This window comes from Paracoccus sediminis, assembly GCF_900188295.1.
GTDB classification, from domain to species: domain Bacteria; phylum Pseudomonadota; class Alphaproteobacteria; order Rhodobacterales; family Rhodobacteraceae; genus Paracoccus; species Paracoccus sediminis.
On sequence record NZ_FZNM01000015.1, the window covers coordinates 1 to 57671 of the forward strand.

Sequence of the window (57671 nt, forward strand, 5' to 3'; positions counted from 1 at the left end):
CGCTGGAACTGTCGGACTATGCCACCCGTTTCCTGGCGGACCGCTTTGCCCGCCTGCCGGGCGTGGCCAACACCGCGACCTTCGGCGCCCGGTCCCCCGCCATGCGGATCTGGCTGGACCAGTCGCGCATGGCCGCCTATGGCATCACCACCGGCGACATCATCGGCGCGCTGCAAGCCAACAACATCGAACTGCCCGCCGGAGAGATCGAGACCGGCGCCCGGCAGTTGCAGGTGCTGGCCCAGACCCGGTTTTCCAGCCCCGACGCCTTTCGCCAGGTGGTGATCCAGAACAGCGCCCCCGGCGATGCCGGCCGCCCCCTGCGCCTGGGCGACGTGGCCACCATCGAGGAAGGCCCCGAACAGCGGGAATCGATCTTTCGCGCCAACGGGGTGATTTCCCTGGGAATGGGCATCCAGCCGCAGGCCCAGGCCAACACGGTCGCCATTTCCACGGCGGTCAAGGCCGAACTGGACCGGATCCGCCCGACCCTGCCGCCCGGAATGCGCCTGGACATCACCGCCGACGAGGCCGTGTTCATCGAAAGCTCGATCAAGCAGGTGCTCAAGGTGTTCGCCGAGGCCGTGGCCCTGGTGATCGCGGTGATCTATCTGTTCCTGGGGTCGATGCGGCTGTCGATGATCCCGGTCGTGACGATTCCGGTATCCGCGCTTGGCGCCGGGCTGGCGATGCTGGCCCTGGGGTTTTCCATCAACATCCTGACGCTGTTCGCGCTGATCCTGGCCATCGGCCTGGTGGTGGACGACGCCATCGTGGTCTTGGAAAACATCCAGCGGCACCGGGCCATGGGCAAGTCGCGCGCGGACGCCGCGCGCGACGGCGCGTCCCAGGTCAGCTTTGCCGTGATCGCCACCACGGCCGTGCTGGTGTCGGTCTTCGTGCCCGTCAGCTTCATGGAAGGCGAGATCGGCAAGCTGTTCGCCGAATTCGGCATCGTGCTGGCCGTGGCGGTCGCCGTGTCGGCCCTGATCGCGCTGACGCTGTCGCCGGTGCTGGCCGCCCGCATCATGCCGCGCGAGGATCGCCCGAACTGGCTGACGCGCACGGTGAACCGGCTGATCGGCGCCCTGGAACGGGCCTATGGCGCGATCCTGGACCGGCTGATCGCCCGCCCGGTGCCGATCCTGGCCGTCACCGCATTCCTGATGGCCGGAGCCTTCGCCCTTTATGGCCATCTGCCCCGCCAACTGACCCCGGACGAGGATCGCGGCCAGATCCGCATCATCCTGTCCGCCCCCCAGGGATCGAACCTGGCCTATACCGACGCGGCCACCCGCCAGGTCGAGGCGTTGCTGGAACCCTTGCGCGCAAACGGCACCGTCACCAACGTCACCACCATCGTCGGCACCTGGGGCGAATTGCGCCGGTCGATGCTGTTCGTGAACCTGGCGCCCTGGGGCGACCGCGATGCCAGCGTCGATCAGGTGATCGCCGACCTGCGCCCGCAACTGTCCCGCCTCAGCCAGGCCGAAATCTTTGTCCGCGCGGCGGGCGGCCTGGGCCTGAGCAGCGGGCAGGGCAACGTCAGCTGGATGCTGGGCGGGCCGGACGTGGCCCGCACCGCCGCCTGGGCCGACGATCTGGCGGCCCGGCTGGAAACCGATCCGCGCCTCGCGTCGGTCGAGGTGAACTATTCCGCGAACCAGCCGGGCGCGAACCTGTCGATCGACCGCGCCCGCGCCCAGGATCTGGGCCTGTCGTCCGAAACCATCGCCCAGACCCTGCAGGTGCTGTTCGCGTCGCGCAGCGTCGGCGAATACACCAGCGACGGGCGGCAGTATCCGGTGATCCTGCAAGCCTCGCCCGAGGATCGCGATTCCGTAGCCGACATGCTGGGGGTGTTTTTGCGCAACGACCGGGGCGACTTGATCCCGCTGTCGGCCTTCGCCAGCATCGCGACCGGCGCCACGGCCCCCGCCGTCAACCGCTATGACCGGCTGATCTCGGTGGGCATGGAGGCCGACATCGCCCCCGGCACGGATCTGGCGGGCGCCATGGCGGCGGTGGAAGCCGCAGCGGCCGACCTGCCCGCGGGCGCGGTGCTGGCCTGGGACGGGCAGGCCAAGGATTACCTGGAAAGTTCCGGCGGGATCGCCACGGTCTTTGCCATGTCGCTGCTGATCGTGTTCCTGGTCCTGGCCGCGCAGTTCGAAAGCTTCCGCACGCCGCTGACGATCATGCTGACCGTGCCCCTGGGGCTGGCGGGGGCGGTGCTGACGCTGTGGATCACCGGGGGGACGGTCAACATCTTTTCCCAGGTGGGAATGATCCTGCTGATCGGCATCATGGCCAAGAACGGCATCCTGATCGTGGAATTCGCCAACCAGCTGCGCGAGGAGGGCCGGTCGCTGGCAGAGGCCGCGCGCGAGGGCGCCGTGACCCGCCTGCGTCCGGTGATGATGACCACCATCGCCACTGTCCTGGGGGCGGTGCCTCTGGCCATCGCGTCGGGCGCGGGGGCCGAAAGCCGCCGGGCCATCGGCGCGGTGATCGTGGGCGGGCTGTCGCTGGCCTTTGTTCTGACGCTGCTGATTACCCCGGTGATCTATGTGCTGATCGAAGGCCTGCGGCGCAGGCCCGAGGCCGGGGCGCAGCCTGTGGCGGCGGAATAGATTTGCGTCCCGCGCGTGCCGGGGGCGCTTTGCCCCCCGCTCGGGCCTGCCGGCCCCTTCTCCGCTGAAAAAGGTCCACTGGACCTTTTTCCGGGCGCTTCGAAGCCCCCGAGGATATTTAGCCAAGGCAAAGAACTGGCGTCAGGGCAGATCCGTATTAAACTGCGGATATGCACGGATTCGATTATTCATGGCAAGATTCTGAAAACGACGATCAGCCCGCCCCGCCCCGTCCCGCCGACTGGCTGGCGGCCCAGGCCGGGCTGGCGGTGGAACTGGCCGATGCCGCCCTGGCGGCAGGCCGGCTGGAGGCGCGCCTGTCGCTGATGGACGCCACGGCCCACGCGGGCGCCACCCGCCGCCTGGCCCTGGTCGAGATCGAGAACATGCTGCGCGCCCAGGGCACGCCCCTGTCGCGCGAGGAGATCGGCCTGGATGCCATGGCCGCCCGCGCGGGCACCGATCTGGGCGCCATGGCCCAGGCCCGCTGGGCGCTGCGGCGGCTGGAAGGCCAGTCCGACCCGAATCGGCTGCGCGATTTCCTGGCGCTGCACCGCAATCCCGATCACGCCGACGCCCCCTGGTCCGACCGTCCCGCAGGCGCCGCCTTCGATGCGGCGGCGGCGGATTTCCTTGGGGCGGTGGAGGGTCTGTCCGGCCTGCACCCGCTGGCCCGCGCGCCCGCCGCGCGGATGCTGTGGCGGCTGGCCGCCCTGTCGCCGGAAGATGCCGGGATCGAGGCCGCCGTCTGGGCCGCCCGCGCCATGGCCCGCGCCGCGCCGGGTCTGGCCTTTCTGCCGCTGGGCCGCCACGGCCGGGCGATCTGGGCCGATGGCGGGACGCCCGAACGGCGCCTGTCGCGTCATCTGTCGGCGGTGGCGCAGGGCGCGGGCGACGCCTGCCGGCTGCTGGACCGCATCGCCGGCTGGGCGGACGCGGCCCAGGCCGCCACCGCGGCGATCAAGGGCCGGAACCCGGCCCGCGTCATCGCCGCCCTGGCCGCCCATCCGGTCCTGCACACCGCCCAGGTCGAGGATCTGGCGGGCATCAGCCGCGACACCGCCGAACGCTTGCTGTCGCGGATGCGGCACATGGGGCTGGTGCGCGAGATCACCGGCGCGCGGCGGTTCCGGCTGTGGACGGCGGCCGTGTAGGGCAAGGGCTATTCCGCCTGTATCCGTTGTTGCAGAGCATGACGCGGACAACCGGGGCACCGCCCGAGGCCCGTGAACATCCCCGATAATGTGCGCTTATCGGCAGTCCATGCGCCCGCTTGCGGCCCGTGGATCCTGGCGTGCTAATCCCCCGGCGTGTCGGCCGGGGCGCGCATGAGCGATTCATGGTGGGCAATGGCGTCTTCGAGGGTGTCGTAGACGGACAGGCGGCCGTGTTCCAGGACCGCGCCCATCGTGCACATCTGGCGCACCATCGCCATCGAATGGCTGACGACCACCGCGCTCGACATGCTCATCCGGTCCCGGAAGACCCGCTGCGACTTGGCGCGGAAATCGGCGTCGCCCACGCTGGTCACCTCGTCCACCAGATAGGTGTCGAAATGGATGCCCATGCTGGTGCCCATTGCCAGCCGCGACCGCATCCCCGACGAATAGCTCATGAAAGGCTGGTGGTAATGGTGGCCCAGTTCGGCGAAATCGGCGACGTAATCGACCAGTTCGTCGGTGTCCACGCCATAGATGCGGGCCACGAAGCGGACGTTCTGCGCGCCGGTCAGTTCGCCATGGAAACTGCCCGCGAAGCCCACCGGCCAGGAAATCGAGCCGTCCGACAGGACCCGCCCCGACGTGGGCGAGACGGTCCCCGCGATCATCCGCAACAGCGTGGACTTGCCCGCCCCGTTGCGCCCCAAGAGCGCCACCGACGCCCCGGTCGGAAACACCGCGTTCAGCGCGTCGGCCACCACCGTGCGGCGGCCCTTCAGCCGATAGACCTTGGTCAGGTTGTCCAGCCGGATCATCGCCTAGCCGCGGTCGCGGATGCTGTAATAAACCAGGACCAGGATCGACCAGCCGGTCAGCAACAGGCCCACCACCATGAACATCAGCCAGGGCCGGTTGGGTTCGGTCGAACTTTGGGCGACCTTGGGCTGGATATGGGCGGCCAGGTAGCGCGACTGGCGCCGCGCCTCGGCCAGGGCGGTTTCATAGGCGATGCGGGCGGACCGATAGGCGCCTTCGGCGAATTCGCGGTCCACGGCCAGTTTCTCGTATTCGGCCATCAGCTGCGAATAGCTTTCGCCCGCCGGTCCCGTCCCTTCGGCCCCGAACTTGGCCCGCTCGCTGTCGATCAGGCGGCGCAGCGCGTCGATGCGCTGCTGGGACTGGATCACCCGGTGGTCGGTCGCGGGCGCGTTCTCGATCAGCAGGTCGTGGGCCACCATGGCCTCGGCCAGCTGGCCCTGCAATCCGGCCAGGACGCCCATCTGGCTGGTCAGGTCGGCCTGCGGATCGACGATCTGCGAGCGCATGCGGAAATCCGTCATCGCCTGCCGGGCGGCGGTCAGATCCTGGCGGGTCTTGTCCAGTTCCGCCTGGGCCAGCCGGGTGGCGTCGTCGCGGGCGATGGCCGACAGTTCGTTGATCTTGTCCGAGCTTTCCTGAAACACCGCCGCCGCGATGGCCTGGGCGTCCTGGGGGGTGAAGGCGCTGACGTTCAGGGTAATCAGCCCCGAGGTGCCGTCGTACAGCACCTTGACCTGGCGCTGCCAGTATTCGGTCATGTCCTCGATATGGTCTTCGGGATTCAGGCCGAAGACGAAATCCCGCGGCCAGACGCGGGAAAAGCGGCTGCGCAGATCCAGCTGCACGTCGATCCGTTCCACCATGTCCTGGCTGCGGATGTATTCATAGAGGATGTCGGTGTCCGACGCCCCGCCGCCCCCGCCCGCAAAGGGGGCCAGCCCGCTGAGCAGGTCGATCGACGGGGTCATCTGTTCCTGGCGGACCGAAAACCCGACGCTGGACACATACTGGTCGCTGGCGCGCGCCCACAGATACCAGCCCCACAGCAGGCTGGGCAGCACCACCAGGACCAGGAATGACACCAGCAGCAGCCAGTGCCGCCGCCGGGGCTGGGCCATGGCCGCGGGCGCGCGCACCGGCGGGGCCGCGGGCGGTTCCGGGCGGGCGGGCAGGCCGGGCGCGGTCCGGGGAACGGGCTGGGTGGGCAGGGCGCGGGTCGGAAGCTGCGGGGCGCTGCGGGGCGCGGCGCCCGTGGCGCCGGGACGCACCACCGTCGGCCCCTTGCCCGAGGCCAGCCGGACCAGCGGCTTGGGCGCCGCGTCGGGCTGGACCTGGCGTGCCAGCCCCGGTCCCTGAAAGGGCCGCCGCAGCATCGTGTCCGAGGTCGCGGCGGCGGGCTGCGCGGGATCGGGCTGGGACGGGCCTGCCTGCGGATCGGCCTTGCTTCCGGTCGCGGTGGGGGGGGTGTTCACAGCCGGACTGCTTTCGCTGGTTTACCTTTTGGCGGCAGTTGTTACATAGTGTCGGTCGCGCAGACCAGCACTTGCATTCACATGTCCGGCATTTCCCCCAAATTGCACCATCCCCAACGCCCGCGCCGTCCCGGACCGCGCTTCCAGATGCCGCGCATCGTCATGGCCCTGATGCTGCGCGAGATGGCCACGACCTATGGCCGGTCGGCGGGCGGATACCTGTGGGCGATCCTGGAACCGGTTCTGGGGATCGCGCTTTTGTCGGTGATCTTCAGCCTGGCCCTGGCGCGGCCGGGGCTGGGCACGAACTTTCCGCTGTTCTATGCCAGCGGGCTGCTGCCGTTCCTGATGTTCAACGACATCGCCAACAAGGTCGCGGGCGCGATCCGGTTCTCGCGGCCGTTCCTGGCCTATCCCAGCGTCACCTTCATCGACACGCTGATCGCCCGGATCGTGCTGAACGCGCTGACCCATACCGCCATCGTGGCGATCGTGCTGGTATCGATCGTGATGATCTATCGGCTGCCCGTGGTCTTTGACCTGCCCGCCCTGTTCGAGGCGCTGCTGATGGTCACGATGCTGGCGGTGGGGGTCGGCACGCTGAACTGTTACCTGACGACCGCCTTTCCGGTCTGGGAACGGATCTGGTCGATCCTGACCCGGCCCCTGTTCCTGATGTCGGGGATCTTCTTTCTGTACGGGATGATGCCGACGCAGGCCCAGAACATCCTGTGGTACAACCCGCTGGTCCATTGCATCGGCATGATGCGCCAGGGGATCTATCCGACCTATGCGGGCGATTACATCAGTCCGGGCTATGTGGTCGGCGTGTCGGTCGTGCTGTTCGTGGTGGGGCTGATGCTGCTGGAGCGAAACTACAGGACGCTGCTGGAACGCTGAAGGCCCGGCGTCACAACCGCCCGGCCAGGGCGGCCAGGGCGGGCGCCAGCCGGCCCCCCGGCCCCTGGCGGTACAGCCCTTCGCGCAGGCAGGCGGCGGCAAAGGCCGCCCGGCCCCCGGCGCGGGCCTGGGCGATCCGGTCCAACAGGGCGCGATGATCGGGGGACAGCAGATCGGCCGCCTGCGTCAGGGCGGCCAGGGTCGCGGTCATCCAGCCCGCCTGGCGGCGCGCCCGCAGCCGCGTCAGCCGCCCCGTCACGTCCGGTCCCGCGCCGATCTGGTTGCCGCCGTGCTGGCGGTAAAGGACATGGCTTTCGTCGTCGAAGACGATCCGCCCCCCGGCGCCCGTGACGATCTGATAGGCCCACCAGTCGTGCATCACCACCCGCGGGCCGCGTCCGGCGGCCTGCCGCAGCAGCGCCGTGGCCGCGCGGTTCAGAACGATGCTGTGGCCATAAAGGATGTTCTGGACCAGGGCGTTGCGAAACCCCGGCGGGCGGGTCGGGGCGGGCGACAGGCCCGCGGGCCGCAGCCCCGCGTCGCAGATCGTCACCCGGCTGGCATACAGCGCGGGGCGGTCGGCAGGCGGGTCCGACAGCAGCGCCGCCGCGCGGGCGATCTTGCCGGGCAGCCACAGGTCGTCCTGATCGGAAAAGGCCGTGTGATCGGCCTCGGGCGCCTGCCGGATCAGCGACAGGAAATTGTCGGCCGCCCCGGTTCGCGGTCCTTGCACCAGCCGGACCCGGCCGGGGTTGTCCCGGCGGAACCGCTCCAGGATGGCGGGGGTGGCGTCGTCCGATCCGTCGTCGCTGGCCAGGACCCGCCAGTCGGCCAGCGTCTGTTCCCCATAGCTTTCCAGTTGCCGGGGCAGGAACCGCGCGCCGTTGCGGGTCGCCAGCAGGATCGTCACCGTCATCGGGCGGTCCGGTTCCGGGACCGGCCCGTCCCCAGCGTCCAGGCGTCGCCCAGCCCGATCCGGCGTTCCAGGCACAGCCGCAGCAGGTGCGGCCAGCCCGCCGCCGCCGGACCCGTTGCATCGATGTTCAGGACGGTCTTGTGGACCACCCGCAGATCGGGGAACGCCGCCCGCGCATGGCCCCCCAGCACATAGGCCGTCAGGATCCGTTCCGCCAGAAACCCCGGATAGCGCGCCTGATAGCCGGATCCCGGCCCGGCGGCGGCGATCCGGGCGCGGGTCTCGGCCAGGATGGGAAACAGCAGCGCGCTGTAATGGTCGAAGACCGGACGCGGCATGATGAACATGTTGCCCAGCAGCAGCCGGTTGCCGCCCAGCACCCGATCCAGGGCGGGCGCGAAATCGGGGCGGCGTTCGGCCGCCACGGCGCGCAGCGCCCGCAGGTGGGACGGATCGTGGCAGCGGCCGTACTGGCGGGCCAGGCTGCGGCGCAGGCGGATCGGGCGCGGCACCACCAGATCGGACCGCCCCGCCCCCGCGACATGGCGGTCCACGTCCTGCGCCCAGGCGGCGGCGTCGAACCGCGCGACATGGCGTTCGGGATGGCTGCGCGCGGGCTGGCGCCCGCCCAGGTCGAACAGCCGCCGGTAATGCATCAGCCCCATCGGCGCGTCCGCCGGATCGTTGCGCCAGGCCCAGTAATGGGCCGTCAGCTCGCAGTATTCGGGGTTCAGGCGCGACAGGTTGTCGCCCGTGTCGTCGCCCGCCACGCCGGGCAGCAGCACCCCCGTCAGCGCGCGGCCGACCTGGATGGGCACCAGATGCCGTCCGCCCAGCACCGGGCGGGCGTCGTGATAGGCGACATAGATGCGGGCCTCGGCACGGGCATCGGCACGGGCCTCGGGGAAATCCTGCACGGAAGGGGGGGATGTCATCGCGTCCGGGATCCTGCCTGCGCTGCCGACCGCAGCGTTAGCAAACCCCGCCCCGCAAAGTCGAGAGGCCGCGGCCACCGGAACGCCGCCCGGATCGCGGGCGATTGCCCTGCCCCCCCGGAACGGCGTAAACCCCCTCCGAAAGCGCGCGGTCTGCTGCAAGGATGCGGGACCGGACAAGCAGGGAAACGATCGCATGAACATTCTTCTGGTGGGCGCGGGACTGTCGGGGGCGGTGATCGGCCGGACCCTGGCCGAGGCGGGGCACCATTGCCGCGTCATCGACAGCCGGTCCCATCCGGGCGGCAACTGCCACACCGAACGCGACGCGGACACGGGCGTGATGATGCATGTCTATGGCCCCCACATCTTCCACACCGACGACGCGGGCGTGTGGGATTACGTCACCCGCTTCGCCGACTTCGTGCCGTTCCAGAATCGGGTCAAGACGACATCGGGGGGGGCGGTCCATTCGCTGCCCATCAACCTGCTGACCATCAACCAGTTCTTCGGCCGGACCCTGCGCCCCGACGAGGCGCGCGCCTTTCTGGAAACCAAGGCCGACACGTCCATCGCCGATCCGCAGAACTTCGAGGAACAGGCCCTGCGCTTCGTCGGCCGCGACCTGTACGAGGCGTTCTTCAAGGGCTATACCGAAAAGCAGTGGGGTTGCAGCCCGACCGAACTGCCCGCCAGCATCCTCAAGCGGCTGCCGGTGCGGTTCAACTATGACGACAACTATTTCTTCCACCGCTTCCAGGGGATGCCGCGCGACGGCTATACCGCGATGGTCCGGGCGATCCTGGACCATCCGGGCATCACGACCGACCTGGACACCCCCTATGATCCCGCCATGGCGGGGGAATGCGACCACGTGTTCTGGTCCGGCCCGCTGGACGGGTTCTTCGGCTATGGCCTGGGGCGGCTGGGCTATCGCACGCTGGATTTCGAACGGTTCGATCATGACGGCGACTATCAGGGCTGCGCGGTCATGAATTATGGCGACCGCGAGGTGCCCTATACCCGCATCACCGAACACAAGCATTTCTCGCCCTGGGAAACCCACGAGAAAAGCGTCTGCTATCGCGAATACAGCCGGGCGGCGGGGCCGGACGACATCCCCTATTACCCGATCCGCCTGGTCCGGGAGAAAGCCCTGCTGGAGGATTACGTCCGCCTGGCCCGGAACACGCCGGGCGTGACCTTCGTGGGGCGGCTGGGCACCTATCGCTATCTGGACATGGACGTGACCATCCGCGAGGCCCTGGACACGGCCGCGGCCTTTCTGGACGGCGCCGCGCAGGGCCGCCGCCCCGGCGCCTTCGTCCACGCCCCCCTCTAGGCCCCGAACCCGGCCCGCATCCCGCCATGACGCAGACGATCTTTGCCAGCTCCGCCTACGAGGCCGTCCTGCATCCGCGCGATGCGGACACGGTCGTCGTGACCTTTGCCGAACGCAAGGAACCGCCCCCCGCGGGATTTTCCGGCCAGGTGATGCTGGCCAAGACCGACCATGCCTTCTGCTGCATCCGGTCGCTGGCGAACGACTGGTATGTGGGCGCGGACTTTCCCGCCTGTCTCGACGCGGTGGCGCGCGCGGTGCGTCCCTATCGGCAGGTGATCCTGTACGGGTTTTCGATGGGATCCTATGGCGCGCTGATCGCGGCGCAGGCTCTGGACGCGGACCGGCTGGTGCTGATGGCGCCGGTGGCCAATATCCATCCCGACAAGGACCGCCGCTGGATCGCCGATTACGAGGCCCTGATCGCCGGCCGGAGCGTGGCCGACCTGGCCCCTGCGATCCCGGCCGGGACCGAGGTGATCTGCGTCTATGACCCCAAGGGCCCGGACCGCCGGCATGTCGCCGACCTGAAACGGCTGTGTTCCGTCCGCGACGTCCTGACCCCGCGCGCGGGGCATATGGTGTTCACCTTCCTCAGCAACGGCGGCATCCTGGGCACCGTGGCGCGGATGCTGTTCCAGCCCGACGTGGACGTGGCCAGGGCGCAGGCGCTGATCCTGTCGTCGAAACGCAACAACAGCTATTACATCGCCGAACTGGCCCGGTCGCTGTCGCGCCACCCGATGCTGCGGCGGATGCTGCTGCGATACGGCGTGCGCCGGTTTCCGGCGGATCTGGCCCTGCGCCTGGACTATGCGGGCGCCATCGCCGAATCCGGGCAGCCCGCCGAGGCGGCGGCGATGATCCGCGCGGCGGTCGCGGAACACCCCAGGACCGCGGTCAGCGTGCCGGTGATCCGCGCCCTGGGTCTCTATGCCGAACATGGCGGCGGCTTCGACGCGGTGGCCGACCTGATCGCCCCCTATGCCTCTGACCAGCCCCGCGCGCGCGAGGTGCAGCTTTTGTATTCCCGCTTCCTGCGCCATACCGGACGCTTCGACCAGGCCTTCCGCGCCCACGAGGCTTTCATGAAGGGCGGCCCCTTCTCGGCCCAGGGTTTCGTCGAACGCGGCCTGATCTTCGAGAAACTGGCCCTGCCCTTTCTGGCCGAAACCAGCTATCGCGCGGCCCTGGCCGAGGCGCCCGATTTCCGCCGCGCCGCCCAGCATCTGGCGCGTCTGGAACAGGACCACCGGGCGCAAAAGGAAAAATAACGATAAATCATCATCTTGCCCCGGCGTGGACAAGATGGCGCCCGGCGTTTATGACGGTTCTCCTGACCAGCGACAGCGGGACAAGACGTGCTCAAGGGTATTCACAACCGGATCGAACCCGATCTTCTTCACGCCATGGCCATGATGGGCGAGGGCGAATCCATCGCCATCGTCGAACGGGCCTTTCCCGCCTATGCCATCGCCCCGCAGCTTCCCTTCAAGCGGGTCATCACGATTTCGGCCCGCCTGGCCGACGTGTCGCGCGCGATCCTCAGCCTGCTGCCGCTGGACGGGCGGGTCGAATGCGCCGCGACGATCATGCAGGCCGAGGGCGAGCCCGATTTCATCCCCGAAACGATCGAGGAAGCCATTCCCATCATCGAGGCGGCGGGCACCGCCATCCAGTCGGCCGACCGCGACACCTTCATGACCATGGTGATGCACAGCCACGTGATCGTGCAAACCCAGGACATTCGCCGGCACGGCAACGTGATCTTCGTCAAGGGCGCGCTCTAGGACCGCGCGCCGAAGCGCCGGGCCTCAGGTCCGGCCGCCGCCCGGACGGTCCCCGTCCCCGCGCAGGGCGCGCAGTTCGCGGTCCATGGCGTCCAGGCGCCGTTGCAGGACCACCAGGGCGAACTGGATGTCCGACAGCTGCGCCGCCGTCTGGACCTGCGCGGCCGGGGCGGGACCGGCAAGGGCCGCGTCGCGGCCGCGCGACAGGCGGCTGCGCAGGAATCGCGCCGTGGTCGCGGCGGTGTCGCGCAGCCCGGCATGGCGCAGGTGATAAAAGCCAAGCCCGATCAGGGATTTTTCCGGCAGCCGGTATCCCGCCGCCCGCGAAAAGGCGATGAAGTCGCGCCGCCGAAGGGCATCCAGCATGGCCACGACCCGGCTGGTCTTGCTGTAGCCCCCGGCCGCGGCGTCCACCGCGTCGGCGGGATAGCCCTGCACGATCGGCACCAGCCGGTCGAACAGCTTGCGCTGCATCTCGCCCTCGGCGCGCAGGCTGACCCAGGACAGTTGCGCCGCCACCCAGGCCAACAGGGCGGGCGCGTAATCGCGGTCGCGGTCATGCGATTTCAGCCAGGCCCGGATGGTGGATTCGTGATCGAAGATCTTCAGCAGCCGGTCGTCCACCGTGGCCATGGTCTGCCCGATCCGCGCCACCCGATGATAGCACAGCACGTCGGGCACAAGCGCCACCCGGTTGGCCGACAGGACCGAGAACCAGTGAAACGGATTGTCCTCGTAGAAATGGTCGCCCACCGGAAAGCGGATCGCATGGCGTTCCAGCATGTCGCGGCGATAGATCTTGCGCCAGGGCACGGCGATGAATTCCAGAAGCCGCTTGCGGTTGGCCTCGGCGCCCTCGCCCTCCAGATCCCAGGCATCGGACGCCGCGATGCCCGTCCAGCGGTGGTGGTCGGCGGGTTCGGCCATGGCGCCGGTCTGTTCGTCCAGCAGCCGGTAATTGCACATCGCCAGATCCGCGTCCGCCCCCACCGCCGCGTCGTGCAGCCTGCGGAACATGTCGATGTCGCAGATGTCGTCGCCATCGGCAAAACCGATGTAATCGCCGGTCGCCGCGTCCAGCCCCGCATTGGCCGCCGAGGCGACGCCGCCGATGGTGTTTTCCCCAAACAGGATCGGCCGGATCCGGTCGTCGCGTTCGGCATAGTCGCGGATGATCCGCACGGTGCCGTCGGTCGAACCGTCGTCGACCACGATGATTTCCAGATCGGCCAGCGACTGCCCGATCACGCTGTCCAGGCATTGCGCCAGATAGGCTTCGATGTTGTAGGCGGTGACGATGACCGAAAGCTTGGGCAAGGGTTTCTACCTGTTCAGCAGGATGTCGGACAGTTCGGACGCGACCGCCGGGGCGCGGCCGTTGCGCATCTTGGCGAAATCCACCAGGTCGATGCGGACGATCAGGTCGGCCATGCGCTGATTGAATCGGTTGCGCGCCTCGGGGACGATCTTGCCGCGCGCCCATTTGAACAGGGTCAGCACGAAGCCCCAGAAGAAATGGGCATACCGCTGGCGCAGGTCGGGCTGCGACAGCAGCAGGTCGTACAATTCGTCCAGGGCGTCGAACATCTGCAACCGCGTCTCGCCCTGCTGGTTGGTCAGGTTCGATCCGCCCGGATGCACCACATGGGTGCAGATCTCGGCCCGCGACAGCAGGATCCGGCGCGGATACATCAGCGCGTGCCAGTGGCCCAGGATGTCGTTGTTCACCCGCGTCCGGCCGAAGCGCAGCCCGGTTTCGCGGTAGCGCGCGGTCCGCAGGATCTTGTTCCAGGGATAGTTGGTGACGACCAGCAGCCGGGCGAAATCGTCGGGCATCCCGGCGGCTTCGGGCGCGCCCTGCAACAGCGCGGCAAAGGTTTCGGCGTCCTTGGGAATCATCCCGGTGGAATGGGCGATGTCCTGGCGTTCGCTGCGATAGGCCAGGACCGCCACGTCCAGGTCGGGTTCCGCGTCCAGGCGCGCGATCGTGGCGGCGATGGCATCGCCGTGCAGCCGGTCGTCGGCGTCGAAGAACAGCGCATAACGGCCCGCCGCATGGTCCCAGCCGCGGTTGCGCGCCTGCCCGGCCCCGGCGTTGTCCGGCTGGAACAGCGCCAGCGTGTCGGCCGAGCGTTCGGCAAGGGCGCGGATCCGGGCGTCGCTGCCGTCGGTCGATCCGTCATCGACATAGATCGTCTGGATGCGCAGCCCGCCGATGGACCGGATGGTGTCGTCCAGGTCGTCCAGATGGCCGGCCGCGTTGAAGACCGGGACGATGATGGTCAGGTCGATGCTGCGGTCAGGGAACGGGTCGGTGTCTGTCATTCTGCCATTGGCCAAAAAGCGGCCCCGAAGCGACCCATGCGCGGGCCGGATTGCGCGGCATCACTGGCCCAAAAGCCCGGCGGATACAACCGCTGTCTTGCAGCCGCCCGCCCAATCGGCCCGATCCGGCCCGAGGCGGTTCCCGCGCGATGCGGACCGTTTCAGCGTTTTTCGTAAAGATAGGTCGGGGTCACGTTGAAGCGGCGCACCGGGGCATAGCCGAAGGGCGCCAGAAACGCGCATTGGGCGTCGAAATCGGGCGTTCCGATCGCCTCGGCGACGATCAGCGGGTTGCAGCGCGCCAGGGTGTCGCGGGCGCCTGCCAGGCATTCCACCTCGAATCCCTCGACGTCGATCTTGAGCAGATCCAGGCGGGGCAGGTTCAGGGAATCGACCGTGATGACCGGCAGGGGGCCGTCCGGGGTCAGTTCGATCCGGTCCATGCCGCTGTTGGCCCCGCTGTCGTTGCGCACCGTCGCGGCCCGCCCCGCGCGGCGGCCCACGGCCGCGTTGATCGCCCGGACCCGGTGTTCCAGACCGTTGGCGGCCAGGTTGCCTTGCAGGATCGCGAAGGTGTCGGGGTTCTGTTCGACCGAATGCCCTTCAAGGCCCAGGATGGCGCCAAAGAAGACGCTGTGATTGCCGACATGGGCGCCCGCGTCCAGAAACACCCAGCCGGGCATGGCGCGGTGAAAGATCTCGGCCAGCAGTTCCATCTCGTAGAAAGTGCCGGTCTGACCGATGACCGAGGTGATCAGGTCGTCGGGCGCAAGGCCCGTCAGGGTCGCCTTGCGCCCGCCGTATCTGAGAAGGAAATCCATGCGCCCCCAGCCGTTCTTTCCGATGCCGCCGCCCGGTCAGGGCCGGACCAGGCGGGCAAGCCCGCCAAAGTGCTGCACGTCCTGCAAGGCCTGGGACGGAAGGTTCCGCGTCACGCTCAGATACAGGGTTTCCTCGTTCTTCACCTCGGTCAACCAGTCCCTTCCGCGGGCGACGCAGATCATCGGATAGCCCCGTTCATGCGCGTGGCGGGCAAAGCGGATGTCCACGAAGCCCGACGATCCGTCCATATAGTCGAAGGTCGGCATCTGCCGTCCCTTCACGTGGATGGTGCCGGTGCCAAGCTGATTCATCTGCACCGGCGCGCCAAGCGGCAGATAGAACGTATGGACCAGCCGCCCGCTGCGGCTGCGCCCGTCATAGTAATCCGAATAGGTCACGCCGTGCACGCCCAGAACCGGATCCGTCAACGGGCTTTCGGCGCGAAGCCGCATCATCCAGGCGACGTAATCGGCCGGATAGAGGATGTCGTCGTCGCACAGGAACACGTCGTCGTCGTCGCCCGCCGCAAAGCAGAACTTGCCCAGATCCCTCAGATTGCGGTCGGGGATGTGGAAAGTCGCATTGTCCAGTTCCCTGAACGCTTCGGGGACGTCCGTGTATTCGTTCAGCGCGACGTTCAGCACATCGACCTGCGCGGCGATCGAACGCAGCGCCTGAAGGCAGGTGTGCTGTCGGGCGGGATAGGTCGCGACGTTTGCGATACGCATGGGGTCTTATCCGTTCAGGGAAACAAGGTCCGAGGGCGTGCGCGCAATGGCGCCCTCGCGGGCCGTCCGGTCCAGCAGGGCATCGGGAACGATCAGCCGTCCCAGGATCCGCTGGCGTCCCGCCAGCCCCGCATAGGCGCGCCGGGCGGGCGCCCGATAGCCGATCTCGTCGGCCTCGATCCCGGCGGTCCGGGTCAGCGACCCGTCGCCCCACAATCCCAGGACCAGGGGCTGGGCCACCGACACGATGTCGCGCGCGGGCAGCCTGCCGCGCAGCAGTTCGTAGAATTCGGAATCCGCCCCGCACAGAACCGGGCGATAGGGTCCGAACCCGTCAAAGACCGGGCGGGTGAACATGATGCTGTTCAGGCACATCCGCAGGAACTGGTTGTCGCGGAACGCGACCAGATGCCCTTGCGGCTTTATCCGCAGCCAGCTTGCCAGCGACACGCGGGCGCCCTTTTCGGTCATGGCCGTGACCTGGGCCGCGATCCGGTGCGGCAGCGCCACGTCGTCGGCATCGTGAAAGGTAATCAGCTCGCCCCTGGCCTGGCCGATCAGCCGGTTGCGGATGTTGTAGGCGCCCTGGTTCCGTTCGCCCCCGAACAGCCTGACCCGCGGATCCCCGGCAAAGGCCCGCAGACGGTCGCGGGTTCCGTCGGTGCTGGCATCGTCGGCCACCAGGATTTCGACGTTGCGATAGGTCTGTCCCAGGATCGAGCGCATGGCGTAATCGACCGTCGACTCGGCATTCCAGGCCGCGACGATCACCGATACCAGCGGCCCCCCGGACAACAGCCCGGACAGCGGCCGGTCCTGGCGAAACGACGCCCGGTTCAGGATGTTGTCGGACGGGGCATCGTCCAGGCGCATGGAAAACGGGCTGCCATGGGCGGCAAGATAGCCGTTCAGCCGGGCCAGGTAATCGGCCTCGCTGGCATGGCGCAGGTAATTGGCCCACAGAATCTGGCCGGTGTCGGATGAAAAGGGCTGCGACAGCATGTCGTCGAAGGCGACCCGGTTGTATTCGGTGTCCCGGTTCAGGCCGAACACGTCCAGCTTGCCCGACGGCAGGGCATAGGACACCGGACCGCCGCCGGTGCGCGTCCCCCCCAGAATGCGCCCCGCCTGGGCCAGCCGGTCGTGCCGCACCCCCAGGGCCGCCATGTCGATCAGGAAACCGCGCGCCCCGTCCAGGTCGCCCGTCGCCAGCAGCGTGTCCAGGATCCGAGGCCCGGCCTTGCCCATCGCCTCGGCGTCGGCGCCGTGATGGGCGACAAGATAACGCGCCAGCCCGCCCGCGGTCTCGTAATCCTCAAGCCGCAGCGCGACGCCCAGCATCCGCACGACCCAGTCCAGCGGGCCATGGCGCAGATCGGAATCCATGCCGTCGTTCAGATCCTTCAGATCCTTGCTGACCGGGAAATGATAGGCCCGATAGGGCGGAACGTGCTGGCCGTTCAGATCCAGGCCGTCCTGGTCCCGGATCAGGGACAGCCCGCCAAAGCAGAACCGGCCCGGCTGGCCCAGTTCGATGCACAGCCGGTACTGGCGGTCGGCCAGGGCATTGGCGGCGATGTCGAATTCGACGTCCAGATGCCGGGGGGTGCCGCTGGCGGGCAGGTTCCTGGCGATTCTGGCAAAGGTGTGCCCGCCCGCCTGGTTGTATTCGATGATCTTGACCTGCGGCAGCCGGTCCTTGTCCGCGCCGTCGGACAGATAGGACAGGCGCAGCCGGTAGGGTCCGGCCACAAGGCTTTCGGCGGGCAGCACCTGTTCCAGGCGGAACCAGGAATAATCCCGATGCAGGTCGATGCCGACCATGGGCAGATCCCCCTGCCGCACCAGGCCGAGCGCATGGGGCATGTCGTCGTCCGCCGGTCCGGTTCCGGCGGATTGCGAGGGCCGCGCCGCGATCGACCAGCCGGCGCAGATGGTGCCTTTCCAGTATCGGGGATGGTCGTCCAGGCAGGACAAAAGGTCTTGGTTGGCAAGTTCGAGAGGCAAGGACTTGTCTCGCTGCATGGGATGGAGAGGATCGGCCGGCCCCCTTTTGGAACCCTCCATAAAGAAGGCCGGGACGACAATCCATATGCGTGAAATCGCGCCGTCCATGCAATCGCCGCGTGAGCCGGCCTTTTTCGGGCCGGACAACGGGGATGCAACGATTTGTTCCGCTTGCGCCTTTCCTGTCGCGGGCCATGATCGGGCCTGTGCGATTCAGCGGGAAAGGTGCCCATGTTCGAATTCAAGCCAGGCCGGAACTGCTGGCGCGTCGAGACGGCGGACCGGATGTCGGTGATCGTCGATGGCCGGGCCTATTTCCAGGCCCTGCGCGAGGTGCTGCTGAAGGCGCGGCGGATGGTCATGATGGTCGGCTGGGATTTCGATTTCCAGATCGAGATGCTGCCCGGCGAAAGCGACGCGGACGGGCTGGCCCCCGACGGCTTTCCCAACAAGGTCGGCCCTTTCCTGGACGCCATCGTGGACCGCTGTCCGGGCCTGGACATCTATCTGCTGAAATGGAGCGGGGGCGCGCTGATCGCGCCGGGCGGCATCCTGCCCGCGCTTGCCGTCAAGCTGATGTCGCCCGACCAGATCCACCTGGCCTTCGACGGGCGCCACCCGCTGGGCGCCTGCCATCACCAGAAGATCGTGGCCATCGACGACAGCCTGGCCTTCTGCGGCGGCATCGACATGACCGACGGCCGCTGGGACGACCGCGGCCATCTGGACGACAACCCGCTGCGCTGCCTCAAGAACGGCGATTGCGCCGAACCCTGGCACGACGCATCCACCGTGATGTCGGGACCGGCGGCGGCGGCGCTGTCGGAACTGGCCCGCGCCCGCTGGACCCGCGCCCATGACGCCGAGGTGGACGAAACCTTCAAGCCCGGCGCCGACATCTGGCCCCCCAGCATCGACCCGGTCTTTCGCGATGTCCCCGTGGCCATCGCCCGCACCGCACCGCCCGAGGCCGACCGGCCGGGCGTCCACGAGATCGAGGATCTGTATCTGGACGCCATCGCCGCCGCCCGCGACTGCATCTATATCGAATCGCAGTATTTCTGCGCCGACAGCATCACCCGCGCCATCGGGCGGCGCCTGGCCGAACCGGACGGACCCGACATCGTGGTCGTCAATCCCTTCGCCGCGCAGAACCACATCGAGGACCAGGCGATGCACGTCACCCGCAGCCGCATGGTCCGCCAGCTGCGCGCCAACGATCCCCATGGCCGGTTCCGCATCCTGTTTCCCGTGACCGAAGGCGGCCAGCCGATCTATGTCCATGCCAAGATCATGATCGTGGACGACATGATGCTGCGCATCGGATCCAGCAACATCGACCGCCGGTCCATGGGCTTCGATACCGAATGCGACGTGGCCATCGCGGCGCGGGACGAGGAGACGCGCGCCCTGATCCGCGATGTCCGCGACGGCCTGCTGGCCGAGCACCTGGGCCTCGACAGGGCCGAGGTATCACAGGAGATCGCCCGCCAAGGCCGCCTGGCCGCAGGTCTGGACCGCCTGTGCCGGGACGGGGGACGCGGCCTGCGCCCCCTGCCCCTGCGCCGGGAAACCTGGCTTGGCAGCGTTCTGGCCGACAGCCGCCTCTTTGATCCCCGCTATCGGCGCAGCGCGCAGGCGCGGTTCGGAATCACGTCGCGCCACATGCTGATCGGCGGGGCGGTCCTGGCGGGGGCGATCCTGCTGTGGCGTCAGTCCCGCCGCCGGGACTGACGCAAAGACCCCGCTTGCAAAGTTGTGACCCGGATCAACGATCAACCTTTGGTTGTTGATCGGCTGAAACCGTCCTATGGGATTTCCGTCCTGGCCGGTGGCTCCTCCTTCAGGCCTTCCGGCCCGAGGGGCGGACAACCGGCAAGACGGCGGCATGGCTCTGGCCAGGACATGCCGCCGACCGGACGCCAAGGCCGTTTCTGGTCTGCCCGGAAACGCGCCAAGAACGCACATGTCCCACAAGGCCTTGCTGGACCATTGTTTTCCGGTCGGCGAAATCCGTCGCCAAGGCTGTCCGGCTCATGAACCATGAAAAGAAGGTTCCGCGCGATACCGGCTTGTCCGCCGATTTTCGGCGCTGCGATGATCCTTGCCGGGCCTGTTCCGGCCAAGGCGGGATTCCCCTTGTCATCAGGGCTTTTCGGAACAAGGCAAGGGTTCCCGAAGCGGGTGATGACCCAGGGGCAAGGGCAGGAATTCGCCGACCCTTATTTTTTCTCTACCTCTGCGTGTGAAAGCTTTCTAAACACCGCAAGCCACCCATGAACTGTACTGATTAGTTCGATTTCCCCGACATCTGCTGCCAAAGGAATCCATGGAATGCTGTTGCGTGATCTGCTTGTTGCCCTGCCTGGACTGATCGGTCCCACGACCTCCACCTCTCGCGCCCAGGATCTGGAGGCCCAGGAAGCATCGCGGATCGTCACTCCGGCGCCCTCGATCTCTCAGGCCACGGCCTCCCAGACCACGACCTCTCAGGCCACGGTCGGCATGGATTCGTCCTGGTTCGTGGAGCCGGCGGCGCAGGATGAGGACGACCGGACCGGCTTCTCGTCCTCGGACGAAACGATGCCGGACGATGAATCGATGGACGCCATGGTCTTTGCGGACAGCCGGACGACCGGTGGAACCGCGCAAGACCCCGAGCCCGCGCCCCCGCTGGACGACGCTGCGGCCTCGGTCGGTTCCGGCAAGGGGCGGCAGCCCGTGGCGGAGGCGGGCGATCTGCCGACCGCCGCCCCCATAGCCCTGGATTCGCAGCAGGCGGCCACCGTGATGGCCGGACGGGTGGCGACGCTGCTGCCCGACGACGACCGCGGGACCATCGCGTCGGTGCGGATTCTGGATGGCGCCGACTGGGGCCATGTGTCGGTCAATCCCGACAACAGCCTGGCCTTGGTGCTGTCGGGCACCGATACGCAGGGCACGCTCTCCTTTCGCTATGAGGTCACCTATGCCAATGGCCAGAGCGACGATCTGACCGCCAAGGTCAAGGTCGTGGCCGGTCAGCAGAAGGCGGGCTGGGGGACGGGCGATCATTACACGCTGGAAACCGACGTCGACGGGCGCAGCATCGTCGAATACGGCGAAAACCATCGCAAGGTCTATGTTTCGGGCGGCCAGGACGCCCTGTCGCTGAGCGACATCGCCCGGATCGAGGGGGTCAAGCCTTCGGCCATCGACGGCAAGTGGCTGGCGGCGAACGGCGAATACGGCAGCAGCGCGGACATGGCCCTGGACGAGACGGCCGGCATGGCGTTGTGGGCAGCCATCACCGGCAGCAAGGCCAAGGCGGCCCCCGCTTCGCATTGGCTGATGCTGGAAAAGGGATACACCTATGACGATGTGAAATTCCTTGTCCAGCGGGGCACCCAGGGTGAAAGCGCCCTGAATCCGATCCTGATCACGTCCTATGGCGAGGGCGAGAAACCGGTCATCACCCAGAGCCAGATCTACAACAGTCCCGACAACGCCAACATCGTCATTCGCGACCTGACCTTCACCGGCGGCCTGAAAATCATGCAGGGCAGCAACTATCTGGTCGAGGAGGTCAGCATCCGCCGCGAAACGCTGACGGCAAAGGGGGTGGACGGCTTTACCCTGCGCAATTCCGACATCATCGACGTCTTCCGCACCGAATCCGAGACCAAGGACTTCTGGCAGCCGCATGTCAACCGCACCAGCGGATTTTACGCCAACGACAACGAAGGCCTGCTGGTCGAGAACAATTTCGTCGATCACACCGGCTGGGCGGACAATTACAAGGCGAACCTGTCGCTGTCGGGCGGACAGCCGCCCAGCATGTACAGCCAGGGCCTGTATCTCAGCTATGACAACACCGATTTGACGCTGCGCGACAACATCGTGATGCGCAGCGCCTCGTTCGGCGCACAGGTCCGTTCGGGCGGCGTGGTCGAGAACAACCTGTTCCTTGACAACAATGCCGGCGTCAACTTCCTGGGCGGCGACGACATGAAGACATACGGCGCCGGCAACTATACCCTTCTGTCGGGCAATGTCATCACCTCGGGCGCCCATCGCGAGGTGACCGAAGGGCCGCGCGGGGCGCTGAGCATGGGCGCCGACAACAGCGGCCGGCTGACCACGATGATCGACAACATCATCGCCCATCTGGCCGATCCGAACAACCCCCGCGAATTGACCCAGAAATATGTGGGCCAGCCGGCGCTGAAGGAAAAGTTCGCGCCCTTCTTTAACGATACGGCCATCTACAACTGGATCGGCGCGCGGCATCTTGAACGGAACATCCCGGCCAATGATGTCATCGGCCAGCTTGACAAGTCCATCCTGAACGAAACCACCATCCAGAAATTCGCTGCCGAGCTTCTGGGAAAGCCCACTGCCACCATTGCCGATCTGGCCGGCTATCTGCGCGCGCAGGCAACCGGAAAGCTGGACGGCCAGGTCGACGCGGATGTCATCAACAGTTTCTTCCGCGCGGGCTTCGGGATGGACACGACCCTGCGCGACGATGCCGAAACCCTGCGCTTCATTCCCAACAATCTGGCCGACGGGATCCGCTGGGACAACCGCCTGAACTGGTCGACCGGCGACCTGCCGGGCACGCAGAACGGTGACAGCGTCGATCTGGGCGGCAATCATGTCCAGTTCGGCGGCCAGACCCTTGCCGTCGATCACTTCGATTTCGGCGATGCCGGACGGTTGTCGGTCAATTCCGGAAAGCTGGCGATCACGGGGGAAATGGCCGCGGGGCCGCGCGGTTCGGTGCTGGACATCGATGGCTCGGGGCAAGTCTGGATCGACGGCTATCGCGACAGCGATCGGCTGGACATCGCCATGACAGGGGGGCGCCTTGTCAATGCGGGCGCTTTCGCAGGTGAAACCGACATCTTGGTGTCGCAGACGGCGCAACTTCTGCTGGCAGCGTCGGGCGGCCGTTTCGACCTGACCCAAGACAACAGCCTGACGGTGACGGGCACGCAGGCCAAGGTCGGTTTCGACGGCGCGGATGGCAAGACCGCGATCCTTCGGCTTCATGACGGGGCGACCCTGTCCTTTGTGGCGGACAAGACGGGTCTGGGCAAAATCTCAGAGTTCCATTCCGGGGCCTTCGGCGACACCAAGGTCACTTCGGGCATCCGGCTGGATGGGGATCTGGAGGTGGATCTGTCCTCGCTGAATCCGAAGGCCGGGGGAAGCTGGACCCTGCTGGACGCGGACCAGATAATCGGATCGTTTGACGACATCTCGGTGACCGGGCTGGGCCAGAACCGCGATGCGTTGATCCGCATCGACTATACTCGGGACGAGGTCGTCCTGTTGGTCAGCGATGCGGGAAAGGGCAGCGGGCAGGTCCGTACCAGCAGCACTGGCGACGCCGATTTCATGGATTACACCCAGGACGCCGCGCTCAAATCCCTGTGGACCGGTTTCCAGGCTCCCATGCCGCAAATCACCGACGATCCGATCTGATGGCCGTTTCGCACGCGAAACTTTCGCGTGCGAAACCGTTATCGCGATTGCAGCCAGTGGGACAGAGCGTTCAGAAAATCTTCAGTCACGCCCTTGCCTGACAGGACGGCCCGTCCTGGCCGGGCCGTCATTCGTACCCCTGTCCCGATGTCTTCCCAAGCATCGTCCTGTGCCATCGGGGCCTTCGATTCAGGTTCGGGGCGCAGCGCTGCCTCTAGGATGGACCGTTCATCATGGGCCCGAGCGGGTCGCGCCGTTGTCAGACGATCCTGCAGCCGGCCGGTCAGGGTCCGGTCGGCCTGCATGGCCTTGACCAAGGCCAGCCCCAGCTTTTCCGGGATCGCTTCAGGAAAAAGCAGGACATCGCCCAAGGCGTCGTGCAAGGCCACGAAGGACAGGATCTTTGATCGCTTTGGTGCGGGCGCATGTTGGAACAGCACCTTCACCGCAGCGGCCGGACTGTCGAAGACGCCCAGACGCGCGGCCTCATGGGCCAGTCGGCCGCGTTCATAGAACGACAGGTCGGCGCGAATCTCGTTTTCCTCGACCATGGCTAGATAGGCCTCGGGGGCGGCCTCGAACGGCCGCAGCAACGCCTTGACCGTGGCAAAGCGATCGTCCCCTGTTTCATCCCTCAGCGCCGTCAGGGCCGCCAGGCGTCGCGCGCCGGACACCAGGCCATAGCGTCCGTCCGGAAGGGCCACGACCTCGATCGGCATCTGCTGGTTCCGGTTGCGGATGCTGGCTTTCAGCGACGCCATGTCCTCGGGGTCCATGTGCATGCGATCGCGTTGCAGATGCGTGGCCTCGACGGTATCCAGCGGCAGATCCAGGACCATCCGGCCGCTGTCTCGGGCTTGGCGCAGTTCGGCCGCCAGATCGTCCAGGGCCGCCTGGGTGGCGGCCTCGGCGGCAATGCGCGCCACCGGGGGAAGGTGCGACGGGGCAGCAGTCGTCCCCTCGCCGCCGATCGTGCCGAAGGCGGTCAATCGCTTGCGCTTGGCCATTGTCCTCTCTCCTTGTTATTTCGCACGCGAAACATCTTGCCGCCCTCCCAGTTCCTCGCGCCGCCAGATGCCCAGCAGCAGCGATTTGAAGGCGGCATAGGTGCGGTCAAAGGTTTCCCGGCCGCGCGCATAGGTTTCCCGGTTGAAATCGCGGTAATCGGCTTCGTAGATGCCGTGGACCTGTTCGCCCGCCTGGCCGATCAGGGCGGTGAAATCCTGCCGGTGCGGCGACAGGGTTGAGCCCAGATAGGACTGGATCAGCCCGGCCAGTTCGGCCTGCTGGCCTGCGTCATAGCGGGTCATCACCGCGCGCACCGCGTCCCATTCGAAATGCAGCTCGTCGCGCCCCAAAGCGCGGGCGGCGATGTTCTCGCTGTCCTCGATGCTGGCGAATGTCGAATGCAACATGTCGAAGAACCGTCCCGTGGAATCAAACTCTAGGAACGAGGCGCCAAAGGGCACCAGCAGGATGTCGGCCGCCGCCAGCCCGTTGATGGTCAGATAGCCAAGCGCCGGCGGCGTATCCAGGAAGATCAGGTCATAGCGGTCCAGGATCCCGTCCGCTGCCAGCGTCTCGGTCAGCGCGTCCCACAGCTTCCACCCGCGCGAGGCCATGCGCCAGACCGGGATCTGGAATTCCGCCCAGTACAGGTTCAGCTGCGCCCCGATCAGGTCGATATTCGGCCAATGGGTCGGCCGGATGAGGTCGCCCGCCGTGATCTTCAGGGCATCGGCCAGGCTGTCGTCGAGCGCTACCGGCGGATCGCCCCGGTCGATGCGGCGCTGATTGTCCAGGCGCAGCGTTTCGGCATAGTGGCGTGCCAGCAGCGGAAAGACCGTCTGCCATTCGTCCTCGACTTGGGCGCCGAAGATCGACGACAGCGATCCCTGGCTGTCCAGGTCGATCATCAGCACCTTGTAGCCGTCCAAGGCCGCCGACATGGCCAGATGCGCGCAGGTCGAGGTCTTGCCGACCCCGCCCTTGAAGTTCGCCACCGCCACGATCTTGGCGGGCAAGCCCTTGGGACGATAGGGCAGGTATTCCTTGGACTTCGATCCTTCGGCCCCGAAATGGGCGCGCAGGCGCTGCACTTCGTCCAGGGTGAACCACTTGGCCCCGGCCTCGGATTCCGACCGGCCTTGCGGCAGGCTGGGGTTCTGGCGCAGCACGCGGCGGAAATGCTGGGGGGCCACCGGGATCAGATAGCGGGTGATTTCCCAGGTCGAGAACAATCGGAGCCTGCGGCCCCCGTTTTCTTCAAGCCCCCGACCGACCAAATCCTGGCGCCCCCGGCGATAGTTCGCGGCGATTCGCGCCAGGCCTTCGGTTCCCGTCGGATCTTCCAGCATGGACAGGGCACGGTCGGGAGACAGGTTGAAATAGGGCGGGCTGTTCAGGCTGCTCATCGAATTTTAACCTCATATGCCGACTTTTTGGCATCATACTCAAAAAAACGATACATGCGATATTTTTCGCAACACCACTGCGTTTTTCTTGGCAGTTTCCGTCTCGAGGCCGCTGCGGCTGTGGCTATTCCGCAAGCCCTTCTGGTTAGAATCCTGTTATTATATAGTTACGCCCGAGGAGGACGGATTTTTTTCCAGGCATTACCTTGATATCAAAGGATATGTCATGAGCCGTCATGGCTGCGGGTGAATTTGATCCCACGTTCTTCCGACTCTGAACCCACGCTGGGGCGATTCCGATCCCCCGAACAATCGCTTTCTTTGACGCTCGGCCTTCTGGACGCTTGTCCTGTGGATAAGTAGGGTGGGCGTCATTGAAACGACGAACGGCGTCAAGGTCCGCAGAATCCTGCGAGACCACCGAAATGGGACAAAACCCAGGACCGGACATTCGGCCAGGGGGTGGGACAGAAAGGGCTGCGGATGGTTTCGGCATCGGCGGAAACGGCAATCGGGGCGCCTGTGGTGCAGGACTTCTTTGTCTGTGATTTCTTCGCGGCGGTGCCCAAGCATGACTTGGCCTCGATGGAGCATCCGATCTTTTCGCTATCCACCCGCCCCGACCGGCGGGTGGTTCGTTACGATCACAATGGCGCCACGCTGACCGTGACGCCCAGCGTCAAGGGCCGGGCGACGATCTTTGATGCCGACATCCTGATCTTCTGCATCAGCCAGCTGATGGCCGCGCTGAACGTGGGCCGTGCGGTGTCGCGCAAGCTGACCCTGACGGCGCGCGACCTGTTGCAGGCCACCAACCGGGAAACCTCGGGCGACGGCTATCAGCGGCTGCGCGATGCCTTCGAACGTCTGGCAGGCACCCGCATCACCACCAACATCGTGACCGGGGATCACGAGGTCACTTCGGGTTTCGGACTGATCGAAAGCTGGGACATCGTGCGAAAGACCCGCGCGGGCCGGATGGTTGCGGTCACCATCACCCTGTCGGAATGGCTGTTCAACGCCGTCCTGTCACGGTCCGTCCTGACGCTGAACCGAGACTATTTTCGCATGCGAAAACCGCTCGAGCGGCGAATTTACGAATTGGCGCGCAAGCATTGCGGGCGGCAGGTCGAATGGACCATATCGGTCGCCACCCTGGCCAAGAAGACCGGATCGACCAGTCCCGTCCGCGTCTTTCGCGCCATGCTGCGCGAGATGATCCGCGAGAACCGATTGCCCGATTACGACCTGGCCGAACAACCGGGCGATATCCTGCGTGTCACCCCGCGTGCCGTGCCGACCCAGCCGGGCGACGGTCCGCATCTGCGCCCCGAAACGCTGGATCAGGCCCGAAGTATGGTACCGGGGGCCGATGTCCATGCGCTTGCCGCCCAGTGGCGCGGCTGGTGGGCCGCGACCGGCCGGCCCAGGCTGCGCAGCGCCGACCGGGCGTTTCTGGGATGGGTCCGGACAAGGGGGAATTAAGGCTGCCGGGTGTCAGGCCAGTCCCAGACCGGCCAGCGAATTGCGTTTCACCCAACCCGTTCGATCCTGCGGATCGTCCAGGAAATGCCTGACCAGGTCAGGCCATTCCAGGCCGACATGCAGCGCCTCGAGGGCATCTTCGGCGCCTGCCGAAAGCTGCCCGTAAAGGACGGGATCACGGCAAAGCCGTCGGATCGCCGCGGCAAGGGACGCCGGATCGCCGGCCTTGAAGACCAGCCCGCCCGTCCCGTCCCGGATCCGGCCGCGAAAGGCCGGATGATCGGACAGGATCAGCGGCGAACGGGAGGCCAGCCCTTCGTAGATCGTGTTCGGAAGCCCCTCGGGATAATCGGGACGCGACGGCACGATCACCAGATCGCAGGCGGTCATGCTGGCGCGCACGACAGCATTGGGCACAACCCCCAACAGGTCCACGCAGTCGCCCAGACCCAGGGCGGCGGCGCGCGCGGCCCAGGGGCGGGGATCGCCGCCGCCCGCCACCGACAGCCGCGCCCGCAGGCCCTGGCCGTGCAGGATCACCAAGGCCTCGAGACAGTCGCCAAGGCCCTTGGCCTCGCTGAGCGTCCCGGCATAGAAGCAATGCGGCCGTGCGGGATCGGCCATGCCAGACTTGATCCCGCCGTCCGGGCGGATCCGGCTCCAATCCCAGGGAATGATCCGGTCGGGCGGAAGGCCCAGGACCGTCACGGTCGAACGCGAGGCGTTCAGGCTGTGATTGGCGACGCCCGCGACATGCGGTCCCGTCAGCAGCCGTGCCAGCCGCCAGGCGCGCAGCCGACCCCGCAGCCCGTCGCCGGAAAAGATGTCGGCGAAACAGGGCAGCGTCGGGATGTGGCGGCGGCGCGCCTCGGCCAGAAACGGTCCAAAGGGGGATCGCAGGATCAGCCGGGCGGGGGTCAGCCCGTCGAACAGCGACGCGATCCGAGGCCGGTTTAGTTTCGCACGCGAAACTCCTATCGACCGCAAACCGGGGGCCATCAGCTCCTCGTGGGGCCGTGCGCAGATCGCCAGCGTCGTGACCTCGAAATCCCGCGCCAGCCCGGCCACGAACCGCAATGACGCGTATTGGTCGCGATAGGTTTCGGGCGCCCCGTCCGTCATGCGTGCCCAGGCGGCCCCGAAATCGCCGGTCTGCACGATCAGAAGACCGGGTCGGCGGGACGTTTCAGCCAAGGTCGTATCCATAGCCGTGCAGATCCAGCCCGGTCATTCCGGCCAGGGCACGGTTGCCCGCCGAGAATTCGGTGCGATAGCGCGCGGCGATCATGGCCTTCAGCCGCGCCTCGATCCGCGCGTCCAGCATCCGCGGCATCGCCCGGTCGAACAGGCGGACCACGCGGTCCTTGGTGCGCCAGGCGATCCCCGGATCGCGGTGCAAGGGGCTGCGCCGCACCAGCCGGTTCAGTCTTCGGTTAAAGGCGGCCGCGGCGAGTCCCCGGCCGACATTGTCGCCGCCAGGTCGCCCCGAGGCCGGCGGGCCCAGCGGCAGGTCCAGGAACCGCCCCAGCCGGTCGAAATAATCCCGAGGATCGGCACGCAGCATTTCCTGCGGAAGAACCAGAACCCGGTCCGGCCCGAACGCCTCGCGGCAAAAGCCGACCGCGCGTTCGAACCGCAGAAAATCGGGGCGCAGCAGGGGACTGAAGGCCGGATCCTCTTGTCCGGTGCCGATGAAGTCGCGGGGGGATGCGGTGCCGCCCTGCTTGGCGTATTCGCGCAGCATCGACAGGGCCATGGCGCGCTGTTCGCGGATGGTGATAAGAATCCGGGCCTGCGGAAAGGCGGCGTGCAGCCTGCGCAGATTGGCCGGCCCGTCATAGCGCCCGGCCAGGGGATCGCCCAGCAGTACCTCTTCGGACCAGACCGGCAAAAGCCCTTCGGCCCTCTGCGGCGCCTCGAGCGCGGCGAACCGGGCGGCCAGGGCGGCGGGGTCGAAGATATAGTCGTCGGCCAGCACCAGTCCGGACACGACATGGCCCCGGCTGCGCGGCCCGCCGCCCAAGGCCATGCCCAGGTCGGCGCGACCGAAGACCTGGCGCTGCAGAAAGGTGGTGGCGGTCTTGACATAGCCGATGTGGAAGACGGGACCGGTCATGCCGCGGGATCGTCCAGAACAAAGCCCAGCCCCGCCTTGCGGATGGCGGCGTGCAGCGCGTCAAGATTGTCGATCCGGCGCTTTTCCCCGGTGGGCGCCAGATCCGCCGCGACCGGACCGGAGGCCAGGCCCAGATCGTCGCAGATCCGGTCCACGGTGGCCTGGTGGTTGGCAGGGCCATTCAGATCAGGGTCGTAATCGACGCGCAGATGCGGCAGATCCGCCAGCAGCAGCCGTTCGTAATCCAGCATGGCCAGGTTCCAGCGAAGCTGATCGACGAATCGGTCCGGATCCAGGGACAGGTGGCGGATCAGCGCGGCACCGTTGCCGCCTTCGCGGATGTGGTACTGGTCGATGACCTGCGCGCAGGACAGGGACAGCGACTGGTCATAGGTCCGCCGCCGGATATGGATCAGCCGGAACCCGTCGGCCAGCAGCCCGTCCAGAAAGGCGCGATGGTCGGGAATGCGCTGCACTTCGAGCATCTGATAGGACAGCAGCTTGCAGCCCCAGGCGCGGCTGGACTTGATCCCGGCCAGCCGGTTCAGGAAACCGCGCGGGCTCAGAACGGCATGGTGCAGAACCTCGCCATCGCAATGGATGCCGGGAACCTGGTTCAGCAGCCGGTGCAGCAGCGTGGTGCCCGAACGCGGGCGGCCCAGCATCAGGAACCGCTGCGTGTCGTTGCGCCGGATCAGGCTTTTCAGGAAAACCCTCGCCTCGAAGGCATAGCCTTTCATCGTGGCGCGGTCGTGATGCCAGCGGCCCAGCACATAGGGATCGCCCACCGGGGCGATGCGATGCACCGGATGGTCTGCCAGAAGGGCCGCCCGGTCCGGCGCCTGGGCCATTTCGCTCACGTGTTCCGGCCTTTCTTGCGCAGGGCCATGGCCAGGTTGAACGAGGCCGGCCCGTAATCCCGGCCCAGTTCGGCCGCGCAACCCCGCGCCAGATGGTTGCGAAAGGGCGCCACGCCCGTCTTGCGGCCCAACCCCTCGCTCCAGCTCAGCAGGGGGTCGCAAACATACCCCCAAAGGCGCGTGGCGACAGGCTCTAGGGGCGCGAAGGCCGTGCGGATTTCGTCGGCGGTGTAATGCTTGTGTCCCTTGCGGATGTCGCAAAAGCCATTGTGGGTGCGCCGGTAAAGGCCCAGGCGGAACAGCATCCGGTGCAGCGCGGGCTTGACTTCGAACGGGTCCAGCCAGGCATGGCGACCGGCATGGGGGACGCTGACGATCAGCAGCCCGCCGGGCCGCAGCGCCCGGATGCAGGCCGCGGCAAAGGCGGCCTCGCGTTCCAGCGGCACATGTTCGAAGACATCGGCGCAGATCGCCGCGTCATAGCTCTCTGCCGGTATGTCCATGTCCAGAAAGTCGCCGCTGCGAATCTCGATCCTGTCCGGGGTGGGGGGGATGATGCGGGGATTCCAGTCGATGCAGGTGATCCGGTCGGCCATGTCCAGATACGGGTAATCCGGCGCGACCCGGCCGCTGCCGATATCCAGAAGGCTGCCTGTCGGCCCGCCCAGCAGGTCGCGGATGATTCTGACCCGCTGCGCGCCGGGGCTTTGCGACGGGTCGTCGGAAAGGGCTGGGGACAAGGACATCGGAAACGTTCCACGGCGGTTTGCGGCACTGTCGGTGCTGGCCGGGCCATGGTCAAGACGAACCGTTCGGACCGGTTAAGGACGATTCGCGATCCCGCGGCGGGTCCGCTTGAAATCCCTGGGCAATCGGCTAAGACAAGCCGGCCACAAGAGGGACAGCAGGGATAGCATGGCCGACCCAGCCCGTTTCAGCGCCAATGCCTTTCTGATCGGCGCCCAGAAATCGGGCACCACCTGGCTGGCTTCGCTGCTGGAGCAAAGCCCCGACATCTGCGTCTCGGATCCCAAGGAACCGCAGTTCTTCACCCGCCAGTTCGGCAAGGGCGAGGATTTCTATCGCGGCTGCTTTGCCCGTCCCGACGCGCCGGTGCGGCTGGATGCCTCGACCACCTACAGCTTTCTGCGGCCGGCCCATGCCCTGGACGATCCCGACGCGCCGGGGCTGCTGGATCCCGTGCCGCAGCGCATCGCCGAATGGGCGCCGGATGCGCGGTTCATCTATGTGCTGCGCGACCCGGTCGGCCGTGCGGCCTCGGCCTATCGCCATTCGATGCGGATGCAGCCCCCTCCCAAGGGTCCGGTGTCGATGCTGGACTGCCTGCGCGACCAGCCGATGCTGGGACTGATCAGCCGCTATGGCGATCAGATCGAACGCTATCTTGCCGTTTTTCCGCGCGACCGCTTTCTGTTCCTGGATTTCCGCGACCTGACCGCCGATCCCGGCCTGACGGTGCGGCGGGTCTGCGATTTCCTGGGGGCCGCGCAGCCCGATCTGCGCCTGTCCGCGGCCGAGGAGGACAAGCATCCGGCCTATCGGCTGACCCCGGTGGGTCAGGCCGTGCACCGGCTGCGCAAGGCATTGCCGGGACTGGCGGGAACGCTGCAACGCAACCTGCCCAGGCCGCTGGAACGCTATCTGTCGCATCGGGTCGCCCGCGCTCCGGCCAGCATCGCCTTGACCCATCAGGCCGAGGCCGCGGCCCTGTTCCGCGCGGATCTGGACCGTGTCGAGGCGCTGACGGGCCTGCGGCTCTAGCGAAACGGCCGCCGTCGTTGCGCGATCGGCAGTTGCGCAGGACGGTCGATTCACCTCTCGTTAGGGCCAATGACTGAACTTCCGTGTTCACCCGAGCATCAGGAGGTTGCCGCCATGTCGCTTATCAAGAATGTCACGAACACTTGGTCGGACCCGGTGGCTCTGGCCACCGACGAAATCTGGCAGGCGCGTTGGGGCAGCGTCTTTCTGACCACCACGGCCAATCCCGATCCCAAGGACGGGTTTTCGCTGGAACAGGGGCAGGGGGTTCTGATCGGCGCGGGCACCCAGGTCCGCTATCGCAAGGAAGGCCGCGTCGATGCGGTGATCGTCCACGAGGCGGTGTGATGGGCAAGGCCTTCTTTCTGCCCGCGCAGATCCTCGGGGTCGAACGGTTGGGGCGCCAGGCCTCGCCTTCGGCCTATCCGGCGATTTCGGAAACCGAAACCGGCGGCATCCTGGTCAAGGCCGGTCCCGTGCCCCTGGAGATCACCATCGACAGTCTTCCCTATCGGGGCAGCTATGGCATCGACCCCGCGGTTCTGGCCGATGGTCCCGTCAGCCTGGTGCCGCCGGCCATCGTCGGATTGGCCGAAATCGGGCAGGTGCTGACGGTCAAGCCGGGGCTGTGGGGCCATGACGGAACATTGGCCGCGCCGGTCCTGGCCTGGCAGTGGCTGCGCGACGGCACGGCGATCGCCGGGGCGACCGGCAAGGATTATGTGCCGACCTCCACGGATCAGGGCACGGCAATCAGCGTGGCCGAAACCGCGCAGGATGCGCATGGCACCGGCCGGGCGGTGTCGACGCCGCTGGCCATGCCGCAGCCTTCCGTTCCGCAGCCCTCGGTTCCGGCGCCGTCCGGGGCCTTGCTGACGGCGACGCAGCGCGCCAAGGCGGTGGGCACCACGGCCGCGCGGATCTTTGCCGGATTGGATCTGGGCGCGCCGGCCGCCACGCGCGACATCGTCGTGCTTGCGGCCGCGATCGGATCGGCAGGGGCCACGATCGCCTCTGTCAAGGTGGCCGGGATCACCGCCACCAGGCTGACCCAGACCCTGTCGGGCGGATCGGGCATCATCTGCATCGGCGCCTATCTGGCGCGCGTTCCCGCCGGAACGATCGGCGATGTCGAACTGCTGACCTCGGTCAACACCACCGCGCAGCATGTCGCGCTGTTCCGAGGCGAAACCCTGACGCTGGCCGACAGCGCCACCGGCGCCATCGCCAACGGGGGATCGGTCGGCATGACAATCCAGGCCGGGCGTGCCGGAGGCAAGGCCTTGGCGCTTGTCGCCAACAACAACGGCACCGCCTTCGACTGGACCGGAGGCAGCGAACTTTACGACGAGGATATCCAGACCGGCAAGTTCGTTTCGGCCGCGCTTGGCGATGTCGGTCAGGACGGTCGTGCCGGGCTTTCGGCCAGCCGCGTTTCGGGTACCGGCCAGATCGCCGGGCTGATCGTCGCGTTCTAGGGAAAAAGACAATGATCCATGTGAAATTCTCGTCCCCGGCACTGATGGGCCAGCCGGTCAGGATGATCGTGACCCAGGGCCGGGTGTCGCGCAGTCTCAGCATCGACGCCTTCGGGATGGACAAGCTGCCGTCCCCCGACCCCGACCCCGATATTGTTCCTGTTCCCGATCCTGATACCATCCCCGGCGGACAAACCGAAACGCCGCCGCCTCCGGTCGATACGGGCAAGGCCACCCTGACCCTTTCGGCGCGTCGCGGCGATCAGCAGATCGCGCCGGAGGGCGTCGCGTTCTTTGCCGAGGTCAGCGGGTTCGATGCCCAGAAGCCCACGGACGGGTCGGTCTATGATCCGACCATGCACGACATCGCCTATGTCTGGAATTTCGGCGACGCCGGGGCGACCCACACCGCCCCCCAGAACATGCTGTCCGAATGGCGCGATGCGAACACCGGATACGGCCCCTTCCCCGCGCATGTGTTCACCAAACCCGGAACCTATGCCGTCACCTGCATCGCGACGGAAAAATCCAGCGGCAAGGTCGCGTCGGCCACCCTGTCGTTCACCGTGCAGGATCCCGAAGCGGTCTTTACCGCCGCGACCACGGTTGTCTGCGCGTCCAGTGGAAACTATGCCGGCGCCCCCGCGCATGACGTGGCGAACCGCACGACGACCTGGCCCGCCGCCATCGCGCGGCTGAAGGCCCTGAAATCCCTGGGCCAGCCCTGCCGCCTGCTGTTCCGGGGCGGGGACCAGTTCGAAATGACCGCCAACAACTATGTCGGGAACGCCTATCACAACCTGTATGTGTCCAGTTTCGGGACGGGCCGGGCCACCGTCAAGATTTCCAGCGGTTCCTTCGCCTTTCAAATCTGGGGCAGCCTGCCGGTCTCGGGCGCCTCGGTTTCCCGACTGGCCTTTGTCGGGCCTTGGGACAGCACGACCGAAGCGCGCGACCCGGCCTATGCCGCGACCACCAATCCAGGGGCGGTGTCCATCGAAGGCGGGTTCGGCACGGTCCACGACTGCACGGCGACGGGGTGCTATACCGCCTTCTCGAACGGCAGCTGGTCGGGATTGACCGCGATTTTTTCGAACTGCCAAGCGACCAACTGGGAAGATTACGGCCTGTATGTGGTGGGTGAAAAACCCGTTTCGCCCAGCGATCCCCTGACCGGCTATGTCGGCGTCCTGGGGTGCCGGCTGCATCAGGCGGCCAATGCCCTTCAAGGCGCGAACGGCAAGTCGGTCACGGACCGGGGCAACCGTCACGGCACCTTGCGGATGCACGCGCAAGGCTATCACTATGTGGATGCCCTGGACGGGTTCTCGCGCAACGGATGGGGCGCGTCGGCAGGGGTTCCGGTCGATCAGAACATCATCCGCGACCACCGCAACGACCCCAAGAGCCGCGCCTTCTTCAGCCGCATCATGGGTGAAGGGGGATCGCAAGGCTATGGGAATGGCGCCGCGATCGGCGAGGGTCATGCCGCCAGCAACACCGTCATCGACAAGTTCCTTTTCATGGGCTCGGCCCGCACCCAGAATGCCATCGGGATTTCGGGAACCGCCGTGACCGTCCGCAACGGCATCGTGCACCGCCCGAACGTGGGAACCGGTGCGGGCACGGCGGACAGCAGCATCACCCTGGCCGACGGGCAGCCTGTGGACTTCGCTGCGGCGGCGCTGACCGAACCCGTGCGGGTCTATAACGTAACCATCGTCAATGAGATGGACGACACGCAACAGGCCCGCAACGGCCAGGGCGCAACGGCCTGGACGCCGGTCGACATCCGGCCCGGCGTCTATGCGGACGGCATGGCGCAGGTGGCGAATATCGTGGTCCACCGCCCGAACTTCACCGGGGGCTTCGTCGGCGACGGGCCGCTGAACAGCGCCCGGCTGGGCCTGGTACCGCGCTATCTGGGCTATCGCTGGAAAAACCACGCCGCCAGCAGCCTGGGCGACAAGCTGGTCATGGACACGTCCTTCGCGACCCCCGCCGATCCCTGGTCGCTGTGGCGCCCCGCACCGGGCGCGAAGGCCATCGGATCGGCGACCGGGCTGGTCGCCCATGACGACCTGCTGGGCAACGTGCGGCCCCCGGCGGCGTCGCGCGGGGCGGTCGAGCCTGCCTAGACCGGCTTTCGGCGCCTGCGCATCATGGCAAGGGCGCCGAGACCCAGGGGCAGAAGGGCCGCAGAGGCGGGCAGGGGGACGGGGGCCAGTTCGACGATGGTGAAGGTTGTGGTAATCGCTCCGGCACGGCCCCACCGATCGCCGGTCGAAAGATCAAATCCGTCCCCATCCCACCTGCCCCAACTGGTAAGCGTCACTTGGGATCCATCCGACCATATCCCGAAAGCATCTGCGACGATCGTCAGCGGATCAAGGCTGACAAGACGTTCCCGAGAATAAGTCGTGCAATCGAAAGATCCTATGGAACAATCGGATGCCTTGTATCCGTCTTCGTCTTCGCCGATTTCCGCCTGCAAGCGGAAAATGTCCCCTTTGACGGCATTGGGGAAAAGCGTCGACACGTATCCCGGAACATCCAGAATATCCAATTCTTCAGCGAAGAAGCTTTCATCGATTTCTTCATCATACAGAAAGACATCCTCGAATACGCTGCTTTCATACCGCAAGTCATATCCGACGCTGGCAGCCTGGACGGCCTGTCCCATCCCGAACACCACGGCTGCCGCCGCAGCCAAAGCCCTGATAACCATGAAACCCCCAAAGAAAAGCGCCGCCGAATCAACAGCGATAACGCGGCCGGGGCCATGATCGGATCCGGGAACGGGAAAAGTCTTGGGGAAAGCAGGGCGGGGCGATCTATCTTGGCGCGAAACGCCATGCAAAACAGATCCTTGAACAATTAACCCGATCTTTATCAATTCAGCCGTCCGGGCCGCTTTCCCTTGCGGGACCGGCCCGCGGACGGCTTTACTCGGCCGCGCCTTCCCGGCAAGGTGCGCCGGATCTGCGTTTTCCATGATGGCGGACCCATGCCCGACCCCCAGGTGCGTCCGCGCATCGCCTATCTGACCGGCCAGTATCCCGCCGTTTCGCACACCTTCATCCTGCGAGAGATCCTGGCCCTGCGCGCCATGGGGTTTTCTATCGACACCTGTTCGGTGCGCGCTTCCGGTCCTGAACATCAGCGCGGTCCTGACGAACGCGACGCCGCCGCGACCAGCTTCTATGTCCAGCCTTCGGCCCGGTCCCCGCGCCATCTGGCCCGGACGGCCGCACTGGTCCTTGGTCGGCCCCGGTCGCTGGCACGGATGATGCGCCGGGCCTGGTCCATTCGGCCGCCCGGTTTGCGCGGGCTGGCCTATCACCTGTTCTATGCCGCCGAGGCCGCCCTGCTGGCAGCCCATCTGGACGGGCGCGGCATCGCGCGGCTGCATAACCATTTCGCCGGGGCCAGTGCCTCGGTATCCCTGCTGGCCGCGGTTTTCCTGGACATTCCGTTCAGCTTTACCCTGCACGGTCCCGCCGATCTGGTCGAGGCAGGCTCTGCCCGGCTGGACCGCAAGATCGCGGCGGCCGATTTCGTGGCCTGCATCAGCCATTTCGCCCGCAGCCAGGCGATGATCCATGCCGATCCCGCGGACTGGCCGAAACTGCGCATCGTCCATTGCGCCGTCGATCCGGCCCGCTATGCCGATGCCGGCGATGGTGATCTGCGGGGGCCGCAAGGCCCGGTCCGGCTAGTCTTCGTGGGCCGTCTGGCGCCGGTCAAAGGCGTGCGGGTTCTGCTGGATGCCGTCGGGAAGGCCCTGGCCCGGGGGGCGGATCTGCATCTGACCGTGATCGGCGACGGTCCCGACCGCGCCACGCTTCAGGCGGCGGCGGCCCCGCTGGGCGGCGCGGTGCGTTTTACCGGATACCGGTCCCAGGACGAGGTGGCGGCGCATCTGGCCGAAAGCGACCTCTTCGTGCTGGCCAGTTTCGCCGAAGGCGTGCCGGTGGTGCTGATGGAGGCGATGGCCAGCGGCCTGCCGGTCGTCGCCACCCGGATCGCCGGAATTCCCGAACTGGTGGACGACGGCAAAAGCGGGGCGATCGTGGCGCCGGGCGACGCCGCGGCCCTGGCGGACGCGATCGCACGCCTGGCCGCGGATCCGGAATTGCGCCGGCGGATGGGCCGGGCGGGGCGCGCAGCCGTGTCGCGGGATTTCGCCCTGCAAACCGAAGCGGCGCGGCTGGCGCGGCTGTTCAGCGAAGGACCGGACGCTGCCCTGCGCCCGCAGCCTCTGGCTGCGGCAGGCGATCCCCGGCCGGATCCAGCCCCCATTCCGACAGATCCAGCCCCGTCAGCCGGGTAAGCTCGGGGATCTGGGCGCCAAAGCGCCGTTCCAGCAGGGCGGACTGCACGCAGGATTTTCAAAAGGCCAAGGGTTGAAGAAAAATGACTCCCAACTTCTTTAACGGCTAGGATCTTAAAGGCTTTTTACCGCAGGAATGCATTACCATTCTGCCCATGGCAGGCCTATCCGCCGTTCGAAAATTTTATTGTAAGACTCAAATTCAGCCTCTAGTTGCCGGCGCAGATCTTTGCTCAGGTGGCGAGTCGCCGGGTCTGCAGGTCGTGCAAGATTAGAAAGAATCTTGCTTTTCAAAGAACGGGGCAAGATTTTATGGGCTAGTGGATAAAGAGGATGGTCACGCAACCTGTCAGCAGTCTGTTCGTGGGCAGTTTTCTTGAAGAAATCTGAGGTTACGTTGCGGGGAACAGTTTCCAATGGGCGGGGATTGGGTCCTATGCCAAGAAAATTCTGCACACGGCGCATGGTTTCTTCGGGTTTTTTTCGAAACTCACCCTGAGTCAGGATCAAAATCTGATTTTTCGGGAAAAAACGTTCAAATTCAACAATTTGATTTTCGTATTTGCTTGTCTCGGCGATGGCGGAATAATAGGGCGATGCTGGATTTTCCATTTTTTCAAACACGTCATCAAGTGGCAGGTGACGCAGATCCACACCAACCACATTCTTGAGATACTTCACAGTTTGAAGCAATTCGGATTGCACCCGGTCCACCGGATTCCGAACAATATAGATTAATTTCATCCTCGGATTCGCACGGAACATGCGTTCGGCCGTACCTGCGACAAGCGGCCATCTGGTATAGCTGGTGGAAGCCTCGCCGCAGATCTGGTCGACGCCAGCTTCTGCATAAAGGCCAGTGTACCATTCTTCACCTCGCTTCAGCAAGATTTCCGAGGAAAAATAATGGGGTTCTTTGGGTCGGCAGCAGAAAACCCTGGGGTGATGGGACAAATCCTCATCAAGCGAGGTCGTTCCGCATTTCGCACTGCCGATAATACAGAAATCGACCATCCGTCCTTTCGGATAGGTGGGAATGTCGGCAAAGGCCACGCCCTTTTCCGTCAAAAGCCAGACCGGGATCGGGGAAGAAGACATGAAAAGCTTTTCCTGCAGGAGTGTTCGCTGATTTCGGTTGTTCATGGCGCCCTTCATTACGCAAGTCCACTACCGCTCTTGTGAAAATTCCAGACAGTTCGGCTCTTGCCGCTTCAACACCACGGAACCCGGCGCCGGAATTCCCGAAGGCCTGCGCGTGCGGGCCGTGGGGATGCTGCGGCCGATCTATGCCTCTTGCGCCGAACGGTTCCCCGAAACGAGAGATCTGTGGGCGCGGTCGCTCAGCGGTTCCTGAGGCCGCGGATCACGATTCGTCGGACGGCATGAAGCGGGGCAGCGGGACCATCACCTCTTTCAGGACGTCCAGCAGGCGCGCTTCGGCGGCGTCGTTCGATTCGTCGCGCGATATCGGCGTGGTCAGCCGCACCAGCCCGCCGTCGGTGCGCCCGGTGGTGATGCCGTCGGTCATCAGATAGAATTTCGCGGCGATGTCCCAGGCGACCTTCCGGCCCTTCTGTTCGAACCAGTAAAAGACCATCATCCGGGTTTCGCCCTTCTGGATGATCGCCCGGTTGATCTGGAAGGGGGTGTCGCTGCCCAGCCGGGAGGCGATGTTGATGCGTTCCAGCCTGGCGATTTCCCAGCCGTTTCCGGGCAGGCATATTTCCGGCGAATGCACGCCGCCCTGGCTTTGATCGGCATACCAGGCCATGAACAGGCCGACCGGCGCCGCGACCCCGTCGCGCCGCAGGTTGACCTGGTGGTAATCGTCGGCCCCCAGCGTCTTGGCGATGCTTTCGCCCAGAACCTCGGCCGGGCCGACCTGTTGCCATTGGCTCAGATTGCGGGGGAAGGTGCTGAAATCCTGCCGCGCGATGTTTCCGGGGCTGCGTTCGGGCAGCGCCTGCCAGGCCAGGGCCGCGACCGTCACCATCGTGGCCGCGGCGATCAGCGCCGCCGAGGGCTGAACCAGCCGCAGCCGGCCCACCTGCCGGACCAGTCCGTCGGTTTCCAGATCCAGGGCATTGATGAGGCCCGGTTTCTGCGGGTGGAAGAACAGCATGATCCAGGCCAGCAGGAACAGCAGCGCCACGCAGGCGACGAAGATCACCCAGCCTTCGAAGAAGTGGGTGAACCCCTCGACCCATTCCAGGCCCCAGCGGTTGACGATGTATCCGGCAATGGCGATGCGGACCGAATTCATCACCACGGTGATCGGCGCGGCCGACAGCAAAAGGATCGCCTTGTGCCAGGTCGGCCCGCGATACAGCACCGCGAAGATGTACGAAAAGGACAGGATCGGGAACAGATAGCGCAGCCCCGAACAGGCCTCGGCCACGTGCAGCTTGGTCACGCCCAGGTCGATGACGTTGCCTTCCAGGAACACCGGGACGGCCAGCAGCTTCAGGAACCACACGCCCAGTTCGGACGACACGAATTGCAGCCAGGTGGACAGCTTGTAATACAGCACGCCGGGCAGCGGCAGCATGTAGACCAGGTGCAGCACCGGCGGCCACATGTGCTTGCCGCGTTCCCAGCCGAACGAGATCAGCAGGATGCCGCCCACCCAGATGATGGTGGCATAGGCCACGATGTCCGAGATGTTGGCCATCCGGCCCAGCATGCCCACGGTCAGCGCCAGCATCACCACGGCCACGCCGGGCCAGCGGTCGGGCAGCGCGCCGGGCCGGGCGGGAACGTCCTTGAGCTGGCGCAGGAACAGCAGCGCCGACAGCGCCGGGATCAGCGGGCCATGGCTGTATTCGGGCAGTTGCCAGGCGACCAGCAGCGCGTCGAGGCCGGGATAGAAGAACATCCCGGCGCCGATGGTGGCGATCGCCAGCCAGACAAGCCCCCAATGGATCGACCCGCTGGATTGCCGGCTTTGGGGCAGGGTGGCGTCTTGGGAAAACAGCGACATGACCGGCAGCCTTCTCGAACTCGTAAATACCTGTCGCGGACCTTAGCAGGTTCGGCGGCTTGCCGACAGTCACCGTTAAGGTCATGTTTAACGCCATTCGATAAAATAATCGCGGGTTGGGCATGACGGCTTTGGATATCGGCATCTTCGCCCATGACGAGGCTGCCCTGATCGGCGCCCTGATCGGCGATCTGGCCCGGCAGGATCTGATTCGCGATCCGGCCGCCGACCTTCGGATCCTGGTTCTGGCCAATGGCTGCACCGACGACACCGTGGCCCGCGCCCGCGCGGCGGTGGACGCGCTGTCCGATCCGGCGGTCCGGTCCCGGTTCCAGGTGCTGGATCTGCCCCAGCCCGGCAAGTCGCGCACCGCGCACCGCTTCATCCACGACCTGTCGCGCCCCGAGGCCGAGGTTCTGGGCTTTCTGGACGGCGACGTGCATCTGCCGCAGCCCGACACGCTGGCGCGGATGCTGGCGATGCTGGACGAGCGCCCCGGCCTGCGCGTCGTCACCTCGCGCCCGGTCAAGGACGTGATCCATTTCGACCGTCCCGCGGGCGCCATGGCGCGGCTGATCGCGGCGGGCGGCGACGGGCTGTCCGACTGGCGCAAGTCGATCTGCGGGCAGCTGTTCATGATGCGCGCAGCCCCCGCCCGCCGCATCGCCCTGCCGGCGGGCCTGCCGGTCGAGGACGGCTTCATCCGGGCCATGGCGCTGACCGACCTGCTGTCCGGCCCCCAGGATCTGGACCGCATCGACGGCGATCCGGCGGTCTTTCACGTCTATGAATCGATCCGCGGCCTCGGCCCGCTGATCCGCCACCAGACCCGCATCGTGATCGGCAGCGCCGTCAACGCCGCGCTGTTCGCCCATATCCGGCGCAACGCTCCGACCGAGGAGCGGGCCCATGCCCTGCTGATGCGGGCCGCCGACGATCCCCAGTGGCTGGGCCGGGTGCTGAAGACCGAACTGCCGCGCGCCCCGCATGGCTATGTCCCCTTCGATTTCCTGGTCAAGCGGCTGCGCCGGGGCGGACGGCCGGGGGTGAAGGGCAAGGCGATGCTGGCTGCGGGCTTTGGGCTGGACCTGCTGGTCTGGCTGCGCGCCTCGCTGCGCATGGCCTTTCGGCCAAGCGCCGGATTCTGGTGAACATGACCGTTGGTTAATGCTCTTTTCCTGCGCTATGGCTGCGGCCTGGGGCGGGACGGTCCCACGCCGCAGCCCAACCCGCAGCCCCAACCCGCAGCCCACGCCGACGACAAGGACGAACGATGACCGACGCCTCTGACGCCTATCTGCGCGCCGAACGCGACATGGACGTGCCGCCGGTGGCCGAACGGGGCCGGCGGAACCTCAATCCCCAGGGGATCGGCTTCTGGTCCCTGGTGGCCGAGGATTTCCGCACCCATGAACGCAAGCCGTTCGAACAGGGTTTCTGGGCGATCTTCGTGCACCGGTTCGGCAACTGGCGGATGGGCCAGCCCAAGCTGGTGCGCGCGCCCGCGACGCTGCTTTATCGCATCCTGTTCAAGCTGGTCGAATGGCTGTGCGGGATTTCGCTGTGGTACACGGTCAAGCTGGGCCGGAGGGTGCGGATCTGGCACCATTCGGGCATGAGCCTGGGCGCCCGCGCCATCGGCGACGACGTGCAGATCCGCCAGAACACCACGCTGGGGGTGGCCCAGACCGGGGTGAACGACGCCCTGCCGATCATAGCCGACGGGGCCGACATCGGCGCGGGCGCGGTGATCGCGGGGGCGGTCCTGATCGGCCGGGGCGCCCGGATCGGCGCCAATGCCCTGGTGCTGGCGGACGTGCCGGACGGCGCCACCGCGATGGGCAATCCCGCGATGATCTATGCCCGGCCCGCCGGCCCGGCGGCGGAAATGCCCGCCGAACCCGCCGCCGAACCCGCCGCCGAACCCGCTGCGGCCCCGGTTCCCCCCGCCGGCGAGGCGATGCGCGAAACCCCCTGCGACATGGGAACGGTCGCGATCCTGGGATCGGCCAACCTGGATCTGCTGGCGGGCAACCTGTCCGACATGGCCGCGCGCCACGGCATGACCGTCGCCGTCCATGTGCCGCCCTTCGGTCAGGCGCGGATGGACCTGTTGAAGGACGCGGCGGATTCGCCCCTGCAACAGGCCATGTCCGGCAAGGGACGCACCGCCACCCTGATCGTCGAGCGCGCCGAGGACATCCTGGGCGAGGTGGCCCGCGCGCCCCTGTCGCTGCCCGCCGATCAGGCCGGCGCCTGGCTGGAGGGCGCTCTGGCGCCGATGCTGATGCTGATGCGCGAGGCCCGCGCCCGCCTGCCCGGCCCGATCCTGGTCACGCGGCTTGCGGCGTTTTCCCGGTCCAGCCTGGGGCTGGCCGATGGCGGGCGGCCCGACGGGCTGGCGGCGCTGCTGAACCAGGCCAACGCCATCCTGTCGCGCGAGGCCGCGACGCTGGCCGACACGCATCTGCTGGACACGGGCGCCATGCTGGCCGAACTGGGCCAGAAGGCGGCCGATCCGGGCGGGTTCTGGCATCTGGGCCGGATGCCCTTTTCCAACGCCTTCGGCGAACATCTGGCGAAACGGACGCTGGGCGCGCTGCTGTCGCTGCGCGGCCAGACCGCGCGGATTCTGGTCCTGGATCTGGACAACACCCTGTGGGGCGGCGTCCTGGGCGAGGACGGGATCGAGGGGGTGGACATCGGCGGCGCCTATCCCGGCTCGGCCTTTCGCGCGTTCCAGGACGCGCTGCTGGCCCTGTCGCAGCGCGGCATCGCCCTGGCCGTGGCGTCCAAGAACGACGCGGATCTGGCGCTGCGGATGATGGGCGATCACCCCGAAATGGCGATCCGGCCCGGCCATCTGGTCGGCCACCGCATCGGCTGGTCCGAAAAGGCCGTGGGCGTGCGCGAGCTGCTGGACGAGATCGGCCTGGGCGAGGCGTCCTGCCTGTTCGTCGACGACAATCCCGTCGAACGCCAGAAGATGCGCCGCAACCTGCCCGAATCCATCGTGCCCGCCTTTCCGGCCGCGCCCGAGGATCTGGCGGGCTGGATCCTGGACAATCCCTGGCTGGAATGCCTGGATCTGACCGCATCCGACCTCAAGCGGACCGCGCAGTATCAAAGCCGCGCCCGGATCACGGCGGCGCGGCAGGAGTTCCAGGACATCGCCGATTTCTATCGCGACCTGGGCATGACCCTGGTCTTCGAACCCTATGGGCCGGGCAACCGCAAACGGGTCCTGCAACTGTTTTCCAAGACCAACCAGTTCAATGCCACCCTGCGCCGCCACGACGCCGCCAGCCTGGAGCGCCTGGCACAGGCCGGGGCCGAGATCCGCGCCATCGGCCTGTCGGACCGCCACAGCCCCTATGAGCTGATGGGGGTCATCGTGCTGGCGCCCGATGCCGCGATGAAGGCGGCCTTTCCCGACGACCCGGCGGTCCAGGCGACGGACGCGCCCGGCGCCCTCTGGGTGGAAAGCCTGCTGCTCAGCTGCCGGATCCTGGGCCGCACGGTCGAGGATGCGATCGTGGCCTGGGCCACGGGCCAGGCGGCGGACCGGGGGGCGCCCCTGATCGGGCAGATCGTCGAGGGGCCGCGCAACACCCCCGTCCGGGGCCTCTTTGCCAAGGCCGGTTTCGCGCCGGTCGATGCCGGGGCGGATCCGGGCGCCGGGGGGACATGGCGTCACGATGCCGCCAGCGACAGGAAAGCCATCCCGGTGCCCGATTACTTCACCCTGGGCGATACCCCCCCCGCGCCCGCGCCGTCCGAAAGCCCCGCCGGAAACCCGGCCGCCAAGGCCGCCCCCAAGACCGTCCCGTTCCCGCCGGCGGCCCCGGCCGCCATGCCCCCAGCCACCGGATTTCCGCCGGCGGGGCCGGCTGCCCCCGCCGCCCTGGCCCCGTCGCTGGAAACCGGGCTTGCCAGCACCTTTCGCCGGGTGTTCCGCCTGCCGGCCGATCTGGATCTGCAATCGGCCACGACCGACAGCATCGCCGCCTGGGATTCACTTGGCCATCTGCGGCTGGCCATGGAAATCGAACAGACCCTGGGCCGACGCATTCCGGGGGAACGGCTGGGCCATATCCGCAGCTATCAGGATCTGCGCAACGCCTTGGCCGGATAAACAAAAGACAAGCCGACCCGTTTGGGATCGCCCCTGAATTATCCGGATTTTTTGGATCGGATATAGAAACTCGGGAATTTCGGGAATGTTCCCCGTTCCGCCCGGATTTTTTTGGTCTGGTGCCAAAGGGACGGATTCCCATTGCCCCGGTTCTGCTTGCGGCTGTGCAGGATCGGTCGCCGCAGCAATGATTCGCTGTTTCAGGGCTGTCGCCATGCCGGTTCGCAACTGAACGCGTGGGTTCAGTAAAATTCTACCTTTGGTTGCACTGTGGAATCCGAAAGTCGCCAAGCGAGAAAGATTGTTTCAAAGCGTAGCAATTCCCCCCATTGACAGGCGCCCCAAGCCAAATTCCGCTGGTAATAATCATTTCCAGCATGGTAATTATATAGAGGTGGGCTGTTCTGTCCGCATGCCGGGCAAAGCATGGATAGTACTCTTTTTGGAGAAGATGGTGCGATGGTGAAAAAAGTTAAACTTATGGGTGTCGCCGCTGCGGCTCTTCTGGCGGGTGGCGTTTCGGCCCAGGCTGCGTTGATCGACTTCACGGCCTTCCCGGTGGGAACGCCCGGCCCCCTGATGGGCAGCGTCGGCGGGATCAGCTGGACCCTCAGCGGCACGCCGCAGCAGGTTCAGGTGCCCCAGGCCTGCGACGGGCCGGCCAATGGTCTGGCCTGCGTCAACGACGGCGTCGGCATCTCGGGTCCCGAGATCACCGGCAACGGCCGGGCCTATGCGACGATCACCTTCTCGCAGAACGTGGCATTGGTCGGGGCATATTTCTATGACCTGTTCATCGCCGCGGATGGCAGCAATGCCGAGATCGCGTATATCGCCAAGGGCATGACCGACACGATCCCTGGCGACGTGACCGTGAACGCCGATGAAACCTTTGAAAACAACAACGGTTTCAAATTCCAGGATGGCTTCAAGCTGGTGGGCGACACCTTCAGCTTCTTTGTCGATCCGAACGGCAACGACAATGTGGGCCGTCCCGACGCCGCCTTGGCCGCGTTGGACATCGCCCCCGTTCCGCTGCCGGCCGGCGGCCTGCTGATCGCCAGCGCGCTGGGCGGTCTGGGCCTGCTGCGCCGCAAGCAGAAGGCGGCCCGTCTGGCGAACGCCTGATCGGCAGTCAACCGCAATCTGGACAAGGGCCGATCGACGATCGGCCCTTTTCTTGTGCCCGAATCTTGCCTATGCCTCGGGGCCATGCCATGACCGGCGACGATGCCCCCAAGATCCGCCGACAGATAGACCATCCTCGTGCGTTCCCAGCCTGACAGCCAATCCTGATGCGCCGCCTGCCCGCGTTCCTTTCCGGCGAGAACGTCCGCGCGCGCGCCATGCGCAGTTCGGCCATGACGGTCCTGGGCTTCGGCGGCGGAAACTTCCTGCGGCTGCTGTCGAACCTGGTCCTGACCCGCCTGCTGTTCCCCGAGGTTTTCGGCCTCATGGCGATCGTGCAGGTGTTCCTGAGCGGGTTGCAGATGTTTTCGGACATCGGCATCAAGACCTCGATCATCCAGAACGCCCGCGGAGACGATCCCGATTTTCTCAACACCGCCTGGACGCTGCAGATCGGACGCGGGGTGATGCTGTGGCTGGCAGCCTGCGCGATGGCCTGGCCGGCCTCGCGGATCTATGACGAACCGATGCTGTTGCAGCTTTTGCCGGTGGTCGGTCTGTCCACCATCATCGGGGGCTTCACCACCACCAAGATCGCCGCCGCCAACCGGCATCTGCGGCTGGGCCGACAGGTGGGAATCGATCTGGGCACCCAGGCGGTCTCGATCCTGATTATGGTGGGGCTGGCCTGGGCCATGCGATCCGTCTGGGCGCTTGTGATCGCAACCCTGACCACGGCAGTCCTGCGCAACATCCTGCTGCATCGGCTGTTGCCGGGCGTATCCAACCGCCTCCACTGGAATCGCGACGCTGCCCGAGAGATGATCCGCTTCGGCAAGTACATCTTTCTTGGCACCGCGGCGGGATTTCTCATCAACCAGGGGGACCGCGCGATCCTGGGCGGATTCATCCCGCTGGGAGAGCTGGGGATCTACAGCGTCGGCATGCTCATGGGCACCTTGCCGTTCCTGCTGGGCCGCGTGCTGAACAGCAACGTCATCCAGGCGCTGTACCGCATGAAGCCGCCCGCCGAAAGCGCGGCCAACCGCGCCCATATCCACCGCGCCCGGCGGCTGCTGGTCGCGGGCACGCTGGCGATCAGCGCGGTGCTGGCCTATGGCGGGATCTGGCTGATCGAACTGCTCTACGATCCGCGCTATCACCTGGCCGGCCCGATGATCGTGCTGTTCGGCCTGTCGATGGTGCCGCAGCTGGTCTTCAACGGCTATGGCGGGGCGCTGCTGTCCAACGGCGATTCCCGGCGGCATTTCCAGCTTCTGGCCACCACGGCCCTGGTGCAGACCGTTCTGCTGTTCCTGACGATCCCCTGGCTGGGCGTGGTCGGCGCGATCCTGGCGCCCGGCATCGCGTCCCTGGCCACCTATCCGATGAAGAACGCCTTCACCGCCCGCTACAAGGCCAACGACATCACGGGCGACATGATCTTTCTGGCCCTGGGCTTTGCCGTCAACGGCATGGCGGTCTGGCTGTATCGGGCCGAGATCGCGCAGCTTCTGGCCTGAGCCGCGCCTATTTGTATTCGATCAGCCCGCGCCGACGCCCCGACAGCCGGGTCCGGTGGTAATCCAGAACCCCGAGCGCCTCGGGAATCTTTCCCAGGGTCAGGAACACGGCTTCGGCCAGGTCGCCCCGGCGCCGCGCCAGGCGCGCCACCTGCACGGGCCAGGCCAGGGCCAGAAGCAGCGCCAGCCACGGGGCAGGGACCGCCAGGGCCAGCACGGCCAGCGGCAGGGCCAGGCCCCAGATCAGCGCCCGCCGGGTGTGCGCGACCCGGTGCCGTTCGGGGGCCGCGCCATGCATCGCGGCACCTTCGGCATAGGCGTAACCGGCCCGCCGCGTTCGGCGCCACCATTGCCCGAACCGGGTGATGGCGGCGTCATGCAGCGTCATCTCGGCATCCAGCCGCCAGATCCGCCAGCCCGCCGCGCGCAGCCGGACGCAAAGTTCGGGTTCCTCGCCGGCGATCAGACCCGGGTCGAAACCGCCCGCCGCCCGGAACGCCGCGCCGCGCATCAGCACGTCGCCGCCGCAGGCCAGGGCCTCGCCCGGCGGGGTGTCCCATTCCCGGTCGATCAGCCGGTTATAGACCGACTGGCCGGGATGGCGTTCGCGCCGCCGCCCGCAGACCGCCGCCACGTCGGGATGGCCGTCCAGGAATGCCGCGGCCGCGGCCAGCCAGCCGGGCTGCAATTCGCAGTCGCCATCCACGAACTGCACATAGGCGGGCGGCGCCCCGGCCTGCATCAGCGCCGCGAACCCTTCGTTCCGGGCCCGCGCGGCGGTAAAGGGGCGCGCCAGATCGAGGCGGACGACCTGGGCGCCGGCCGCGGCCGCCGCCTCCGGGCTGCCGTCGGTCGAGCCGGAATCGACATAGACGATCCGCCCGGCCCGGCCTTGCAGCGACGCCAGGCAGCGGCGCAGGCGCGCGCCTTCGTTCCGGCCGATGGCCACGGCGGCAATGCGGGGATCCGGTTCCATCGGGCTATGCCTCTTTCCGGCTGTGCCGGGCCGACTGGCGGGTATAGCGCCGGGCCGGCGGCGGGCCGGCGGCGGGCCTACCGGCCGCGGGGGACGCGGCATCGACCCAGCCCCAGTCCACCCGGCCCATCAGCGCCCCCGCCAGAAGCCAGCTTACGGCGTGGACGCCGCCATTGGGAATGTTGTCCACCAGATTGGCAGCCAGGACCAGGGCCAGCCCGACGGTCGCAGGTTCCAGACCCCTGCTGCGCCGCCGAAAGGCCAGAAGCAGGATGGGAACCGTCAGCAGCCCGTATTCGGACAGATAGCGGGTCCAGCCGCCCTGACCGAAACTGATGACCCAGCGGCCATCCGTCACGCTGACATCCTCGCCCTTTTCATTGAAGACCCGCGACCGGCTCCATCCGCCCCAACCGAACACGGGGCGCCGATTGGCGCGGTCCAGCAGGATGTCCTCGTTGTCCAGGCGGAAGGCCAGCGATCCCAGCCGGTCGGGATTGATGCGCTCGACAAAGGTCAGGACGCGTTCGGTCGGGATCAGGTCGGCGCCGCGCAGCATCGGATAGGTCAGCACCAACGCGGCCACCAGCCCCGCGGTCAAAAGCTGGATGCGCAGGGTCAGGAACAGCACCACCGGCAAAAGGGCCACGGTAATCATCAGCGCGCCCAGCGAATTCGACAGCACCAGGGTGACGAAGATGAAGATGCCGGCCAGCATATAGCGGGTGCGCGTCGTTCCCGTCGCCATGCGCATGGCGGAAAAGGCGGCCAGGGCCATGCAGCCGATGAACATCGCCACGTAAAGCCCGTTTTCCAGAAAGATCATCGGCCGGAAGCCGCCGCCGCGGTGCGACTGGACAAAGGACTTGGGGTGGAACCCATACAGCATCAGGTTCAGGCGCGGCGCCAGGCGGACCTCGACCAGGGCCAGGCAGGCATAGACCACGCCTCCGATGACCAGCACTTTCAGAACGGCCTTCTGGCTGTCGGGATGGCCCAGGAACTTGCGGCCCAGCAGGAACAGCATCAGGCTTCCGACAAAGCCGTTAATCATGGAAAAGGCATCATACAGCGTCAGGGGCGGAAAGATCCGCGGCCCGCTTGCCAGCCGGTCGCCATTGGTCAGCGCGGTTCCGAAAGTGCCCAGGATCAGGACGGCGATCATTAGCCGGCCCAGCCAATGTTCGGGAAAGATGCCCGGCCGTATCCCGGCAGCCTGCGCCACGGCGGGTTTCGACATGGACCCAAAGGCCAGGATCGTCGCCGCCAGCACCGGGATGAAATCCTTGTCGAAGGAGGGCAGGCCCGAAACCGAAAAACCCGTCTGCGTCGGCAGCAGCAGAAAGCCGAACAGGATCGAGGCGGTGATCGCCTCGGCCAGGGGCAGCTTGCGGAACAGCACGATCACCACCAGCGGCCACGAATAAAGGACGATCGCGGCCAGGTTCACCGCCCGGTCTCCGGCAGGGGCCGATCGGTCATGCCGCGGCCAGGCACGAGATCAGGCGGTCGGTCGCGGGACCGATCCGATGGCCGCGCGCGCGCTGCCATGCGGCCGTTGAAAAGTCCTGCCATTCGGCGTCCGGCATGGCGTGAAACCGGGCGATGGCCGCGGCGAAGGCCTGGGGGTCCGCGTCCAGCAGCAGCCCGTTCCGGCCGTCGATTAGATCGGGCGCGGCGCCCGCGCGGGTGGCCAGGACCGGGGTGCGGCAGGCCATCGCCTCGAGGATGGGCAGGCCGAAGCCTTCGTTGCGGCTGGTGAACAGCCACAGATCGCAGGCCGCATAGATGGCCGCGATGTCGGATTGCGGCGGGTTCCGGCGGTATTGGACCCAAGCGGGCAGGGGATGATGGGGCGACGGCGGGCCGCCGAAGCTTGCGGCCCGAAGATCGGGCAGTTCGGCACGCGCCGCCCGGATCGCGTCAAGCGCCAGCGGCAGGTTCTTGCGCGGCGAGGGGTTGTACAGAAAGCCCACCCGCAGGGGCTGGCTCTTTGGGCGGGGGGGGGCGTCGAACAGGGTCAGGTCGACGGAATTGGGCAGAACCGCGATGTCCTGGACATCGTGGTGATGGCGCACCATGTCGCGGATGTATTCCGATACCGCCAGCTTGCGCAGCGGCAGCCGAAAGCTGGCGGCCACGCGGTCGGCGGGCAGGTGGGGAAACATCTCGTAATCCTGCAACAGCTGGAACTTGCGGCCCTTGGCGGGGGACAGGGCGGCCACCCATTCGGCCGTTTCCCACCAGGTGGCGATCACGGCATCGGCATCGGGCAGGTCCGCATCCGTGACGGGGCGCGGCCGGTCCAGGACGATATGGCGCGGACCCAGGAAATCCAGCAGGGGCGTGGGCGTGCGGGCCGGTTTGCCGCCCCGGCCCAGTCGTGCAAGTAAGCCGGTCCGTTTGCGGTCGTCGGGCTGCGAGACGACCGTGACCTCGTATCCGCGCGCGGCCAGTTCGGCGGCGTAATCCGCGATGACCCGCGTGCCCCCGGCAAGCGAGGCAAAGGGCAGAACAAAGGTGATCTTCAAGAAAATTCCACCGGATTGATGCTGGTTTCTGCAAAGACTAGCCATGAAGGGCCGCAAGGCGCAACGGACTTGCGGCGGCAACGTTAACGGGCGGGATCCTTCCACAGCGCCCCGCGTTCGGCCTCGATCTCGGCCACGGCGCGGGACTTGCCCACGCGCAGCGCGCGGCGCTGATAGGCGCGGATGAAATCGCGCAGGCCCGCGTCCCCATGCCGGGCGGCCCCGCGCAGCCAGGCGCCCAGAAACCCCTGGATGGTGGCCAGGCCGCCCAGCACATAGGGCGGATGGGCCATCCGGTACAGCCCGGTCGCGATGAAATAGGCCGGATCCGATCCCATGTAATATTGCCCGAACCCATGCCGCCGGCGCCCGGTGAAGACGCTTTTCTGCGACGATCCCATCGGGCGCAGATGTTCGAAGCGCAGGTCGTCGTCGTCCCAGCTGACCGCGATCCAGCCCAGTTGCCGGGCCTTGTGGCAGTCGATGGCGTCCCACATCACCTCGCGCACGAAGCCGCCGATCCGGGCGAAGCATTCGCGGCGATAGAACTTGGTCATGCCCACCGACATCTCGTCGCCGCATTTTTCCGACACCCACCGGCCCGTGGGGGTGCGGAACCAGGGCTTGCCCGAACAGGTGCCGATGCGGGGGTTCTGCTCCATCCGCGCCATCAGGATCTCGAAGTACCGGGGCGGCAGATCCAGATCCAGATCCAGCTTGCACAGATAGGGATAGGCGTCGGCATCCACCTGTCCCAGGCCGTGATAGAACGCCTCGATCACGCCGGGACCGACGGCGCGGGCGCCGCGGTCGGGCTTGCGGACGATCCTTATCCAGTCGTGGGCGGCGGCGTATTCGGCCAGGATCGCGGGCGTGTCGTCGGTCGATCCGTCATCGACGATCACCCAGGCGGCGGGGCGCACCGACTGGGCGATCACGCTGTCCAGCGTGCGGCGCATGTATCGGGCCTCGTCCCGGCAGGGCGACACCAGCAGATAGGAACGGTCGGGGGCAGGGGGCATGTCGGCGATCGTCATCCTTGCGGCACCAGGCGCATATACACCGCATCTTGGTGCGGAAAAACCATATCCGAACGATTTGAACCAAGGCGCGCTTTTCTTTTGCCGCGGCGGGCGTCAGAAACGGCCCGAAACAAGGGACGATCAGGGCCATGCAGCCGGATTTCATCGTGATCGGTGCCATGAAATGCGGCACCTCGACGGTATGTGCCTATCTGGAAGACCACCCCGACATCTTCATGGTGCCGGGGTGCGAGCCGAATTTCTTCAGCCATGACGAAAACTTCGCCCGCGGCCCGGAATGGTACGAACGCTTTTTCGCGGGCCAGGACGGCGCGCGGCTGCGGGGCGAGGGGTCGAACGCCTATGCCTCGGGGCAGATGTTTCCCCACAGCGCCACCCGCATGGCGGCCTACAAGCCCGATCTGAAGCTGATCTATGTCGTCCGCCACCCGGTCGACCGGATCGTGTCGGCCTGGATCCAGAACCGGGTGAACATGGGCGACAAGATCCCTCCGACGCTGGACCGGGCCGTGCGCGACATGCCGGAACGCTATCTGGGGCAAAGCCTTTATTGGCAGAACCTGTCGCGCTATCGGGCGCTGTTTCCCGACAGCCGCATCCATGTCGCCTTCATGGAGGATTTGAAGTCCGACCGGGATGCCTTCTTTGCCGGGATCTGCGGCTTTCTGGGCATGGCGCCCGCCCCGCGGATCCGGCGCGACCACGTCAATCCCAGCACGGGCAAGACCATGCCGTCGCGCCGATATTCGGCGGTGAACGGATTGCCGATGGTGAAGACGCTGAAATCGCTTTTGCCGCCCAGGCTGCGCCACGGCGTCCGCGACCGTTTCCTGACCCAAAGGATCACCGGCGGCAACCAGCCGGAATTCGGCCCGGCGACCCGCGACTGGCTGCGCGCGCAACTGGCCCCCGACAGCGCCGCCTTTCTGGATCATTGCGGCAGGCCGGGGGATTACTGGCGGTTCTGACCGCTAGCCGCGGACCAGCCGGTCCTGTTCGGCGGGATACCATTCGGCCAGGGCCTCGGGCGGCATCGCAAAGACATGCCGCGCCTTGGTCCGCCCGTGCAGGATGCCGCGCGCCTGCGGCAGGTCGAACCGCCGCGACAGCGCATCCTTGAGCACCTCGGCCAGAAACCGGCGCCGCATCAGGGCGAAATACCGGCGCCGGGCGCCCGTCTGGTCGGCCGCATGGCGCCGCAGCAGCACCGCCTGGTTCAGCGCCGACAGGGCGGTGGTGCGAAAGCGGTCGATCCGCCCGTCGGCGGCGGTGAAATGGTGCAGCCGCGCCTCAGGTGCGGTCAGCATCAGGTACCGGCGGGAAACGCGATAGCTGGCGTCGATATCCTCGCCCGGACAGTAATAGCGCAAAAGATCGTCGAAGGGTTCGTCCAGCACCGCCTGGCGGCGAAAGGTCATCCGATAGCCCTGGAACAGCCGCGCGGGCACCACGTCCTGCCCGGCAAGGGCCGCGGGAACCGGCGAAAGCGGCGCGGGCGCGTCATAGGGGATGAACAGCGCATCCTTGTCCATCAGGAACAGCCGCTGCATCACCAGGCGCCGAAGCCAGCCGTGCCGTTTCTGCCCGCCCTTGCCGATCATCCGGCTGCCCTTCTTCTTCCGGGCGCCCGCCTCGATCCCGGTGCGGGGCGGATGGGCGGCCGTGCCGGTCTGGATGCCGCCGACAAGGCCTTGGGTATCGGCCTCGTAGATCGCCATGATCCGTTCGGCGCAGTCGGGATACATGAAGGAATCGTCGTCCAGCAGGAACAGGACCGCGGCCCGCGCCTCGGCGATGCCCTGGTTGCGCTGCACGGTCAGCGACGGCAGCGCGGCTTGCAGATAGCGGAACCGGACCCCCGGATGCGCCGCCATGACCCCCCCGATCCGGTCGGCATGGCCGCGCCAGTCCCGGCTGGCATCGACGACGATCACCTCGGCCGGCGGGCGGCCTTGTTCCAGGGCCAGCGTGATGCAGACCCGCAGCGCCTCGATCCGGTCCTTGGTGGCGATCACCAGGGCCCAGTCGAGAGGCGTCGGGGCCGAGCCGTCAGAGGGCCGGGAATCAGGGGGCCGGGAATCAGAGGGCCGGGGATCAGGGGGCATTGGCAGCCTCTTTGCGAAGGGTGGGCATCGTCGCCTCGACGGCCGGGGCCATGCGGGGGCCGAAAAGAGCCTCGCCGTCCGGGCTCCAGTGGTCGCCGTCGGACCAGTACAGGCGGTCGCAGTCATAGAGATCGCGGCCGATGTCGAAATCCAGCACCGGCAGCGCCCGGATATAGCCGATGCCGCTGTCGGCCGCCTGGGCGGCCAGGCGGTCCTCCAGCCTTTCGAAAATCTGCCGGTGGGCGGGACGCAGGCGCAGCAGGTCGGGCGCGCGGTCGCAATCGACCGACAGCATGGTTTCGGCCGAGACATAGGGTTCGATCATGGGGCCGAACCAGGTCACGGGCACGATGGCGTCCAGACGTTCAAGCACCGCGAAGGCGCGGTCGATGGCGGCGTCGTAAAGCCGCGGGTCAAGATCGCTGCCGTCGGTGAACAGGGCCCGGTCGCGGCGCCGGCCGTTTTCATCGGTCAGCAGCCAGAATCCCGCCTGGACATAGACCGCCGATCCGATCCGGTCGGCATGGCGTTCCAGAAACCGCGGCAGGCCGGTCGTGGCGCAGTCCGATCCGGCGATATGGGGCCGGCATTCCTGTTGCGGCAGCCCCAGAAGAAACGGCCTGTCCGATGCCGCGACCATTGCTTTCCACGCATCGAGCGCGTGGGAATCGCCAAAGATCGCCAGGGCGGGACCGTATCGGGCAAAGCAGCGTGCGACGCGGTCGTCCGTCGCCGCATCGTAATCCTGGATGAAGAAACGGCAGTCGCCGCGGTCCTCGGTGGCGAAATGGTCCATCTGGGCCATCCGGGTGATCCGGTCCAGCAGAGGGCGGTTCTGCGGCGACAGGCTGGCGGTGAAATACGCCTTCTGCGCCCCCGAATAATTCAGCGCCAGCCCCACCGCGGCGAACAGGACCGAGGCCGCGACCGTTGCCCCCAGCACCCGCCGGATGGGCCAGGGATGATGCCGCGCGGGCTGTTCGACATATTTCCAACTGAGATAGGCCAGCCCGATCGACAGGGCCGCCAGGGCCATCATCACTGCCATCGGCGGATGGTCGGGGCTGGCCAGCCGGGCAAGGGCGAACAGCGGCTGGTGCCACAGATAGGCGGAATAGCTTATCAGGCCGATGAACACCGGCCCGCGCATCGACAGCAGCCGTCCGACCGGCGTGCGGCCATCCGCGAACAGGATGACAAGCGCCGTCCCGCCCACCGGCGCCAGGGCATAGAGCGACGGAAAGGGCGTGTTTCCGTCATACAGAAAGATCGACCCCAGGATCAGCGCCAGCCCCAGGGTCGAGGCCGGGGCATTGCCGGACCGGCCCCGCTTCAGGATCCAGATCGCGCAGAGCGATCCCGCCAGCAGTTCCCAGGCCCGGCTGGGCAGAAGAAAGAAGTTGGCGTCGGGCGCGCGCGCGGACAGGATCTGGCTGGCGATCAGGCTGGCCGCGAAGATCGCCCCCAGCACCATCAGCGCCAAACGCGCGCCCAGCCGCCACAGGCCCAGAAGCATCAGGGGAAACAGCACGTAATACTGTTCCTCGACCGCCAGGGACCAGGTGTGCAGCAGGGGCTTCAGGTCGGCGGCGGCGGCGAAATAGCCGCTCTCCTTCCAGAACAGGATGTTCGAGGAAAACACCGTGACCGCCGCGACGCTCTGGCTGAAATCCTGGAACTGGCTGGGCAGCATCAGCAGAAAGGCGGGCGGGATGGTGCAGGCGATCACCACGAACAGCGCGGGCAGGATGCGCCGCGACCGCCGCGCATAGAATTCCAGCAGCGAAAAGCGCCCGGCGACGATCCGACCCAGGATGATCGTGGTAATCAGATAGCCGGAAATGACGAAGAAGATGTCCACGCCCACATAGCCGCCTGAAAAGACGCCCAGCCCGGCATGGAACAGGATCACCGGCAGCACCGCGACCGAACGCAGCCCATCGATCTCGGGACGGTATTTCATTGGTCCTGCCTATCCCGCGGTTTCATTGCAAAGGTCTCCCTTCCGGAATGCTGGCTGCCTTTCTGCGATCTTGTTCCTGTGTCCTTTCCGGGTTCCACCCGATAGTCGGCAGCAAGCGCCGGAAGGCCTCGGCAAAGATCCTGTTCATGGAGTCTTTGAAATGACCGTCGCCACCAAAATTCGTCGGATCGCGCGGATCGGCCAGATCTTTTGTGGCAAGATAGGGGATCCGCTGTTCGTCAAGCACAGGCTGCACCATCCGCAAAACATCCGCATCGGCCGGATCGCGCCCTTGGATCAGATAAACGACAGGAAGCTGTCCATCTTCGCGTGCAATTCGGGCAAATTCCGCAACCATCGTTTGCAGCGAAGCGGTCAGCGGATAACCCGCCTCCTCATTCAGGATACCCGCTTCGCGGCTGGCGATCGTCTGCATGGCCCAAGACCGACGCACAAGTCGTAACAAAGGAGACTGATCCAGAAAGGAATAGCCAAAGGAAACCTGCGAATAAAACGCATCTTCCTGGGCAAGCTGCCTTTGCCAGGCGGTCGCGGCCTCGGGGTCGTGGCGCAACCCGCGTTCCTGCGCCGCGCTTGTCACCAGCGGTTCGACCGGGCGCAGGCCGCCCTTTCCGTCGGGCCAGAACACCGGATAGGTCGTCGGGGCAGGCTGTTCGAAAGACCAGCTGCGATTGGACAGCGCCGCCATGCCCGGCAGGGACGACGACAGGATCGCCAGAACCGCTACGTCACCGGAACGCCGGTTCGGCCGATCCTTCAAAAACAGCGCATAGGCGAAATTCGGCGGCGCAGCGGGGCCGCCATGCAGATCGATCCTCAGCGCGGGATCCTGTTCCGCCGCCGCCCGCATCATCTGCGCCAGAAACGACATACCATATCCCCGCAGCGTGCCCGGCGCAGGATCCTCGGCTGCAAACAGCCGTTCCGACTGGGCAATCGTATCGGGAATCCAGGCAACGTCGAACAGGTTTTCGGGCAGATCGGGATTTTCGATCCATTGGTCCAGCTTGCCCGGCACCGAACGGCCATAGTCGAAATACCGCTGCAAGGACGGCAGCGCACCATGATCGCCGCTGAGTTTCAGAGTCGCGGCGACGGCCAGATCCATCAAAGCCAGAAAGGCCAGAACCATGGCGGGAACTGCAAGATATTGTTTCATGCCCCGCATCTCAGAACTGGAAATAGATAAAGGCGGTGGTGGTGGTGGTCAGGCCGAAGGCCAGGAAATACAGCATCCCGGACCACAGCGCCGCCCGCGCGGGCGCCGGCAACGCCTCGTAGAAACGGCTGTTTCCGCTGACCTCGTTGCACAAGTCCCAGATGAACAGCAGCATGATCCCGGCCAGTGTCGCCTGCGGCAGGGCCGGGAACGTCAGAGTGGACCATCCCGGCGCGGTGATGTCGAGCAGCCGCCCGGTAAAGTCCCGGATCTGTCCAAAGGATTGCGCCCTGAACAGCAGCCAGCCGTAGCAGACCACTT

The 57671-nt window shown here is 66.5% G+C and carries 45 protein-coding genes (1 of these 45 running past the window's edge); 19 read left to right on the forward strand and 26 right to left on the reverse strand.

Annotated features, from left to right (window positions below; translation table 11 throughout):
- Both CHB77_RS15500 and CHB77_RS15505 read left to right on the forward strand, forming a co-directional pair.
- A partial coding sequence (locus CHB77_RS15500) for an efflux RND transporter permease subunit (protein WP_141133733.1) occupies positions 1-2633 on the forward strand: 2633 nt, incomplete at its 5' end.
- A gap of 170 nt (positions 2634-2803) precedes the next feature.
- On the forward strand, positions 2804-3787 hold the full coding sequence (locus CHB77_RS15505) for a Fic family protein (RefSeq protein ID WP_089389093.1): 984 nt from the start codon (positions 2804-2806) through the stop codon (positions 3785-3787).
- A gap of 143 nt (positions 3788-3930) precedes the next feature.
- Here CHB77_RS15505 and CHB77_RS15510 read toward each other — a convergent pair whose 3' ends face one another.
- Positions 3931-4608: an ABC transporter ATP-binding protein gene (locus tag CHB77_RS15510; RefSeq protein WP_089389094.1), complete on the reverse strand. Its 678-nt coding sequence runs from the start codon at positions 4606-4608 to the stop codon at positions 3931-3933.
- A gap of 3 nt (positions 4609-4611) precedes the next feature.
- Positions 4612-6084: a KpsE/RkpR family capsule polysaccharide export protein gene (locus tag CHB77_RS15515; protein ID WP_244898841.1), complete on the reverse strand. Its 1473-nt coding sequence runs from the start codon at positions 6082-6084 to the stop codon at positions 4612-4614.
- 147 nt (positions 6085-6231) lie between these two features.
- On the opposite strand from CHB77_RS15515, the gene CHB77_RS15520 reads away from it, so the two are divergent.
- Positions 6232-6984, forward strand: a complete 753-nt coding sequence (locus CHB77_RS15520) for an ABC transporter permease (RefSeq protein WP_089389148.1) — start codon at positions 6232-6234, stop codon at positions 6982-6984.
- 10 nt (positions 6985-6994) lie between these two features.
- Here CHB77_RS15520 and CHB77_RS15525 read toward each other — a convergent pair whose 3' ends face one another.
- Together CHB77_RS15525 and CHB77_RS15530 are read right to left on the reverse strand one after the other, a co-directional pair.
- The gene (locus tag CHB77_RS15525; protein WP_089389095.1) at positions 6995-7900 is read right to left on the reverse strand and encodes a glycosyltransferase family 2 protein; all 906 of its coding nucleotides are present in this window, start codon (positions 7898-7900) and stop codon (positions 6995-6997) included.
- Positions 7897-8835 (reverse strand): DUF4422 domain-containing protein, encoded by a 939-nt coding sequence (locus CHB77_RS15530; RefSeq protein WP_089389096.1) that lies wholly within the window; start codon positions 8833-8835, stop codon positions 7897-7899. Before CHB77_RS15530 ends, CHB77_RS15525 begins: the two co-directional genes overlap by 4 nt.
- Before the next feature lie 196 nt (positions 8836-9031).
- Here CHB77_RS15530 and CHB77_RS15535 point away from each other — a divergent pair, with 196 nt between their 5' ends.
- The 3 genes from CHB77_RS15535 to CHB77_RS15545 all read left to right on the forward strand — a co-directional run bounded on the left by CHB77_RS15535 (position 9032) and on the right by CHB77_RS15545 (position 11967).
- On the forward strand, positions 9032-10177 hold the full coding sequence (locus tag CHB77_RS15535; protein WP_089389097.1) for a UDP-galactopyranose/dTDP-fucopyranose mutase family protein: 1146 nt from the start codon (positions 9032-9034) through the stop codon (positions 10175-10177).
- 26 nt (positions 10178-10203) lie between these two features.
- Complete coding sequence (locus CHB77_RS15540; protein ID WP_089389098.1) at positions 10204-11451, forward strand: tetratricopeptide repeat protein; 1248 nt, start codon at positions 10204-10206, stop codon at positions 11449-11451.
- A gap of 87 nt (positions 11452-11538) precedes the next feature.
- Positions 11539-11967 (forward strand): RbsD/FucU domain-containing protein, encoded by a 429-nt coding sequence (locus CHB77_RS15545; protein WP_089389099.1) that lies wholly within the window; start codon positions 11539-11541, stop codon positions 11965-11967.
- A gap of 24 nt (positions 11968-11991) precedes the next feature.
- Here the strand turns inward: CHB77_RS15545 and CHB77_RS15550 are convergent, their stop codons facing one another.
- From CHB77_RS15550 to CHB77_RS15570, 5 genes are all read right to left on the reverse strand, one after another.
- Complete coding sequence (locus tag CHB77_RS15550; RefSeq protein ID WP_089389100.1) at positions 11992-13284, reverse strand: glycosyltransferase; 1293 nt, start codon at positions 13282-13284, stop codon at positions 11992-11994.
- A gap of 6 nt (positions 13285-13290) precedes the next feature.
- A complete protein-coding gene (locus CHB77_RS15555) occupies positions 13291-14292 on the reverse strand; it encodes a glycosyltransferase (protein ID WP_089389101.1) in 1002 nt (333 codons plus the stop codon).
- 161 nt (positions 14293-14453) lie between these two features.
- Positions 14454-15113, reverse strand: a complete 660-nt coding sequence (locus tag CHB77_RS15560) for an FkbM family methyltransferase (RefSeq protein ID WP_089389102.1) — start codon at positions 15111-15113, stop codon at positions 14454-14456.
- Positions 15114-15149: 36 nt separating this feature from the next.
- Positions 15150-15842, reverse strand: coding sequence for a hypothetical protein (locus tag CHB77_RS15565; RefSeq protein ID WP_089389103.1), 693 nt, complete (start codon positions 15840-15842; stop codon positions 15150-15152).
- A 6-nt stretch (positions 15843-15848) separates the two neighbouring features.
- Positions 15849-17849: a glycosyltransferase family 2 protein gene (locus CHB77_RS15570; protein ID WP_176430353.1), complete on the reverse strand. Its 2001-nt coding sequence runs from the start codon at positions 17847-17849 to the stop codon at positions 15849-15851.
- A 231-nt stretch (positions 17850-18080) separates the two neighbouring features.
- On the opposite strand from CHB77_RS15570, the gene CHB77_RS15575 reads away from it, so the two are divergent.
- Complete coding sequence (locus CHB77_RS15575; RefSeq protein WP_089389105.1) at positions 18081-19583, forward strand: phospholipase D-like domain-containing protein; 1503 nt, start codon at positions 18081-18083, stop codon at positions 19581-19583.
- A gap of 600 nt (positions 19584-20183) precedes the next feature.
- Positions 20184-23318, forward strand: coding sequence for a right-handed parallel beta-helix repeat-containing protein (locus CHB77_RS15580; protein WP_089389106.1), 3135 nt, complete (start codon positions 20184-20186; stop codon positions 23316-23318).
- A gap of 38 nt (positions 23319-23356) precedes the next feature.
- Here the strand turns inward: CHB77_RS15580 and CHB77_RS15585 are convergent, their stop codons facing one another.
- Positions 23357-24325, reverse strand: coding sequence for a ParB/RepB/Spo0J family partition protein (locus CHB77_RS15585; protein WP_089389107.1), 969 nt, complete (start codon positions 24323-24325; stop codon positions 23357-23359).
- 15 nt (positions 24326-24340) lie between these two features.
- The gene (locus CHB77_RS15590) at positions 24341-25732 is read right to left on the reverse strand and encodes an AAA family ATPase (protein WP_089389108.1); all 1392 of its coding nucleotides are present in this window, start codon (positions 25730-25732) and stop codon (positions 24341-24343) included.
- Positions 25733-26215: 483 nt separating this feature from the next.
- Here CHB77_RS15590 and CHB77_RS15595 point away from each other — a divergent pair, with 483 nt between their 5' ends.
- Positions 26216-27217 (forward strand): replication initiator protein A, encoded by a 1002-nt coding sequence (locus tag CHB77_RS15595; RefSeq protein WP_089389109.1) that lies wholly within the window; start codon positions 26216-26218, stop codon positions 27215-27217.
- 12 nt (positions 27218-27229) lie between these two features.
- On the opposite strand, the gene CHB77_RS15600 is transcribed toward CHB77_RS15595, so the two are convergent.
- Genes CHB77_RS15600 through CHB77_RS15615 form a run of 4 tightly spaced genes read right to left on the reverse strand, consistent with a single transcriptional unit; the run spans position 27230 to position 30939 of the window.
- Positions 27230-28411: a glycosyltransferase family 4 protein gene (locus CHB77_RS15600; protein WP_176430354.1), complete on the reverse strand. Its 1182-nt coding sequence runs from the start codon at positions 28409-28411 to the stop codon at positions 27230-27232.
- Complete coding sequence (locus CHB77_RS15605) at positions 28404-29333, reverse strand: sulfotransferase (RefSeq protein WP_089389111.1); 930 nt, start codon at positions 29331-29333, stop codon at positions 28404-28406. Before CHB77_RS15605 ends, CHB77_RS15600 begins: the two co-directional genes overlap by 8 nt.
- Positions 29330-30184, reverse strand: a complete 855-nt coding sequence (locus CHB77_RS15610; protein WP_141133738.1) for a sulfotransferase — start codon at positions 30182-30184, stop codon at positions 29330-29332. Before CHB77_RS15610 ends, CHB77_RS15605 begins: the two co-directional genes overlap by 4 nt.
- 5 nt (positions 30185-30189) lie before the next feature.
- On the reverse strand, positions 30190-30939 hold the full coding sequence (locus CHB77_RS15615) for a class I SAM-dependent methyltransferase (RefSeq protein ID WP_089389113.1): 750 nt from the start codon (positions 30937-30939) through the stop codon (positions 30190-30192).
- 169 nt (positions 30940-31108) lie between these two features.
- Here CHB77_RS15615 and CHB77_RS15620 point away from each other — a divergent pair, with 169 nt between their 5' ends.
- The 4 genes from CHB77_RS15620 (at position 31109) to CHB77_RS15635 (ending at position 35591) form a co-directional block, all read left to right on the forward strand.
- A complete protein-coding gene (locus CHB77_RS15620; protein WP_089389114.1) occupies positions 31109-31975 on the forward strand; it encodes a sulfotransferase in 867 nt (288 codons plus the stop codon).
- Positions 31976-32089: 114 nt separating this feature from the next.
- Positions 32090-32323, forward strand: coding sequence for a hypothetical protein (locus CHB77_RS15625; RefSeq protein ID WP_089389115.1), 234 nt, complete (start codon positions 32090-32092; stop codon positions 32321-32323).
- Positions 32323-33453 (forward strand): hypothetical protein, encoded by a 1131-nt coding sequence (locus tag CHB77_RS15630; protein ID WP_089389116.1) that lies wholly within the window; start codon positions 32323-32325, stop codon positions 33451-33453. The genes CHB77_RS15625 and CHB77_RS15630 overlap by 1 nt, the downstream gene beginning before the upstream one ends.
- An 11-nt stretch (positions 33454-33464) precedes the next feature.
- Entirely contained in the window at positions 33465-35591 is a 2127-nt protein-coding gene (locus tag CHB77_RS15635; RefSeq protein WP_089389117.1) for a PKD domain-containing protein, read from the forward strand.
- On the opposite strand, the gene CHB77_RS15640 is transcribed toward CHB77_RS15635, so the two are convergent.
- Positions 35588-36448 (reverse strand): VPLPA-CTERM sorting domain-containing protein, encoded by an 861-nt coding sequence (locus tag CHB77_RS15640; protein WP_089389118.1) that lies wholly within the window; start codon positions 36446-36448, stop codon positions 35588-35590. The two genes, CHB77_RS15635 and CHB77_RS15640, sit on opposite strands and share 4 nt — an antisense overlap.
- Before the next feature lie 12 nt (positions 36449-36460).
- Between CHB77_RS15640 and CHB77_RS15645 the strand changes: the two genes are divergently transcribed.
- Complete coding sequence (locus CHB77_RS15645; RefSeq protein WP_089389119.1) at positions 36461-37786, forward strand: glycosyltransferase; 1326 nt, start codon at positions 36461-36463, stop codon at positions 37784-37786.
- A gap of 141 nt (positions 37787-37927) precedes the next feature.
- Here CHB77_RS15645 and CHB77_RS15650 read toward each other — a convergent pair whose 3' ends face one another.
- Positions 37928-38941 (reverse strand): sulfotransferase family protein, encoded by a 1014-nt coding sequence (locus CHB77_RS15650; protein ID WP_089389120.1) that lies wholly within the window; start codon positions 38939-38941, stop codon positions 37928-37930.
- Between the two features lie 208 nt (positions 38942-39149).
- Positions 39150-40766, reverse strand: a complete 1617-nt coding sequence (gene xrtD, locus CHB77_RS15655) for a VPLPA-CTERM-specific exosortase XrtD (RefSeq protein ID WP_089389121.1) — start codon at positions 40764-40766, stop codon at positions 39150-39152.
- A 122-nt stretch (positions 40767-40888) separates the two neighbouring features.
- Here xrtD and CHB77_RS15660 point away from each other — a divergent pair, with 122 nt between their 5' ends.
- The 4 genes from CHB77_RS15660 to CHB77_RS15675 all read left to right on the forward strand — a co-directional run bounded on the left by CHB77_RS15660 (position 40889) and on the right by CHB77_RS15675 (position 47552).
- Positions 40889-41917 carry a glycosyltransferase gene (locus tag CHB77_RS15660; protein ID WP_089389122.1) on the forward strand — a complete coding sequence of 343 codons (1029 nt, stop codon included), beginning with the start codon at positions 40889-40891 and terminating at the stop codon, positions 41915-41917.
- 122 nt (positions 41918-42039) lie between these two features.
- Entirely contained in the window at positions 42040-44901 is a 2862-nt protein-coding gene (locus tag CHB77_RS18400; protein WP_089389123.1) for an HAD-IIIC family phosphatase, read from the forward strand.
- 480 nt (positions 44902-45381) lie between these two features.
- Positions 45382-46029, forward strand: a complete 648-nt coding sequence (locus CHB77_RS15670) for a VPLPA-CTERM sorting domain-containing protein (protein WP_176430356.1) — start codon at positions 45382-45384, stop codon at positions 46027-46029.
- Positions 46030-46196: 167 nt separating this feature from the next.
- On the forward strand, positions 46197-47552 hold the full coding sequence (locus CHB77_RS15675) for an oligosaccharide flippase family protein (protein ID WP_089389125.1): 1356 nt from the start codon (positions 46197-46199) through the stop codon (positions 47550-47552).
- Between the two features lie 7 nt (positions 47553-47559).
- On the opposite strand, the gene CHB77_RS15680 is transcribed toward CHB77_RS15675, so the two are convergent.
- From CHB77_RS15680 to CHB77_RS15695, 4 genes are all read right to left on the reverse strand, one after another.
- Complete coding sequence (locus CHB77_RS15680) at positions 47560-48528, reverse strand: glycosyltransferase (protein WP_089389126.1); 969 nt, start codon at positions 48526-48528, stop codon at positions 47560-47562.
- 4 nt (positions 48529-48532) lie between these two features.
- Entirely contained in the window at positions 48533-49978 is a 1446-nt protein-coding gene (locus CHB77_RS15685; protein ID WP_089389127.1) for a hypothetical protein, read from the reverse strand.
- Between the two features lie 28 nt (positions 49979-50006).
- Positions 50007-51059: a glycosyltransferase family 4 protein gene (locus CHB77_RS15690; RefSeq protein WP_176430357.1), complete on the reverse strand. Its 1053-nt coding sequence runs from the start codon at positions 51057-51059 to the stop codon at positions 50007-50009.
- An 83-nt stretch (positions 51060-51142) separates the two neighbouring features.
- Complete coding sequence (locus CHB77_RS15695) at positions 51143-52096, reverse strand: glycosyltransferase family 2 protein (RefSeq protein WP_217896909.1); 954 nt, start codon at positions 52094-52096, stop codon at positions 51143-51145.
- Positions 52097-52230: 134 nt separating this feature from the next.
- Between CHB77_RS15695 and CHB77_RS15700 the strand changes: the two genes are divergently transcribed.
- Complete coding sequence (locus CHB77_RS15700) at positions 52231-53070, forward strand: sulfotransferase domain-containing protein (protein WP_089389129.1); 840 nt, start codon at positions 52231-52233, stop codon at positions 53068-53070.
- A gap of 3 nt (positions 53071-53073) precedes the next feature.
- Here CHB77_RS15700 and CHB77_RS15705 read toward each other — a convergent pair whose 3' ends face one another.
- From CHB77_RS15705 to CHB77_RS15720, 4 genes are all read right to left on the reverse strand, one after another.
- Positions 53074-54117, reverse strand: coding sequence for a glycosyltransferase family 2 protein (locus CHB77_RS15705; protein WP_176430358.1), 1044 nt, complete (start codon positions 54115-54117; stop codon positions 53074-53076).
- Positions 54118-54196: 79 nt separating this feature from the next.
- Entirely contained in the window at positions 54197-56170 is a 1974-nt protein-coding gene (locus tag CHB77_RS15710) for an acyltransferase family protein (RefSeq protein ID WP_089389131.1), read from the reverse strand.
- Between the two features lie 22 nt (positions 56171-56192).
- Positions 56193-57350, reverse strand: a complete 1158-nt coding sequence (locus tag CHB77_RS15715) for a hypothetical protein (protein ID WP_141133735.1) — start codon at positions 57348-57350, stop codon at positions 56193-56195.
- Between the two features lie 10 nt (positions 57351-57360).
- Positions 57361-57671, reverse strand: partial view of an MBOAT family O-acyltransferase gene (locus tag CHB77_RS15720; RefSeq protein WP_089389133.1) — the end only. The gene runs 1123 nt beyond the window's last position; the window shows 311 of its 1434 coding nt (coding positions 1124-1434); its start codon lies beyond the right edge, outside the window — the gene reads right to left on this strand; the stop codon is at positions 57361-57363.

What these genes read in the sequence shown, in the direction of transcription:
- CHB77_RS15640 (WP_089389118.1), bottom strand. Translation starts at nt 36,448, where the DNA reads ATGGAAAACGCAGATCCGGCGCACCTTGCCGGGAAGGCGCGGCCGAGT.
- CHB77_RS15510 (WP_089389094.1), bottom strand. Translation starts at nt 4,608, where the DNA reads ATGATCCGGCTGGACAACCTGACCAAGGTCTATCGGCTGAAGGGCCGC.
- CHB77_RS15675 (WP_089389125.1), top strand. Translation starts at nt 46,197, where the DNA reads ATGCGCCGCCTGCCCGCGTTCCTTTCCGGCGAGAACGTCCGCGCGCGC.
- CHB77_RS15660 (WP_089389122.1), top strand. Translation starts at nt 40,889, where the DNA reads ATGACGGCTTTGGATATCGGCATCTTCGCCCATGACGAGGCTGCCCTG.
- CHB77_RS15585 (WP_089389107.1), bottom strand. Translation starts at nt 24,325, where the DNA reads ATGGCCAAGCGCAAGCGATTGACCGCCTTCGGCACGATCGGCGGCGAG.
- CHB77_RS15530 (WP_089389096.1), bottom strand. Translation starts at nt 8,835, where the DNA reads ATGACATCCCCCCCTTCCGTGCAGGATTTCCCCGAGGCCCGTGCCGAT.
- CHB77_RS15700 (WP_089389129.1), top strand. Translation starts at nt 52,231, where the DNA reads ATGCAGCCGGATTTCATCGTGATCGGTGCCATGAAATGCGGCACCTCG.
- CHB77_RS15715 (WP_141133735.1), bottom strand. Translation starts at nt 57,350, where the DNA reads ATGAAACAATATCTTGCAGTTCCCGCCATGGTTCTGGCCTTTCTGGCT.
- CHB77_RS15565 (WP_089389103.1), bottom strand. Translation starts at nt 15,842, where the DNA reads ATGCGTATCGCAAACGTCGCGACCTATCCCGCCCGACAGCACACCTGC.
- CHB77_RS15505 (WP_089389093.1), top strand. Translation starts at nt 2,804, where the DNA reads ATGCACGGATTCGATTATTCATGGCAAGATTCTGAAAACGACGATCAG.
- CHB77_RS15555 (WP_089389101.1), bottom strand. Translation starts at nt 14,292, where the DNA reads ATGACAGACACCGACCCGTTCCCTGACCGCAGCATCGACCTGACCATC.
- CHB77_RS15620 (WP_089389114.1), top strand. Translation starts at nt 31,109, where the DNA reads ATGGCCGACCCAGCCCGTTTCAGCGCCAATGCCTTTCTGATCGGCGCC.
- CHB77_RS15560 (WP_089389102.1), bottom strand. Translation starts at nt 15,113, where the DNA reads ATGGATTTCCTTCTCAGATACGGCGGGCGCAAGGCGACCCTGACGGGC.
- CHB77_RS15645 (WP_089389119.1), top strand. Translation starts at nt 36,461, where the DNA reads ATGCCCGACCCCCAGGTGCGTCCGCGCATCGCCTATCTGACCGGCCAG.
- CHB77_RS15680 (WP_089389126.1), bottom strand. Translation starts at nt 48,528, where the DNA reads ATGGAACCGGATCCCCGCATTGCCGCCGTGGCCATCGGCCGGAACGAA.
- CHB77_RS15610 (WP_141133738.1), bottom strand. Translation starts at nt 30,184, where the DNA reads ATGGCCCAGGCGCCGGACCGGGCGGCCCTTCTGGCAGACCATCCGGTG.
- CHB77_RS15630 (WP_089389116.1), top strand. Translation starts at nt 32,323, where the DNA reads ATGGGCAAGGCCTTCTTTCTGCCCGCGCAGATCCTCGGGGTCGAACGG.
- CHB77_RS15625 (WP_089389115.1), top strand. Translation starts at nt 32,090, where the DNA reads ATGTCGCTTATCAAGAATGTCACGAACACTTGGTCGGACCCGGTGGCT.
- CHB77_RS15650 (WP_089389120.1), bottom strand. Translation starts at nt 38,941, where the DNA reads ATGAAGGGCGCCATGAACAACCGAAATCAGCGAACACTCCTGCAGGAA.
- xrtD (WP_089389121.1), bottom strand. Translation starts at nt 40,766, where the DNA reads ATGTCGCTGTTTTCCCAAGACGCCACCCTGCCCCAAAGCCGGCAATCC.
- CHB77_RS15525 (WP_089389095.1), bottom strand. Translation starts at nt 7,900, where the DNA reads ATGACGGTGACGATCCTGCTGGCGACCCGCAACGGCGCGCGGTTCCTG.
- CHB77_RS15575 (WP_089389105.1), top strand. Translation starts at nt 18,081, where the DNA reads ATGTTCGAATTCAAGCCAGGCCGGAACTGCTGGCGCGTCGAGACGGCG.
- CHB77_RS15605 (WP_089389111.1), bottom strand. Translation starts at nt 29,333, where the DNA reads ATGACCGGTCCCGTCTTCCACATCGGCTATGTCAAGACCGCCACCACC.
- CHB77_RS18400 (WP_089389123.1), top strand. Translation starts at nt 42,040, where the DNA reads ATGACCGACGCCTCTGACGCCTATCTGCGCGCCGAACGCGACATGGAC.
- CHB77_RS15710 (WP_089389131.1), bottom strand. Translation starts at nt 56,170, where the DNA reads ATGAAATACCGTCCCGAGATCGATGGGCTGCGTTCGGTCGCGGTGCTG.
- CHB77_RS15540 (WP_089389098.1), top strand. Translation starts at nt 10,204, where the DNA reads ATGACGCAGACGATCTTTGCCAGCTCCGCCTACGAGGCCGTCCTGCAT.
- CHB77_RS15580 (WP_089389106.1), top strand. Translation starts at nt 20,184, where the DNA reads ATGCTGTTGCGTGATCTGCTTGTTGCCCTGCCTGGACTGATCGGTCCC.
- CHB77_RS15520 (WP_089389148.1), top strand. Translation starts at nt 6,232, where the DNA reads ATGCCGCGCATCGTCATGGCCCTGATGCTGCGCGAGATGGCCACGACC.
- CHB77_RS15535 (WP_089389097.1), top strand. Translation starts at nt 9,032, where the DNA reads ATGAACATTCTTCTGGTGGGCGCGGGACTGTCGGGGGCGGTGATCGGC.
- CHB77_RS15695 (WP_217896909.1), bottom strand. Translation starts at nt 52,096, where the DNA reads ATGACGATCGCCGACATGCCCCCTGCCCCCGACCGTTCCTATCTGCTG.
- CHB77_RS15670 (WP_176430356.1), top strand. Translation starts at nt 45,382, where the DNA reads ATGGGTGTCGCCGCTGCGGCTCTTCTGGCGGGTGGCGTTTCGGCCCAG.
- CHB77_RS15635 (WP_089389117.1), top strand. Translation starts at nt 33,465, where the DNA reads ATGATCCATGTGAAATTCTCGTCCCCGGCACTGATGGGCCAGCCGGTC.
- CHB77_RS15595 (WP_089389109.1), top strand. Translation starts at nt 26,216, where the DNA reads ATGGTTTCGGCATCGGCGGAAACGGCAATCGGGGCGCCTGTGGTGCAG.
- CHB77_RS15615 (WP_089389113.1), bottom strand. Translation starts at nt 30,939, where the DNA reads ATGTCCTTGTCCCCAGCCCTTTCCGACGACCCGTCGCAAAGCCCCGGC.
- CHB77_RS15590 (WP_089389108.1), bottom strand. Translation starts at nt 25,732, where the DNA reads ATGAGCAGCCTGAACAGCCCGCCCTATTTCAACCTGTCTCCCGACCGT.